The following is a 57,671-nucleotide window of genomic DNA, read 5'->3' as shown; positions in this document are numbered from 1 at the left end:
ACAGCTCCTCGCCGTAGTGGAGTTCGGTGACGGCGGCCAGCATCCCGGCGGCCACGCGGGCGGCACCGCCGCCCGGATCGGGATCGGCGAGCGCGGTGCGCAGGCCGCGCTGCGCGGTCCGCCAGGCGGTCACCAGGCCGATGATCCCGCCCCCGACGACGAGGACGTCGTACCGCCCCCCGCCCCGGGCGGACCGGCCCTCGTGATGAGAAGAACGCATGGGCGTCCAGCCCCTCCCTTCGCCGGCATGACCCGGATCAGGTTCGTACGGTCGGAGGCCGCTCCAGCCTCCCTCTCAGCCCGCTGCGTCCGGGCTCCCGCGAGTGTCTTACCGTGGCCACCCTAAACCCCGTCCACCGGACCCGGTGAGGGACCGCCGGCGCCGGTGAGGGACCACCGGACCCGGGCAAGGGAGCAGAGCCATGGCCCGTTCGCTCGACGGACTCGTCCTCTCGCCGGTCGCCGACCAGGCACCCGGTCAGGTCGGTACCCGTACCCGCTTCACGTACCACGAGGAGGACGGCCGGATCTGGGCCGAGTACGAGGGCGGCGACGTGGTCCGCGGCCATCTCGTCGGCACCCGCGCCGGTGACGTCCTCGACTTCCGGTACGTGCAGCTCAAGCAGGACGGAACGACGTCCTGCGGCCACTGCGTGTCCACCGTCGTCGATCTCCCGGACGGCCGGGTCCGGCTGGAGGAGCGGTGGGAGTGGGAGTCGCAGGAGGGCAGCGGCACCAGCACCGTGGAGGAACTCCCCCTGCCGTGACGGTCTGTCAGGTGTTTATGGTGTACGGGTGAGCGATCAGCAGCAGTCGCAGCAGTCGGAGCGCCCGGAACCGGGCACGGAGCGCCGTGTCGTCGTCGTCGGCGCGGGCATGGCCGGTGTGCAGACGGCCGTGGCCCTGCGGGAGCAGGGCTTCACCGGCCCCGTCGTGGTGATCGGCGCCGAACCCCACCAGCCCTACGACCGGCCCCCGTTGTCGAAGGCGGTGCTGCTCGGCAAGGCCGAGGACTCCGCCTTCGACATCGACTTCGAGGCGCTGGACATCGAGCTGGTACTGGGCCTCGACGTCACCGGCCTGCGGGCCGCGGCGCACGAACTGGACACCCCGTCCGGTCCCGTTCCCTACGACGTGCTGGTGATCGCGACCGGCGCCGAACCCATCGTCCTGCCCGGCACCGAGGGTGTTTTGGGCGTCCACCTGCTGCGCACCCTCGACGACGCGGCCCGGCTGCGGCCCGTCCTCGACGAGCGGCAGGACGTGGTGGTCGTCGGCGCGGGCTGGATCGGCGCCGAGTTCGCCACCGCGGCCCGCGCCGCCGGCTGCGCGGTCACCGTCCTGGAGGCCGCCGACCGGCCGCTCGCCGGCGCGCTGCCCGCCGAGGTCGCCGCCCCGATGGCCGCCTGGTACGCCGAGAGCGGCACCGAACTCCTCACCGGCGCCCGGGTCGACCACGTCGAACCGGGCCGGGTGGTCCTCGCGGACGGCCGCGCGATCCCGGCCGGGGCCGTCGTCGTCGGCATCGGCGCCCGCCCCGCCACCGGCTGGCTGGCCGGCTCGGGCATCGCACTCGGCCCCGACGGCTCGGTGACCGCCGATACCACGCTGCGCACCTCGCTGCCCGACGTGTACGCGGTCGGCGACTGCGCCTCGTTCCCGTCCGCCCGCTACGGCGAACGCCTGCTCGTCCACCACTGGGACAACGCGCTCCAGGGCCCCCGGACCGTCGCCGCCGACATCGTCGCGGCCGCGGGTGGGGACCACCCGGCGCCGCCCGCCTACGACCCCGTTCCGTACTTCTGGTCCGAGCAGTTCGACCGGTTCGTGCAGTACGCGGGCCACCACGCGGGCGCCGACACCCTGCTGTGGCGCGGCGACCCCGCCGACCCCGCCTGGTCGGTGTGCTGGCTGCGCGACGGCGTCCTGGTGGCGGTCCTCGCCGTGGGCCGCCCCCGCGACCTGGCGCAGGGCCGCAGGCTCATCGAGGCGGGTACCCGCATCGACCCGGTGCGGGCCGCCGACCCCTCCGTACCCCTGAAGTCGACGGCCCTCTGACACCCGTACTCCACGGCCGCCGACCCTCCGACGGCGTACCGGCGCCGCCCGTACGGTCGGCCCGGCTACCGACTGTCGGTCCGGGATGGCACGCTTGTCCCGTGACCGAGATTGACGCAAAGATCGATGCTCTCGTCCCTGCCTGGCTCCACCTCCCCGACATCGCCGACATGCTCGGTGTCGAGGTGACACGTGTGCGGCAGCTGGTCAAGGAGGGCCAGCTCATCGCCGTACGCCGCGGTGAGAACCGGGCCCTCCAGGTGCCGGCCGCCTTCATCGCCGGCAACAAGGTGGTCAAGGGCCTCTCCGGCACCCTGACCCTCCTGCGGGACGACGGCTTCAACGACGAAGAGATGCTGGAGTGGCTCTTCACCCCCGACCCGACCCTTCCGGGCACCCCCGCCCAGGCGCTGAGCGAGAATCGCGGCACGGAGGTGAAGCGCCGCGCTCAGGCGCTTGCCGTCTGAGAGCCTGCCGGGTGACCTTCGATCGGAATGCGGACGCGGTATGGTGCGTGCGATTCCAAGGTGCCGGGATGTTCTCGTAGCGGAGCTGCGCGGGCATTTCGGCAACGCCGGAGGGGCCCCTGGCCCTCAAGGCCTTGGGGGAGTGCGTGCCAGGGCGCGGCCGCCCGGTCAGAGGTCGCCCGACAGGTTCTGAGAGCCCGTCGGGGTGCGGGCCGTACGGCCCGCACCCCGAGCCGCTCCGATCACCGTTCACGCTCTTTCGGGGGGAACCGCACCATGTCCACGCCTCGCGCGCAGCTGTCCGACGCCCGGCTCTACCTGTGCACGGACGCCCGCAGGCGCCAGGGAGACCTCCCGGCCTTCCTCGACGCCGTCCTCGCCGCCGGGGTCGACATCGTCCAGCTGCGCGACAAGGGCATGGAGGCAGCCGAGGAGCTCGAACACCTCGCGGTCCTCGCCGACGCCTGTGCGCGCCACGGCAAGCTCCTCGCGGTGAACGACCGGGCCGACGTGGCCCACACCATCCGTTCCGACGTGCTCCACCTCGGCCAGGGCGACCTGCCGGTCCCCGCGGCCCGCGCCGTCCTCGGTGACGACGTGCTGATCGGCCGCTCCACCCACGCCCGGTCCGAGGTCGACGCGGCCGTGGCCCAGCCCGGAGTCGACTACTTCTGCACCGGCCCCTGCTGGCCCACCCCGACCAAGCCCGGCCGGTCCGCCCCGGGCCTCGACCTCGTGCGGTACGCGGCCTCGCTCGGCACCCGGCGCCCCTGGTTCGCCATCGGCGGGATCGGCGCGGGCAACCTCGACGAGGTGCTGGACGCCGGGGCGCGCCGGGTGGTCGTCGTACGGGCGATCACCGAGGCCGACGATCCCGCGGCGGCCACCGCCGACCTCGCCGGAAGGATCCGGGCCCGCGCGGAGGCGTGACCGGCCCCGTGCCGGGCGTGGTCCGGGACCGTGCCGGAGCGTGGACGGCCGAATGTCCGAAGGATGGACAAAGAAACGTTCAATCCGGACATTTGGCGCTGGTCTGGTCCTGCGGTCCGCGCGCTCTGGTTAACCTGCCCATATGGCCCTTGGCACACCTACCACCAGGACGGATCACGCGCCCACGGTGCGTGAACTCCTCGCGACCGGCAAGCCCTCGTACTCCTTCGAGTTCTGGGCGCCCAAGACCGAGAAGGGCGAACGCAACCTCTGGAACGCCCTGCGCCGCGTCGAGGCGGTGCGGCCGAGCTTCGTCTCCGTGACGTACGGCGCCGGCGGCTCCACCCGGGCGGGGACGGTCAAGGCCACGCAGGAGATCGCCGCCGACACCACCCTCACCCCGGTCGCGCACCTCACCGCGGTCAACCACTCCGTCGCCGAGCTGCGCAACATGGTCGGGCAGTACGCCGACGCCGGGATCCGGAACATCCTCGCCGTGCGCGGGGACCCGCCCGGCGACCCGATGGCCGAATGGGTCGAGCACCCGCGGGGCGTGCGGTACGCGGCCGATCTGGTCCGGCTCATCAAGGAATCCGGTGATTTCTGTGTCGGGGTCGCGGCATTCCCCGAGATGCACCCGCGTTCGAGCGACTGGGACACCGACATCCGGCATTTCGTGGACAAGTGCCGTGCCGGTGCCGATTATGCGATCACCCAGATGTTCTTCAATCCCGACGATTATGTGCGCATGCGTGACCGGGTGGTCGCTGCGGGTTGCGAAACCCCGATCATTCCCGAGGTCATGCCGCTGACCAGCGTCAAACAGCTCGACCGGTTCGCACAGCTCAGCAACGCCTCTTTCCCCTCGTCGCTGAAAGAACGGATCCTCGCGGTCAAGGACGATCCCGCGGCTGTACGCTCCATTGGTATCGACTTCGCAACGGAGTTCTGCGCGAGGCTGCTTTCCGAAGGTGTGCCCGGACTGCACTTCATCACGCTCAACAACTCGACCGCGACGCTCGAGATCCACGAGAATCTCGGACTGCACAAGCAGTTGTGACCGGCCGTACCCGCCATGACCCGGGCGGTGGCCGTAGGAGGGGGCGGGCATGGGCTGGACGGTCCTCTACATCGCGTTCGGAATCGTCGCGCTGTGGCTGCTCGGCGAGGTGCTCCTGCAGTACAAGGCACGCCTGCGCTGGCGACTGCTGGCCTTCGTCGGGTTCCTCTGCGTGATCATCGGCGTCCTGGTGCAGTCGCGGTTCGTGATCGTCGTCGGCACGATCGCGTTCGCGACCGGTCAGACGTACGTCACGCTGTCCTTCCGGCGCGGCTTCTCCACCGGCTGGGCCATAGGGGGAAGCCCCGGCGAGAGCCGTCGCCGTCGCGGCGGGAAGGGCGGCAGGAGCCGGAGCGGCCGCAGGGCGGCACCCACGCTCGAAGTGCCGGACGTGGAGGCGGCGCGGGACGGGCAGGTGCCCGCGCAGCCGATGGCCGATGCTTCGCCCGCCGCCGTCTACGAGCCGGAGCCGCTGCCCGACGACACGGGGCAGTACGGCGTCTACTCCGATCACTCCCGCGCGGCACGGGGCGGCGGCCTCGACGACCAGGCACAGACGCGGCTGCAGCCGCAGTACGCCGCGTACAACGGCGGCACCGACCCCGCCGCGTACCCGGCGCCGGGCCACGACACGTTCCCGGCCGGCCCTGCCGCGTTCGCCACCGATCAGGACGTGTTCGCCGCCGGCAACCCGGCGTTCCCGACCGGTCAGGACGCGTTCGCGACCGGTCATGACTCCCTGAGCGGCCAGAACTCCTTCGCCGGGCCGTACGACTACGGCACGGGCGGGCAGCAGCGGTACGCCGCGTACTCCGACCCCTACATCGGGACCGGCACCGCGGGCGGTCCCGCCACGTACGACGGCTACGGCGACCCGTACGCCCAGCAGCAGTACGCCGAGACCCCGCCGGGCGGTGTCTGGGTGCCGCAGCAGCGCGAGGGCGAGCAGCATCCGGCCGTGCCCCCGGAGCAGCCCGCCCAGCCCGCCCAGCCCGCCCAGCCCGCCCAGCCCGCCCAGCCCGCCCCGTATCCGAACGGCTACCACAACGGCAACGGCTACGACGGGGAGCAGTACCGCTACTGAGCGCCGGGGCGCCCTCGCCGACGAGCTCGACGGGCGGCGCCCGGGGTCACTGGGAGCCCCGGAACCCGTCCCCCTCCACGATCAGCCCCGCGACCAGCGCCCCCGACATCCCGGCATGGGCGAGCCCGCCGCCCGGATGCGACCAGCCGCCCGCGAGGTGGAGCCCCGGCAGCCGGGTGCGGTTGCCGGGACGCAGATACGCCCCCTGGGCCCCGGCCAGCGCGGGCCCGGGCACCGAACCGCCCTCGGCGCCCGTGTCGGCCGCCGTCTCGGCCGGGGTACGCACCTCGGCGTGCAGGATCCGCTCCCGTACGCCGGGCACGACCGCTCCCGCCGCCTCGATCAGGGTGTCGGCGAAGCGCGCGCGGGTCGCCGGATCCGTCCAGTCCACCGTCCCGTGCGGGGCGACCGTCGCCGTCAGCGTCACCGCCTCGTGCGCGTCGTCGGGCCGGATCGTCGGGTCGTCCGGGCGCAGCACCGTCACCGTCGGCCGGTCGGCGACCCGTCCGGCGAACACCGCCTCCTGCTCCGCCGCGCCGTCCGCCGGATGCACCACCGTCCGGTGCGCGGCGTCCGCGGGCCGGGCGCCGCTCAGCGACAGCATGACCAGGAACCGGCCCGGCTCCGCCGCCCGCCCCCGTCCCGGCCCGTCCCCCTCCGTCCGCAGCGCCTCACCGGGCACCAGGCCGGGGCGCGGCCGGACCCCCAGCACCACGTGTTCGGCCTCCGCGACCGTGCCGTCCACGAACTCGACGCCCGCCGCCCGGCCGTCCTTCTCGACCACCCGGGCCGCTTCGCGGCCCAGGGCGAACTCCACCCTCCGGGCCAGGCACCGCTCGTACACCGCCCGTGCCAGGGCCCGGATCCCGCCCTCGACGTACCAGCTGCCGAAGGTCTCCTCCATGTACGGCAGCAGGGCGGCGGCGGCCGGTGCGCGGCGCGGGTCCAGGCCGTACGACAGGGCGTAGCCGTCGAGCAGGGCGGCCAGCCGGGGGTCCGCCAGCTCCCACGCGCCGACCTCCGCCACGGTGCCCGCCTGCCGGGCCGGCCGCAGCAGCCGGCGCTGCCGCGGCGCGGGATACGGATCACGAGCGAGCACCTGCCAGTCGGGGCGCAACGGCTCCTCCAGGAGCGGGCGTCTCGACCGGTCCCAGGCGTCCCGCGCCCGGTCGAGGAACGCGCCCCAGGACGAGCCCGCTCCGCCCCCGAGCGCGGCGTCCAGCGCGGCGACCACCCCGGCCCGCGAGGCGTTCGGCAGCGAGACGGCCGTGCCGTCCGCGAAGACGTGACGGCTCGCCGGATCGACCTGGGTCATCGTGACGCACCGCTCCAGCGGCTCCTTGCCCGTCTTCACGAACAGGTCGCGGTAGACCGCGGGCAGATGCAGCAGCATGGGGCCGGTGTCGAAGGCGAAACCGTCATGGGCATACCGGCCGACCGAGCCGCCGAAGGTCTCCGACCGCTCGTACACCGTCACCCGGTGGCCTGCCACGGCGAGCCGGGCGGCCGCCGCCATCGCGCCCATCCCGGCGCCGATCACCGCAATTCGTGCCATGCCAGCGACCTTAACCGCCCACCTCCGCCACCCCGTCCACGGGCCTCGCGACCGTCCGCGGCACTCAGACCGGCGGCCCGGGAGCACCCGCCGCGGCCAGGCGCCGCTCCTCGCGCCGCCGGGCCCTGCGGCGCAGGAACCGGCGGATGCGGGACGTCAGGAAGACGACGGCCACCAGGCCGAGCAGCAGCAGCGTCGCCGCGATGATCGCGGCCGCCAGCGGATGGAACACGGCGAAGACGACGATCCCCGCCACGCCCAGGTCCTCGGCAGCGCTCACCACGATGTTGCTGAACGGCTCGGGGGAGGTGTTGACCGCCATCCTGGTGCCCGCCTTCACCAGATGGCTGACCAGTGCCGTGGAACCGCCGATGGCACCGGCCGCGATATCCGGCAGCGAGCCGCTCTCGCCCGCCAGCAGCGCCGCCACGACCGCACCGGCGATGGGCCTGACGGCGGTCTGCAACGCGTCCCAGGCCGTGTCCACGTACTGGATCTTGTCCGCGACCATCTCGCACAGGAACAGCACACCGGCCACGACCAGGACGTCCGTGCGCTGCAGCGCCGCGGGCACCTCGTCGGAGAGACCGGTCACGCCGAAGACACCGAGCAGCAGGACCACCGCGTAGGCGTTGATCCCGCTCGCCCAGCCGCTCGTGAACACCAGGGGAAGTACGGACACGGACGTGATGGTAGCCAGACGGACCCCGGTCCCGCGCGGGGTTCCTCGCAGGACGTGAGTATCCGTACCTAGACGGTGAGATGAGTAGGTACGCGGATGGGTTCCCTCCCGCGAGGACGGAAGAGTGGAACGCGGACAGGGGAGCGGCGCGCGGCACCGCCGGCACGGGGCGGCGGAACGGGCGCGGCACCCCTTCCGGACCCGGGGGGTACGGGGGAGAACGAAGGAGAGCCCGCGGGCCACGGGGAGAACGTGGCGGGGGGAAGGGCTCTCCGGCAGCGAGGATGACGCCGGTTCGGCGTGGGCCCGGGGGGATCGGGCCTCACCGGACCGGCGTCCTCGCACACCGGCCCGGCGAGGGGCGGATCAGCGCCCGCTGACCCGCCCGCGCAGCAGCAGCGACAGCGCCGAATGCACGTCGTCGATCGACCGTTCCGGCTGGAACGCCTGCCAGTCCAGGGCCGCCACCAGCACCATGCCGACCAGGGCGGCGGCCGTCAGCGGAATGTCGATCTCCTCGCTGAGCTCACCGCGCTCCACGCCGTCGCGCAGCACCCCCTCGACCACGGTCACCGCCTCCTGACGCACCACCAGGAGGGTCGACTGCCAGGCCCGGTTGGTGCGCCACAGCTCCGCGACGTAGAGCTGGGTGAAGGCCGGGTAGCGGTCGATGAAGACCAGGCCCGCCCTGATCATCGCGTCCAGGGCCTCGACCCGGGTGCCGCCGCGCTCCTTCGTCCCCTCGGCCGCGGAGCGCAGCGACGCGGTGAGCAGCCCGACGCCATGACGCAGCAGTTCCTCGAAGAGCTCGGTCTTGCTCTTGAAGTTGTAGTAGACCGTGCCCTTGGCGACCCCGGCGCGCTCGGCGATCTCGTCCACCGTGGTCGCCGAGAAACCCTTCTCGGCGATGAGGGTCACAGCCGCCTCGTAGAGCTTCTGCCGGGTGGCTTGGCGGCGCGTGCCGCTGCTGCTTTCCATGCCCTTGATTCTCACAGGTTCCGGCGCGCTCACAGACTCAGCTCCGGATGCAGTCGGTCCAGCGTCCACACCTGCTTGCGGCGCGCGGCGAACGCGGTCAGGGCGAGCGCCCCCGCCGTGAAGGCCAGCAGTACCGCGGAGCCCTGCCAGACCGGGCCGAGCCCGCCGCCCGTGATCAGCCTGCGCAGCCCGTCGACGATGTAACTCATCGGCAGGTAGGGATGGATCGCGTTGAAGAAGCCGGGGCTGGTCTGCACGGGATACGTGCCCCCGGCCGAGGTCAGCTGGAGCATCAGCACGGCCAGCACCAGGATGCGTCCGGCGGCCCCGAACTGGGCGTTGAGCCACTGCACGATCGCGGCGAAGCAGCAGGTCACCAGCGCGAGGAAGCCGATCGTCCCGGCGGCTCTGGTCATCTCCAGTCCAAGTCCCCAGTGCAGTACGGACATCAGGGCGGCGACCTGGAGCAGGCCGATCGCGGCCACCGGCAGCCAGCCCGCGAAGGCGATCCGCCAGGCGGAGGCTCCGGCGGCGAGCGCCCGCCGGTTGAGCGGCTGGATGAGCATGTACGCCACCATCGCGCCGACCCAGAGGGACAGCGGGATGAAGTAGGGCGCGAAGCCGGTGCCGTAATTGGGGGCGGCGTGCAGCGACTTGGAGGCCAGCTGCACCGGGTCGGCCATGACCTCCGAACGCGCCTCGCGGTCCTTCGCGTCGTAGTCGGGGATCTTGCCGACGCCGTCGTTGAGGCCCTGGGCGAGGCTGGTGGAGCCGTCGCCGAGCCGGACCAGGCCGCTGTCCAGGTCGGTGGCGCCCTTCTTGAGGTTGCCGACGCCGGTGTCCAGGTCGGTGGAGCCGGTCCTGGCCGAGGCGAGACCGGTGTGCAGTTCGCCCGCTCCCTTGGCGACCTTGTGGGCGCCGGTGTTGAGCGCGTTGACCTTCGACACGGCGGACTTGAGGTCCTCGTCCAGGCGCGGCGCGCTCTCGGCCAGGTCGTCGGCCTGCCGCTGCAAGGTGTTCAGCTGGGACCGCAGCTTCTTCAGATTCCCGTTCTCGTTCGTCACCAGTGTGTTGACGTCGTCGGCGACCTTCGCGACGTCGACCGCCGCGGTCTTCGCGCGCTCGAGCGGCGGGCAGGCGGAGGCGGCGTCGTCGGCGGGCGGTGCTTGCGCGCACGTGGTGCGGTAGACCTCGGCCAGGTCGTCGGAGGCCTTGCGGGCGGTGGTGGCCGCGGTGGGCGCCGCCTCGACCAGCAGGTCGAGGTTGTCCCGTACGGTCTGCGCGGAGTCGGCCACCAGCCGGGCGGTGTCACCGATCGACTTGCCGTTGTCCTTCAGGAACGGGCGTGCGTGGGACGCCACCGCGTTGACCTTGTCGGCCAGTGACTGGGTTCCGTTCGCGACCTGCCGGGAGCCGGATTCGAGGTCCCCGGCGCCCTTGTCGAGCTTGATGATCCCGCCGGCCAGGTTGCTGCTGCCGTTCTTGGCGTTCTTCAGTCCGTCGGCGAGGTCCTGCGAGCCCTTCTTCGCCTTTCCGATGCCGCCCTTGAGGTCGTCGGCGCCCTTGGCGGCCTTCGCCGTCGCGTCGTGCAGATCGGAGAAGTTGATGAAGATGCGGTCGTAGAAGGTCCGGGAGGCGTTGGTCGACGCGGCGGTGCGCACCTCGGAGAAGACCGAACGGGAGATCTGGCCGACGATGTAGTTGTTGGCGTCGTTCGTGCGCACCTGGAGCGCGCCGGTCTCGGGGGAGTCGCCCGAACTGGAGGCGATACGCTCGCTGAAGTCCGACGGCATGGTGAGCGAGAGGTAGAACGTGCCGTTCTCGACGCCCTTGTGGGCCTCGGCGGAACTCACCTCGTGCCACTCGAAGGTCTTGGAGTCGAGCAGCTTGCCGGTGATCTCGTCACCGGCCCCGACGTGCTTCCCGCCGACGGTGGCGCCCTTGTCGTCGTTGACCAGCGCGACCGGGATCTTGTCGAGGCGGCCGTACGGGTCCCAGAAGGAGCACAGGTACAGGGCGCCGTAGAGCAGCGGCAGGAGCAGCAGCGCGATCAGCGCGGCGACCGGCAGCTTCCCCCGGCCGAAACGCCTCAGCTCAAGCGCGGCAAGTCTCGGCGAACGCATCGGCCGGCCGTCCTTCCTCGGTGGTGGTCCCGTCGGCGGGGGCCTCGTCGGCCGCGGGCCCGTCGGTGGTGGTCGTGGCGGCCGGGGTGTCGTCGGCCGCGGTGCCGCGTGCGTGCGCCGGTGCGGCCGCGGCGTCGGTCCGTACGACGACGGCGCCCTCGGGTGCCTGGCTGCACACGGCGAGCACGGTGGTGCCGCCGTCGGCGACGGACCGCAGTAGTTCCCAGGCCTGGGCGCGCTCGGCGTCGGAGAGCTTGAGGTCGGTGTCGTCAACCGCGAGCAGCCGGGGCCGGCCGATCAGTGCGAGGGCGATGGACAGCCGCAGCGCCTCCAGCCGTTCCAGATCCCGCACGGAGGTGCGTTCGCCCTTGGGCAGGGTGGCGGGGTCGAGCCCGGCGGCGTCCAGCGCCGCGTCGATCCGCCCCCGCGCGGCGGCCACGCGCTCGGCGCGCGGGCGCAGCAGGGCGCGCAGCGAGCCGTCGTAGCGATGCCGGAGCAGGGCCTGCTCGCGCAGGTGCTCGGCGACGGTGAAGGCCGGGTCGAGTTCGTTGACCCCGGGCACCTGGCCCAGTGCGCTGATACGGCGCACGGCGGCCATCTTGCGGGGCAGACGCAGTCCGCCGACCTTCGCCCGGCCCTCGGTGGGGCGCATCCGGCCGGTGAGCGCGAGCAGCAGGCAGGTGCGGCCGGAGCCGGACGGTCCCTCGATCGCGACCAGCGACCCGGGCCCGGCCTCGATGTCCACGCCCCGGAAGACCCAGCCGCGCGGCCCCTTGAGGCCGAAGTCCCCGGCGGCGACGGCCGCCCCGTGCGGGCTGTCCACAGGCTCTCCCTTGTTTTGAACTGACTAGTCAGTTCAAAAAGATTATCCGGAACTCGGGCCCGAGGCAAAACGCGGTCGCGGTGCCGGCCGAGGCGCCTCCCCGCCACCGGGAGGAACAGCAGGTCGACGGGCGGATCGGGCCGATTGTCAGTGGTGCCCGCCACCATGGATGCGTACGGCCACGAAGTCGTTGCGCGACGGAAGTCGTCGCACGAGACAGGAGGTTCCGTCATGGCCCACTCCTCCGCTGCGGCCGCGCCCCGGCGCCGCGCGGGCGGCCCTGCCCCCTCACCGACCGGTCCGGGCGACGACGTCCACCCCGTCCCGCGCCGCACCGCTGCACCCCCGGCCGCCCTCGACCTGCTCGCCCAGGCCCGCGCCGGCCTCGACGAGGCCGCCACCCTCGACGTGCCGAACGAGCGCTACGCGACCGCCCACCTCGCGGCCCTGCGCACCGCCGCCGCGGTGCTCGCCGTGCGGGGCCGCCCGGAGACCACCCGGCGGCGCCGGGAACGGATCCGCAGCGCCTGGGAGGTTCTGCCCGAAACGGCTCCGGAGCTGACCGAATGGAGCGCGCTGTTCGCCTCCGGCGCCCGTCGCAGGGCCCGCGCGGAAGCCGGTATACCGGGCGCGGCCAGTCGGCGGGATGCCGATGACCTGCTGCGGGACGTCGAGATGTTCCTGCGCCTGGTCGAGCGGATGCTGAGGCTCCAGCCGGTCCTCCCGCGGCCCCGGAGGGACCGGCCCGACGCGCGATGACGGCGACGGCGGCGCGAGGCAATAAGGTGGAGAGCACCTGTACCACCTGCACTGTTCACGCTCCGCCGTCACCGGCGGCACCGTGCCGAGGAGTCAACTGCCGTGTCGGACCAGCTGCGCCCCCGCGCCTCCCTCCGTACCGCCGTGGTCTGGGAGGTCCTGAAGGACGCCCTCGACCGCCAGGTCAAGGCGACCGGCCGGGACGCACTGGACGTACTGGACACCGGTGGCGGCACCGGCAACTTCGCGGTGCCCGTCGCCCGTCTCGGCCACCGCGTCACCGTCGTCGACCCCAGCCCCAACGCGCTCTTCGCGCTGGAGCGCCGCGCCGCCGAGGCCGGGGTCGCCGACCGCGTCCGCGGGGTCCAGGGCGACATCCACGGCCTGTTCGAGGTGGTCGAGCGCGGCGGCTTCGACACGGTCCTGTGCCACGGCGTCCTGGAGTACGTGGACGACCCCGCCGAGGGCGTCCACAACGCCGTCGAGGCGCTCCGCCCGTCCGGGGCCCTCAGCCTGCTCGCAGCCGGGCTCGGCGGCGCCGTCCTGGCCAGGGCACTGGCCGGCCACTTCACCGAGGCGAGGCAGGCGCTCACCGATCCGGCGGGCCGCTGGGGCGCGGGGGACCCGGTGCCCAGGCGTTACACCGCCGAGCAGCTCACCGAGCTGGTCTCCGCGGCGGACGTGGAGGTCGCGGCCGTCCACGGCGTACGGGTCTTCGCCGACCTGGTGCCCGGCGTCCTGGTGGACACCGAGCCCGGCGCCATGGACGCGCTGCTCAAGCTGGAGGCGGCCGCCGCCGAGCTGCCCGCGTTCCATTCGGTGGCGACTCAGCTGCACGTCCTGGGCACGAAGCGCGCCTGAGCGCCACCAGGGCCGTTCCTTCGAACCGCCGTCGTTCGCCCGGCGGCCGGGCCGCGCGGCGTCCGGTGCTTCCCCGAGTTCTCGGCTCCGCTCGAACAGGGGGGACCCCATTGATCTCAGGGCGGGGGACCGCCCTCGTGGCTGGACGTACACCGCTCTCGTACTGGACGTACAAGGATGATTCCGGCAATGCGGCGCGTGCGCGTGGCCGGGTGTCGCGCAACCGCCACCGGTTCGAGGACACGGCCCGCCGGGCGACCGCAACCCGGCCGCACGGCGCTGGTCGGCCGCAGCACGGCTGATCAGGGACGCAGCCGCAGACGGAGTACGTCCCGAGACGCCCGATCGGGGGCCGCGCCCCGTATGATCGGAGGACAGCATCCGGCATGACGGATCGGAGGTCGGGGAATCTACGCCTCAACAGCCGATCCTTCGTGGCGGCCCGGACTGGCTGTGTGGCAAAGAGGGCGGGTTTCACGGGGGCGATTCCCTGCCTATCCTGGAAGGGCCGCAGACCGGCCGCCCCCCGCGGCCGACGACGAGGAGGACTCCGTGCCGCTCTCGGAGCACGAGCAGCGAATGCTCGAGCAGATGGAGCGAGCGCTGTACGCCGAAGATCCCAAGTTCGCGACAGCGCTCGAGGGAAGCGGGCTGCGTACGTACACCCGACGACGGGTCTACCAGGCGGTCGCAGGCTTCCTTGTGGGTATCGCGCTCCTCATGGCCGGAATGGTCGCCCAGCAGATCTGGATCGGCGTGGTGGGATTCCTCGTCATGCTGGGTTGCGCGGTCCTCGCGGTCACTGGTTGGCGCAAGGCGCCCAAGCCGGGGGAGCATCCGGCGGCCGACGTCGGCGGTGCGAACCGTCGGCCCAGGCAGCGTCGAACGGTGATGGACCGGATCGAGCAGCGGTGGCAGCGCCGCCGCGACGAACAGGGCCGCTGACGGACAGGGCCGCTGGGGACGCTGTTGGGGACGCCGTCCTCGAACTGCCGTCCGGCCGGGCGAGCACGCAGGCATCCCGAGGCCCGAAGCACGCTTGAGCGAGGGGCGACCGCGACACCGCGGTCGCCCCTCGTCCGTGCTCGGGCCCGTCCTCGAACCGCCGGCGTTCGGCCGGAGGCCGGGCCGTGCGTGCCAGGCACCGCACGGCAGGCGGCGGTTCGAGGACAGGCCCTCGCGCCGTCGCAGACGCCGTCGCCGGGGACCGCGTTCCCGCAGACGTCATCCCCACCGGCGGGACGGCCCGCGCAGCCGACCCGCCCACCGGATCCGGCCCCGCCGCGCCGCCCACCCCTCGCCGAACGCCGCCCAGCGCTCCGACGCGGCACGGGCCACCCGAGCGGCCGAGCGCGGCGCGACGACGGCGCGGACTCGCGTCCTCCGCCCGGCCGACTCCCACAGCCCGGCCCGTACCGCCTCCACGTCCTCGGCGAGCCCTGTGCCGGGCCGGGGCTCCGGGGCGTAGAGCACCTGCTCCACCGCGCCCGCGACCCGGTGCACCGCGGCGGACGCGTCGGGGCCGAGCCGCCCCAGCCGCACCAGCCGCTCGGCCGCCTTGCGCGGCGTCAGGGAGTCGTCGGGCCCGATCCCGTGGTCCCAGGCCGTGTCGATGACCTCCCGCCAGGCCGCCAGCGTCCTGGCCGTCGTGTCCGTCGGGGTGCGTCCCGCCGGGAGACCCAGCCGCCGTCTGCGCACACGGAGCCGCCAGATCAGGGGCAGCAGCGGCAGCGCCAGGACCACCAGGGCGATCGCGGCCAGGCCGACAACGGTGCCCGGCGGCGTCCCCGAGTCCGTCGGAACCGCCGCGCCCGGCGCCGCCGAGCTGCCGCACTCGCCCTGCTTGCGCATGGGGGCCGGGCAGTCGTCCGCCACGGACGGTTCGGCGCTCGGGACCGCCGAGGGTCCGCTCTCCGGCACGGCGGGGGCGGGCGTCTCACCGCTCGGGGCGTCCGGCAGTGTGTAGGACGGGGCGGTACCCCGCGTGGGGGTGGGCTCGAAACGCGTCCACCCGATGCCCTCGAAGTACAGTTCCGGCCAGGCATGAGCGTCGCGCAGCCCCACCGACATCGAACCGTCCGGCTGCGGGGTGCCGGGAGTGAAGCCCACCGCGACCCGCGCCGGAATTCCCAGCGTCCGGGCCATCGCGGCCATCGTGAACGAGAAGTGGACGCAAAAACCCTGCTTCTCTTTGAGGAACCGGGCGATCGCGGCGCTCCCGGTGCCCGAGTCGACGGAGGTGTCGTAGGCGAAACCGCCGTCCGAGGCGAAGAAGTCCTGAAGCTTCACCGCGCGCTCGTAGTCGTTGCCGGCGCCCTTGGTCACCTCGGCCGCGGTCTCGCGGACCACCTTCGGCAGCGACCGCGGGACGCGGGTGTACTCCTGCCGCAGGGCGGAGGGCACGGCGCCCGCCGTGGCGAGCTGGTCGGCCGTCGGCCGGACCACCAGGCTGGAGACCCGGTACTGTGCGCCGCCCGTCGTCTCCCCGTCGTCACCGACGAGGGTCCGCCCCGCCGGCTCGTACCGCCACTTCCCGCCGACCCTGACCTCGATCGCGGGGTAGGGGAGCGGCAGATAGGTCTGCCGGTAGGAAGGGGCGGCGGAGATGCTCGACCGGACCTCGGTGACCGTGACGTCCGGGCCGAGACCCGCCGGGGCCGGGAGCCGCTTCGGCACGTCCTGCAGCCGGCGCGTCGAGGGGCGCCACTCGCTCCCGTCGAACGTGTCCAGGGCCAGGATCCGCAGATAGAAGTCCTGCGGGTTGCCGGAATCGGTGCGGTAGGAGATCACCTGCCGGTTGTCCGCCTGGGTCAGATTGTCCTGCATGGACACCAGGGGATTCACCGCGGAGATCGTGCCGCCGCCCTTGCCTTCCCCGGACCGCGCGTCGGCCAGCAGACCGCCGTCGAGCGCGGGCAGCGCCGCCGGGACCAGCAGGGAGATGCCCAGCGCCAGCACGCCGATGCGGCGCCCGGTACGGACCGGGGCCATCGGCCGGCCGCCGGAGAGGACGCCGCCCGCACCGCCCCGGGACCCGGCGCCACCGCCGAAGACCCGCCCCCACTGGGAGAGCCGGTCCCGGCCCTCGGCCAGCAGGAGCAGCAGATAGCCACCGGCCGCCAGCAGGAACCAGAGCCAGTCCGCCCCGCCCTCGGACAGCCCCGCCGCGACCGAGAACAGCGCGAGGAGCGGCAGACCGGCCGGTGCCGCGCTGCGGAACGTCACGGCGAGCGCGTCCACCAGCAGACCGACCAGCAGCACGCCGCCGATCAGCATCAGCCGGATGCCGTCCGTCGCCGGTGCGGGCGTGGCGTACCGGCCGACGTCCTCCGCGCCCGACACCAGCAGATGCGCCAGCCGCTGGACCGCCTCCGGGCCCGGCAGGACGCCGGCCACCGCCTGCTCCTTGGCGAACACCAGTGTCAGCAGGACCAGCGCGACCAGCGCCTGCGCGACGACGACCAGCGTGCGGGGCACCGGTGCCCGACGGATCAGCGCGCCCGCCCCGGCCTGCACCGCCAGCAGGATCGCGGCCGGCAGGATCCACACCGCCGGCTCGACCAGCGGCAGCATCGAGCACGCCGCCATCAGCGTCGCCGCGACGGCGCACAGCGTCATCCGACCACGACCGCTCATGACCATCCCCCGGAGAAACCCGTCGTGCCGACGGCGGCGGGCCCGTCCGCCGCCCCGGCCTGTCCCGCCCGCCGCCAGTGATCGGCGAGACCGGCCCCCCGCCCCACCGGGACCGCCGTCCATCCCGATTCGCGCAGCAGCCGCAACCGCCGCTCGAACGCCTCCCGCGCCCCCGAGGCAGGGACGCCGTCCGTCTCCCAGTCCGCGCCGTCCAGCACGAACGCCACGGCACCCGCGCTGCGCCGCCGTATCCGGGCCACCTCCGCCGCCCGCTCCTCGTCGAGGTCCCCGAAGAACGCGATGAGCAGCCCGTCGCCGTCACGCAGCATGTCGTACGCGCGCGACAGACCGGTTCCGTCGGAGTGGTCGATCACCGCCAGGGCGTCCAGCATCAGGCTCGCCGACTCGGCGGACTCGTGCGCCGACCCCGCGAGACCACCCGCCGCCGCACCCGGGAGGGCGTTCCCCTCGTCCGTCAGCAACCGGACCGAGTAGCCCCGTTCCAGCATGTGCACCAGGGCGGACGCCGCCCCGGACACCGCCCACTCGAAGGCGGAATCCGGCCCGGCTCCCCGGTACGCGGTCCGTCGGGTGTCCAGCAGCACCGTGCACTGCGGACGCTGCGGCTGCTCCTCGCGCCGCACCATCAGCTCCCCGTGGCGCGCGGTCGAGCGCCAGTGCACCCGGCGCAGGTCGTCGCCGTGCCGGTAGCCGCGCGGAATGACGTCGTCGTCGCCGGCGAGGGCGGGCGACCGCTGCCGCCCCTCGCCGTACCCCGGGGCCCCGCCCGCCAGGCGCACCGGCGGCAGCGGCTCGGTCCGCGGTACGACGACGAGCGTGTCGTACGCGCTGAAGGAGCGGGTGAGCTCGCACATGCCGAACGGGTCGCTCAGCCGCAGCTGCAGCGGCCCCAGCGGATAGCGCCCCCGCAGATCCGACCGCACCCGGTAGGACACCTCGCGCCGCCCGCCCGGCTCCATCCGGTCCAGCACGAACCGGGGCCTGGGCCCGAGCACGTAGGGCACCCGGTCCTGGAGCATCAGCAGCCCGGTCGGCAGCCGCGACACGTTCTCCATCCGCAGATGGACCCGTGCCTCCGCGCCCGCGGGGACCCGGGACGGCGCGAGCCGGCGGGTGCCCGCGACCCGGTGACGCGTGCGGACGAGCACCACCACGCACACCAGCGGCAGCGCGGCGAGCAGCAGCCCGACCCGCAGCAGATCCGCCTGGCCCAGCACGTAGGCGCAGACCACCGCGGCGACACCGGCCGCGAGGAAGGACCGCCCGCGCGTGGTCAGCCCGCTCAGAGCGGCCCGAAGAGCGCCCCCGCCGTCGCCGTCGTCCCTGGGGTCCGGCCCCCCGGCGGCCATCACACCCGCCGCGCGCCGGGCCGCGTCCGGTCGTACCCCGGACGGCCCGGTGCGGGCATCCGGACGCCGCCGTCGGCGGACGGCACCGGTGTCCGCCCGAGGATCTCCAGCACGACCTCCTCGGCGGTGCGGCGGTTCAGCTGGGCCTGCGCCGTCGGCAGCAGCCGGTGCGCGAGCACCGCGACCGCCAGCGCCTGCACGTCGTCCGGCAGGCAGTAGTCGCGGCCGGCCAGCGCCGCCGAGGCCCTCGCCGCGCGCAGCAGGTGCAGGGTGGCCCGCGGCGACGCGCCGAGCCTGAGGTCGGGATGGCCGCGCGTGGCCCCGACCAGCTCCACGGCGTACCGCCGCACGGGGTCGGCCACATGGACGGTCCGCACCGCCTCGATCAGTTTCGCGATCTCATGGGCGTGCGCCACCGGCTGCAGATCGTCGAGCGGCGACAGCTCGCCGTGCACGTCGAGCACCCGGAGCTCCGCCTCCGCGCTCGGGTAGCCCATCGACACCCGTGCCATGAACCGGTCGCGTTGGGCCTCGGGCAGCGGGTAGGTGCCCTCCATCTCCACAGGGTTCTGGGTGGCCACCACCATGAACGGGTCGGGCAGCTCGTACGTGTGCCCGTCGATGGTGACCTGACGCTCCTCCATCGACTCCAGCAGGGCCGACTGCGTCTTCGGCGAGGCGCGGTTGATCTCGTCGCCGATCACGATCTGCGCGAAGATCGCGCCCGGCTTGAACTCGAAGTCCCGCCGCTGCTGGTCGAAGACGGACACGCCGGTGATGTCCGAGGGCAGCAGGTCCGGTGTGAACTGGATGCGCCGCACCGAGCAGTCGACGGACCGGGCCAGCGCCTTGGCCAGCATCGTCTTGCCGACCCCGGGGACGTCCTCGATGAGGAGGTGCCCCTCCGCGAGCAGCACGGTCAGCGAGAGCCGCACGACCTCGGGCTTGCCCTCGATCACGCTCTCCACCGACCTGCGCACCCGCTCCGTGATCGCGGTCAGATCTGTGAGGCTCGCTCGATCGTCATAGGTCGTCACCCGGCCCTCCTCGGCCCTGTCCCACGCTCACCAGGAGCAGAGGGGATACCCCATTCACGGACCGGATGCGCGCGCGGCGGTCCGGCCCACCCCGAAACACGGACACCTCACCGGAAGCGTCCGGCGAGATGTCACACGCGCATTCTTGTGCCGTTATCGCTTCGTGTCACTCGCCTGTGGACAACTCGGGGCGGTATGTCGGGTTCGATGGGTTTCATCGGGATCCACAGGGGCCGTCCGAGGGGACGGGAGGCCGTCCGGACGTCCAGGATGTGGCCCTGACGGCAAGGAGGCGGCCCTGACGGCGGGAAGTCGGCCCTGACGGTCGGGGGGCGGTCAGGCGACGGGGAGCACCTCGCGCAGCAGGCCGGTCGTCACGTCGAAGACGAAACCGCGGACGTCGTCCGTGTGCAGAAGGAACGGCGAGGTGCGCACGCGCTGCATCGACTGCCGCACGTCCTGATCGGCGTCCTTGTACGCCTCCACCGCCCAGACCGGACGCTGTCCGACCTCCGCCTCCAGTTCCTGGCGGAATTCCTCGGTGATCGATTCCAGACCGCAATTCGTGTGGTGGATCAGGACGATGCTGCGGGTGCCGAGCGCCCGCTGGCTGATGGTCAGCGAACGGATGACGTCGTCGGTGACCACACCGCCCGCGTTGCGAATGGTGTGGCAGTCGCCGAGCGCGAGACCGAGCGCGTCGTGCAGGTCGAGCCGGGCGTCCATGCACGCGACCACGGCGACGTGCAGGACCGGCTTGGCGTCCATGCCCGGGTCCTCGAAATCTGCGGCGTACCGGACGTTCGCCTCGACCAGGCGGTCGGTGACCGTGCCCCCGGTGCGGTCCGGGGCGGCAACAGGTGCGGAGGGCCCGGCGGGGGAGTGCGCGGAAGTCGACATGGCTACGACGTTATCTCCCGCGCCCGGCCGCGTCGTGCTGTGGAAGGGGACAAAGAACGTCAACGACTTCTGTTGTGAGGTAACCCACAAGTCTCACAACAGTTCATTCCACCGGGTGAAGGACCAGGTGGACGAGGGGCCCGGCGACGCGCTGTCCGGCTGATTGATCGGGAATCGATCGAATGGCAGGGTGGACTAAAGTGACGGGAAGTTACGACACCCCGCACATTCCGTGGAATTCCCCCGTGTGCCGCGTACGTACGGTCCGGCCCTCTCCCGCTCGACGGTCGCCCGGTGCCCCTTCCCCGGCGCCGGACGGCCTCCCCTTCCGAGCGGGCGGGGACCCGCCCGTACGTCCGTCGCACCGGACCTGAGCCTGAGAGGGCGCATGAGCCAGACCCGACACGTCCCGGTGATGCTCCAGCGGTGCCTGGACCTGTTGGCCCCTGCTCTGGAGGCATCGGAGCCGCAGCATCCCGTGGTCGTCGACTGCACCCTCGGCCTCGGCGGGCACAGCGAGGCGCTGCTCTCGGCGTTCCCCTCGGCGCGGCTGATCGCCCTCGACCGGGACAAGGAGGCGCTGCGGCTCTCCGGCGAGCGACTCGCCCCGTACGGCGACCGGGCCACCCTGGTGCACGCGGTCTACGACGAACTGCCCGAGGTGCTCGCCAGGCTCGGCGTCCCGAAGGTCCAGGGCGTCCTGTTCGACCTCGGCGTCTCCTCCATGCAGCTGGACGAGGCCGACCGCGGCTTCGCCTACGCCCAGGACGCCCCGCTCGACATGCGCATGGACCAGACCACGGGCGTCAGCGCCGCAGAGGTCCTCAACACCTACCCCCCGGGCGAACTGGTCCGGATCCTGCGCGCGTACGGCGAGGAGAAGCAGGCCAAGCGGATCGTCTCGGCGATCGTGCGCGAGCGCGAGAAGGAGCCGTTCAGCAACAGCGCCCGGCTCGTCGAGCTGATCCGTGACGCGCTGCCGCAGGCCGCCAAGCGCACCGGGGGCAACCCCGCCAAGCGCACGTTCCAGGCGCTGCGCATCGAGGTCAACGGCGAGCTCGCCGTCCTGGAACGGGCCATTCCGGCCGCGGTGCGGAGCCTCGCGGTCGGCGGACGCATCGCCGTCCTCTCGTACCACTCGCTGGAGGACAGGCTGGTCAAGCAGGTCTTCGCGGCGGGCGCCGCCACCACGGCACCGCCCGGACTGCCCGTCGTGCCCGAGCGCTACCAGCCCCGGCTGAAGCTGCTGACGCGCGGCGCGGAGCTGCCCACGGAGGAGGAGGTCGCCGAGAACCGTCGCGCCGCCCCCGCCCGGCTGCGCGGCGCCGAGCGGATCCGCGAGGACGAGCGATGAGCACCCGGCGTCCCGGGGCCCCGACAGCGGCGACGAGCGGGGCGGCACGGTGAGCGGACCGGCCCGGCAGGCGAGGGTGCGGGCCGCGCGGCTCGCCCGGCTGATGCCGTCCGGCCCCAGCACTGCGGCCCGTACCCCCTTCGTCCTGCTCGTCGTCCTGCTCCTCGGCGGTGGTCTGATCGCGCTCCTGATGCTCAACTCGGCCATCAACGAAGGATCGTTCAAGCTGAGCGAGCTGAAGAAGCGGACCACCGAGCTGACCGACGAGGAGCAGGCACTCCAGCACGACGTCGACGGCCTCTCCAGGCCGGACGCGCTGGAGCGACGGGCCCGCGAACTGGGCATGGTGCCCGGTGGCAGCCCCGCCTTCCTCGGCCCGAACGGCAAGGTGCGGGGCGTACCCGACGAGGCCACCGCCGAACCGATCCCCGAGCCCACCACCGCACCGCCGCGCAAGCCCGTCCCCCCTGCCTCCGGGACGGCGACCGCGACCGCGCGGGCCACCGACCCGGTACCGGCCTCGCCCACCCCCTCGGCGACGGCCGTTCCCACGGGCGCCATCCCCACGGGCGCCGCCCCGAACCCGTCCACCGGGCCGAGCACCCCGGCGGACCAGCCCTCGACGAGCCCCGGCAGGTGACGCAGTGCCGCCCAAGGAACCACCGCGCCGCCGGGTCCCCGGCCCCGCACGCCCGCGCGGCTCCGCGGGAGGCAAGGGCCGCCCCCGGCCCGCCCCCCGCAGGTCCGCGCCCCCCGCGTCCCGCTCCCGCGCGCCCCGCAACCGCCCCGCGCGCCGCCTGCGGCTCGGCAGCCCGCGCCCCCGCCTCCGCCTGGTCGGCCTCACCCTGACGCTCGTCATGCTGGTGTTCGTGGTCCGGCTCCTCCAGGTCCAGGCCGTCGACGCCAACGCGTACGCGGCCAAGGCCGAGGTGAACCGCTACTTCAAGCACACCGTCGCCGCCGAGCGCGGCCGGATCACCGACCGCCGCGGCGTCGCGCTGGCCACCAGCGTCGACGCGTACGACATCACCGCGGACCCGTCGATGTTCACGCCCGAGTTCAGCAAGATCCCCGACGCGCCCCGGCAGGCGGCCGAACTCCTCGCCCCGATCCTCGGCGCCGACGCCACCGAGCTGACCGCCAAGCTGACCGGTAAGGGCCGCTACGCCGTCCTGGCCCGCCGGCAGACCCCGCAGGTCTGGAACCAGATCAGGGACCTCAAGTCCGTCTTCGCCGAGAAGGCGGCCAAGGACAAGGCGGCGGGCGGCCCCGGGGGCAATGTGCTGGCGGGCGTCTTCCAGGAGGCGACCACCAAGCGGGTCTATCCCAACGGGGGACTCGCCGCCGGGATACTGGGCTACGTCAACGCCGAGGGCAAGGGCGCGGGCGGCCTGGAGGCGCAGCTGAACAAGCAGCTCGCGGGCGAGGACGGCACGATCAGCTACGCCCAGTCCGGCGGCCGGAGGGTGCCCACCGCGGGCACCAAGGAGGTCCCGGCCGTGCCCGGCTCCGACATCGAGCTGACCATCGACCGCGACATCCAGTGGGCCGCCCAGCAGGCCATCACCGCCCAGGTGAAGAAGTCCAAGGCGGACCGCGGCTACGTCGTCGTGCAGAACACCAGGACCGGCGAGGTCCTCGCCATGGCCAACGCGCCCGGCTTCGACCCCAACGACCTCTCGAAGGCCGATGCGGCCTCCCTGGGCAACGCGGCGCTCCAGGACGCCTACGAACCCGGCTCCACCAGCAAGGTCATGTCCATGGCCGCCGTGCTGGAGGAGGGCGTCGCCGGCCCCGGCACCCACGTCACCGTCCCGAACCGGCTGCACCGCGGCGACCGGCTCTTCAAGGACGACATCGACCACGCCACCTGGTACCTGACGCTCAACGGCGTACTCGCCAAGTCCAGCAACATCGGCACCATCCTGGCCACCGGCGAACTCGGCGGGACGCAGGCCGAGGCCAACCGGGTCCTCTACTCCTACCTGCGCAAGTTCGGGATCGGCTCGCCGACCGGACTCGGCTACCCGGGCGAGACCCCCGGCATCCTCGCCAAGCCCGGGGACTGGTCGACCTCGCAGCAGTACACGATCCCGTTCGGCCAGGGCCTCTCGGTCAACGCGATGCAGGCGGCCTCCATCTACTCGACGATCGCGAACGGCGGCGTCCGCATCGCCCCCACGCTGGTACGCGGCGCCAAGGGCCCCGACGGGCGCTTCGAGTCCGCGCCCGAGCCGAAGAAGACCCGGGTGGTCAGCGAGAAGACCGCCAAGACGCTCGCCGCCATGCTGGAGTCGGTGGTCGGCGACGAGGAGGGCACCGGGACGAAGGCGAAGATCCCCGGCTACCGGGTGGCGGGCAAGACCGGTACGGCCAACCGGGTCGATCCCGTACGCGGCGGCTACCGCGGATACACCGCGTCCTTCGCGGGCTTCGCACCGGCCGACGACCCGCAGATCACCGTCTACTGCGCGATCCAGAACCCCACCAGGGGCAGCTACTTCGGCGGCCAGATCTGCGGGCCGATCTACAAGAAGGTCATGGAGTTCGCGCTGAAGACCCTCCAGACCCCGCCGTCCGGCCGGCCGCCGGCCAGGCTGCCGGTGTCCTTCGATCCCGGCCAGTGAACACGGGGAACCGATCAGTGACGACCATCACCCCCGATCCCGGGAACCGGAACGGGAACCACCGGGACCCCGGCCCCTCACTTCGCGAGAGGCCGGGTGAGCCCGGTACGCTCACCGCCGTGCCCCACGCTGATCAGTTCCAAACCACCCAGAAGGCCGCCCCCGTGAACCAGCCGGGAGCGCCCCGCCCGGATCGGCTCAGGCCGACGCCGCTCGGTGAGCTGGCAGCCCGGCTGGGAGTCGAGCCGCCGGGGACCGCCGAGGTCACCGGCATCACCCACGACTCCCGGGCGGTCCGCCCCGGCGACGTCTACGCCGCTCTGCCGGGTGCCCGCTTCCACGGCGCCGACTTCGCCGCCCAGGCGGCCGGCCTCGGAGCCGCGGCGGTCCTCACCGACCCGGCCGGAGCCGAGCGCGCCGCCGCCACCGGACTGCCGGTCCTGGTCACCGAGGACCCGCGCGCCCGTATGGGCGAACTCGCCGCCGAGATCTACGGACGTCCCGGCGAGGACCTCCTGCGGATCGGCATCACCGGAACCTCCGGGAAGACCACCACCGCGTACCTCGTCGAGGGCGGCCTGCGCGCCGCCGCCCGGGCCACCGGCCTGATCGGCACGGTCGAGACGCGAATCGGCGACGAACGCATCAAGTCCGAGCGCACCACCCCCGAGGCCACCGACCTCCAGGCGCTGCTCGCCGTGATGCGCGAGCGCGGGGTCGACGCGGTGACCATGGAGGTCTCCAGCCATGCGCTGGTCCTCGGCCGGGTCGACGGATGCGTCTTCGACGTCGCGGTCTTCAACAACCTCAGCCCGGAGCACATGGAGTTCCACTCCGGGATGGAGGACTACTTCCAGGCCAAGGCGCAGCTCTTCACCCCGCGCCGCAGTCGGCAGGGCGTCGTCAACTTCGACGACGCCTACGGCCGCAGGCTGGTCGCCGAGGCCTCGGTCCCGGTCGTCACCTTCTCCGCCGAGGGCCACCCGGACGCCGACTGGCGTGCCGAGGACGTCGAGGTCGGCCCGCTGGGCTCCACGTTCACCGTCGTCGGCCCCAAGGACGAGCGGATCGCCGCCAGGGCCCCGCTGCCCGGCCCGTTCAACGTGGCCAACGCCCTCGCCGCCGTCGTCACGCTGGCCGTCGCGGGCCTCGACCCGCAGACCGCGGCCGACGGCGTCGCCGCCGTCCCCGGCGTCCCCGGGCGGCTGGAGCGCGTCGACGCCGGACAGGACTACCTCGCCGTCGTCGACTACGCGCACAAGACCGATGCCGTCGAGTCCGTGCTCCGTTCGCTGCGCAAGGTCACCCGGGGCAGGCTGCACGTCGTCCTCGGCTGCGGCGGCGACCGCGACACCACCAAGCGCGGCCCGATGGGCGCAGCCGCGGCCCGGCTCGCCGACACCGCCGTACTGACTTCGGACAACCCCCGTTCCGAGGACCCGCTCGGAATCCTCGCCGCCATGCTCGCGGGCGCCGCCGAGGTGCCCGTCCACGAGCGGGGCGACGTCCTGGTCGACGCCGACCGGGCCGCCGCCATCGCCGCCGCGGTCGCCCGAGCCGAGCCCGGTGACACCGTGCTGGTCGCCGGCAAGGGCCACGAGCAGGGGCAGGACATCCATGGCGTGGTACGCCCCTTCGACGACCGCGTGGTCCTGCGCGCGGCCATCGAACGCTCCCTGGGACACGGCGGCACCTCCGGGGCCGCCGACCGCGCCCACACCCACGAGAACAACAGTCAGGGATGACCAAGTGATCGCCCTTTCCCTCGCCGAGATCGCCGAAATCGTCGGCGGGCAGCCACACGACATACCCGATCAGGCAGCGGTCGTCAGCGGGCCCGTCGTCATCGACTCCCGAGAGGTGGAGCAGGGCAGCCTGTTCGCCGCCTTCGTCGGAGAGCGGGTCGACGGCCACGACTACGCGCAGCGCGCCGTCGAGGCGGGCGCGGCAGCCGTGCTGGCCGCCCGCCCCGTCGGTGTTCCGGCGATCGTCGTCGACGACGTCGTGGCCGCGCTCGGCGCGCTCGCCCGCACCGTAGTCGGCCGCCTCGGCACCACCGTCGTCGCCCTCACCGGCTCCGCGGGCAAGACCTCCACCAAGGACGTCATCGCCCAACTCCTCGAACGCAAGGGCCCCACCGTCTATCCGGCGGGCAACCTCAACAACGAGATCGGCCTGCCGCTGACCGCGTTGCGCGCCACCGAGGAGACCCGGCACCTCGTCCTGGAGATGGGCGCGCGCTACATCGGCGACATCCGCTACCTCACCGGTCTCGTCCCGCCCCGGATCGGCCTCGTCCTCAACGTCGGCACCGCCCACATCGGGGAGTTCGGCGGCCGGGAGCAGATCGCCCGGGCGAAGGGCGAGATGGTCGAGTCCCTGCCCGAGGACGGCGTCGCCGTGCTCAACGCCGACGACCCGCTCGTCCGCGCCATGACCTCCCGCACGAAGGCACGGGTGCTGCTCTTCGGCGAGGCCGCGGAAGCGGACGTACGGGGCGAGAACGTACGTCTCACCGACGACGGCCGCCCCGCTTTCACGCTCCACACACCCACCGGGTGCAGTGATGTGACGATGCGCCTGTACGGTGAGCACCACGTGTCGAACGCGCTCGCCGCGGCCGCCGTCGCCCATGAGCTGGGCCTGTCCGCAGACGAGATCGCCGAAGGGCTCTCCGAGGCGGGCACCCTCTCCCGCTGGCGCATGGAGGTCACCGAGCGTCCGGACGGCGTGACGATCGTCAACGACGCCTACAACGCGAACCCCGAATCCATGAAGGCAGCGCTGCGCGCACTGGCCGCCATGGGGAGGGGCCGTCGTACGTGGGCGGTGCTCGGCCCCATGGCCGAGCTGGGCGACGCCTCGCTCGCCGAGCACGACGCGGTCGGACGGCTCGCCGTCCGGCTCAACGTCAGCAAGCTCGTCGCGGTGGGGGGCAAAGAGGCCTCCTGGCTGCAACTGGGCGCATACAACGAGGGTTCGTGGGGTGAGGAGTCGGTGCACGTGTCCGACGCACAGGCTGCGGTCGACCTGTTGCGCAGTGAACTGCGCCCGGGAGACGTCGTGCTGGTGAAGGCGTCCCGGTCGGTCGGCCTGGAGCAGGTCGCCATGGCACTGCTGGAGAACGCGTCCGAGGGCGAGGTCGCCGGCCGATGAGGCAGATCCTGTTCGCGGGGGCCATCGGGCTCTTCCTGACCCTGGTCGGAACTCCGCTGCTGATCAAGCTGCTGGCCCGCAAGGGATACGGCCAGTTCATCCGGGACGACGGCCCGCGCACCCACGGGTCCAAGAAGGGCACCCCCACCATGGGTGGGATCGCCTTCATCCTGGCCACGATCATCGCGTACTTCCTGACGAAGGTGATCACCGGCGAGCCGATGACCTTCTCGGGCATTCTGGTGCTCTTCCTGATGGCCGGCATGGGCCTCGTCGGCTTTCTCGACGACTACATCAAGATCGTCAAGCAGCGCTCGCTGGGTCTGCGGGCCAAGGCGAAGATGGCGGGCCAGCTGATCGTCGGTGTCGCCTTCGCGGTGCTCTCGCTCCAGTTCGCCGACGGTCGCGGCAACACCCCAGCCTCCATGAAGCTGTCGTTCGTCACGGACTTCGGCTGGTCGATCGGCCCGGTGCTGTTCGTCGTCTGGGCCCTGTTCATGATCCTCGCCATGTCCAACGGCGTGAACCTCACGGACGGCCTGGACGGCCTGGCCACCGGCGCGTCCGTGATGGTCTTTGGCGCGTACACCTTCATCGGGCTGTGGCAGTTCCAGGAGTCCTGTGCCAACGCGAAGGCCCTGACCAACCCCAACGCCTGTTTCCAGGTACGAGATCCGCTCGACCTCGCCGTGGTCGCCTCCGCGCTGATGGGCGCCTGCTTCGGCTTCCTGTGGTGGAACACCTCGCCCGCCAAGATCTTCATGGGCGACACCGGCTCGCTCGCCCTCGGCGGCGCGCTGTCCGGCCTGGCGATCTGCTCCCGCACGGAGTTCCTGCTGGCCGTCCTCGGCGGTCTCTTCGTGATGATCACCATGTCCGTGGTCATCCAGGTCGGTTCCTTCAAGATGACCGGCAAGCGGGTCTTCCGGATGGCACCGCTCCAGCACCACTTCGAACTAAAGGGGTGGTCCGAGGTCCTTGTGGTGGTCCGCTTCTGGATCATCCAGGGCATGTGCGTGATCGTCGGCCTCGGACTCTTCTACGCGGGATGGGCAGCCGAGAAGTGAGCACAGTGGACTGGCAGGGCAAGCACGTCACCGTCGCCGGACTGGGCGTCTCCGGAATCCCCGCGGCCCGCGCGCTGCACGGCCTCGGCGCCGTCGTCACGGTCGTCAACGACGGGGACGACGAGCGCTCCCGCACACAGGCCGCCGAACTGGAGGCCGAGGGCATCACCGTCCGCCTCGGCGACGGGGCGACCCTGCCCGAGTCCACCGAGCTCGTCGTCACCGCCCCCGGCTGGAGGCCCGACAAGCCGCTGTTCGCCGCGGCCGCCGAGGCGGGCGTTCCGGTCTGGGGCGATGTCGAACTCGCCTGGCGGCTGCGCGGCCCCGGCGCCGCGCCCTGGCTCGCGGTCACCGGCACGAACGGCAAGACCACGACCGTACGGATGCTCGCCTCCATCCTGGAGGCGGCCGGGCTGCGCACCGCGGCCGTCGGCAACATCGGCGTCTCCCTCCTCGACGCCGTCCTCGGCGACGAGGAGTACGACGTCCTCGCCGTCGAACTGTCCAGCTACCAGCTGCACTGGGCGCCCTCGCTGCGCGCCCACTCCGCGGCCGTCCTCAACCTCGCCCCCGACCACCTCGACTGGCACGGCTCCATGGAGGCGTACGCCGCCGACAAGGGCCGGATCTACGAGGGCAACCGCGTCGCCTGCGTCTACAACGCGGCTCAGAAGGCGACCGAGGACCTGGTCCGCGAGGCGGACGTCGAGGAGGGCTGTCGCGCCATCGGCTTCACCCTGGGCACGCCGGGCCCCTCCCAGCTGGGTGTCGTCGACGGCATCCTCGTCGACCGGGCCTTCGTGGAGAACCGGCACGAGCAGGCCCAGGAGCTCGCCGAGGTCTCCGACGTCGTCCCGGCCGCCCCGCACAACGTCGCCAACGCCCTGGCGGCGGCGGCCCTGGCCCGCGCCTTCGGCGTCGAGCCCGCGGCGGTACGGGACGGCCTGCGGGCCTTCCGCCCCGACCCGCACCGCATCGAGCACGTCGCGGACGTCGCGGACGTCGCCTATGTCGACGACTCCAAGGCCACCAACACCCACGCCGCAGAGGCGTCCCTCGCCGCCTACGACCCGATCGTGTGGATCGCCGGCGGCCTCGCCAAGGGCGCCGCCTTCGACGAACTGGTGACCGGGGCCGCCGGGCGGCTGCGGGGCGTGGTGCTGATGGGCCGGGACCGGGCGCTGATCCGCGAAGCCCTCGCGCGACACGCCCCCGAGGTCCCGGTGGTCGACCTCGACCGGACCGACACTGGGGCGATGTCCGAGGCGGTCCGCGAGGCGGCCCGGCTCGCCGGGCCGGGGGACACCGTCCTGCTGGCCCCGGCCTGCGCCTCGATGGACATGTTCGTCAACTACAACAAGCGGGGCGAGGCGTTCGCGGACGCGGTCCGCGCGCTCGCAGCCGAGAGCGACTGACGGGCCGGCCCCCGCGCCGTGCCGTCCGCACGACCGGGCGCGGGCGCCCGGCCCTCGGCGGCGGCCCCGGGCACGCACATTCGTGGAGGGGACAGCGACAATGCCGGCCGAAGAGAGCTCTGCCGCAGTGGCCCGTGGGAACCGCCCACGGGTCCCCGCGGCGATCAGCCGGGCACTCGCCCCGCCCCTGCCCGCGGGCGCCGGGGCACCCCTCGGACCCCTCCTGCGGGTCCGCTCCGCCACCGGTCCCCGGCGCCCCGCCGCACCCCGCCCCAAGGGCCGTACCACCGGTTCGCCCCGAGCCCCTCGCGGCGGCGCGGCACGGCGGCTGTACGAGCGGGCACGGCGGGCCTGGGACCGCCCCCTGACCGCGTACTACCTGATCCTGGGCGCCGGCCTGCTGATCACCGTGCTCGGCCTGGTGATGGTCTACTCCGCCTCGATGATCAAGGCCCTGGAGCTGAACAAGCCCGGCGGCTACTTCTTCCGCAAGCAGTTCCTCGCCGCCGTCATCGGAGCCGTTCTGATGGCGGTCGCCGCGCGGATGCCCGTCAAGCTCCACCGGGCGCTGTCCTACCCGCTGCTCCTGGGAGCCGTCTTCCTGATGGCGCTGGTCCAGGTGCCGGGGATAGGGATGTCGATCAACGGCAACCAGAACTGGCTCTCGCTGGGCGGCCCCTTCCAGCTCCAGCCCAGCGAGTTCGGCAAGCTCGCGCTGGTCCTGTGGGGCGCCGACCTGCTCGCCCGCAAACAGGACAAGCAACTGCTCACGCAGTGGAAGCACATGCTCGTGCCGCTCGTCCCGGTGGCCTTCCTGCTCCTCGGGCTGATCATGCTCGGCGGTGACATGGGCACTGCGATCATTCTCACGGCGATCCTGTTCGGACTGCTCTGGCTGGCGGGCGCCCCCACCCGGCTCTTCGGCGGGGTGCTCGCCTTCGCCACCGTGATCGCCTTCGTGCTGATCAAGACCAGCCCGAACCGGATGTCCCGGCTCGCCTGCGTGGGCGCCACAGACCCGGGCCCCGACGACTCGTGCTGGCAGGCCGTGCACGGCATCTACGCCCTGGCCTCCGGCGGATGGTTCGGTTCCGGGCTCGGCGCGAGTGTGGAAAAATGGGGTCAACTGCCTGAACCGCACACCGACTTCATCTTCGCCATCACCGGGGAGGAACTGGGGCTGGCCGGGACGCTGTCGGTGCTCGCTCTCTTCGCGGCTCTAGGCTATGCGAGTATCCGCGTGGCCGGACGCACGGAGGACCCCTTCGTGAGGTACGCCGCGGGAGGCGTGACCACCTGGATCATGGTGCAGTTCGTGATCAACATCGGTGCGGTGCTCGGCCTGCTGCCGATCGCCGGTGTCCCGCTCCCGCTGTTCTCCTACGGAGGGTCGGCCCTGCTGCCGACCATGTTCGCCGTCGGGCTGCTGATCGCGTTCGCGCGAGAGGAACCCGCCGCGAAGGCGGCCCTGGCCATGCGGAGGCCCGGGGTGAGATGGAAGACGATGAGACGGCGCGTCAAGAAGCGTCCGTCCGGAGAGCGGTGAATTTCGGTGCATGTCGTACTCGCCGGCGGGGGGACCGCCGGCCACATCGAGCCCGCGCTCGCCCTCGCGGACGCCCTGCGCAGGCAGGACCCGACCGTGGGGATCACTGCCCTCGGCACGGAGCGCGGACTCGAGACCAGGCTCGTACCCGAGCGGGGGTACGAACTCGCCCTCATCCCGGCCGTACCGTTGCCGCGCAAGCCCACCCCGGAACTGATCACCGTCCCGGGACGGCTGCGCGGCACCATCAAGGCCGCCGAGCAGGTCCTGGAGCGCACCAAGGCGGACTGCGTGGTCGGCTTCGGCGGCTACGTCGCCCTGCCCGGCTATCTGGCGGCCAAGCGCGCCGGTGTGCCGATCGTCGTCCACGAGGCCAATGCCCGGCCCGGTCTGGCCAACAAGATCGGTTCGCGGTACGCCCACGGGGTCGCCGTCTCCACCCCCGACAGCAAGCTCCGCGGCGCCCGCTACATCGGCATCCCGCTGCGCCGGACCATCGCCACCCTGGACCGTGCCCGGGTCCGTCCCGAGGCGCGCGCCACCTTCGGCCTGGACCCCAACCTGCCGACGCTGCTGGTCTCCGGCGGCTCCCAGGGCGCGCGCCGCCTCAACGAGGTGGTCCAGCGCGTCGCCCCGCTGCTCCAGCGTTCCGGGATCCAGATCCTGCACGTGGTCGGCCCGAAGAACGAACTGCCGCACGTCGACAACATGCCCGGTATGCCGCCGTACAACCCGGTACCGTACGTGGACCGGATGGACCTCGCGTACGCGGCGGCCGACATGATGCTCTGCCGCGCGGGCGCGATGACCGTCGCCGAGCTCTCCGCCGTCGGACTGCCCGCCGCCTATGTGCCGCTGCCCATCGGCAACGGCGAACAGCGGCTCAACGCGCAGCCGGTGGTGAACGCGGGCGGCGGACTGCTGGTGGACGACGCGGCGCTCACCCCCGAGTGGGTGCAGGGCAACGTCCTGCCGGTGCTCGCCGATCCGCACCGGCTGTACGAAATGTCCCGCGCCGCCGCCGAGTTCGGCCGCAGGGACGCCGACGACCTGCTCGTCGGCATGGTGTACGAGGCGATTGCCGCACGCCGAGGCGCGTGAGGCGGACGGGTCCGGGGGCACGACCCCCGGACCCGGTGTGAGGAGCGAGCGTGGCCGGACCGACGACCGCCCAGCGCGGTGCAGCGCAGCAGAAGGACTCCCCGGCCGACCCGTCGAGCCCCGAAGGGCGTTGGCGGCCCAGCCGTGTCCAGCTGATCGTGACCGGCGTGCTGGTCCTGCTGCTCGGTTCGGGAGCCGTCTGGGCGCTCTACGGCTCGTCCTGGCTCCGGGTCGAACGGGTCAGGACGACCGGTGTCGACGTGCTGACCCCGGCCGAGGTCGAGGCCGTCGCGGCGGTGCCGGTCGGCGCCCCGCTCATCTCCGTGGACACCGACGCCATCGCCGACCGGTTGCGCCAGAAGGTGCGTCGTATCGACTCGGTGGATGTCGTGCGGTCTTGGCCGCACGGAATCGGACTTAAAGTGACCGAACGGCAGCCGGTCCTGCTGATGAAAAAGGGTGCGAAGTTCGTCGAAGTGGACGCGAAGGGCGTGCGTTTCGCGACCGTGGACAAAGCGCCCCGGCGCGTACCGATCCTGGAACTGACTCCTCGTCAGTCCCCCGGTCTGCGCCGCTTCGGCAGCGATCGACTGGTGCGGGAGGCGGTCCGGGTCGCGGGCGGACTCCCGGGCGATGTCGCCAAGGACACCGAGGTCGTACGGATCACCTCGTACGATGCGATCTCCCTGGAGCTCACCCGGGGCCGTACGGTGAACTGGGGCAGCGGCGAGGACGGGTCGGTGAAGGCCGAGGTCCTCACCGCTCTGATGAAAGCCGCCCCCAAAGCGGGACACTTCGACGTGAGTGCGCCCACCGCCCCTGCGGTATCGGACGGTTGACGCATATGTGGCCTGGCCAGCACCCTGGTTGGTCAGCGCTACGGGTGATCACATAGGGTGAAAAGAAAAACGGGAGGTTCGGCGTGTTCGTTGAACACGCGCCACTTGTCGACTTAGTGTCCTGTTCGGAAGAGTCCATGAAACAGACACACTGGTAACCCTAAACTTCAACGTTAGGGTTTGGGTCGGCGTTTCGGACCGCCCCAATCGGCATCCGTCGTCGCGGCGGGAACACCGTCAAGCGACGACACGTAACTCGAGGCGAGAGGCCTTCGACGTGGCAGCACCGCAGAACTACCTCGCAGTCATCAAGGTCATCGGTGTCGGCGGCGGTGGTGTCAATGCCATCAACCGAATGATCGAGGTCGGTCTCAAGGGCGTCGAGTTCATCGCGATCAACACGGATGCGCAAGCCCTGTTGATGAGCGACGCCGACGTCAAGCTCGACGTCGGCCGCGAACTCACCCGCGGACTCGGCGCCGGGGCCAACCCGGCCGTCGGTCGCAAGGCGGCAGAGGACCACCGCGAGGAGATCGAGGAGGTCCTCAAGGGGGCCGACATGGTCTTCGTCACCGCCGGGGAGGGGGGCGGCACCGGCACCGGCGGCGCGCCCGTCGTCGCGAACATCGCGCGCTCGCTGGGCGCCCTGACGATCGGCGTGGTCACCCGCCCGTTCACCTTCGAGGGCCGGCGCCGCGCGAACCAGGCGGAGGACGGCATCGCCGAGCTCCGCGAAGAGGTCGACACCCTCATCGTCATCCCCAACGACCGGCTGCTGTCCATCTCGGACCGGCAGGTCAGCGTGCTCGACGCGTTCAAGTCGGCCGACCAGGTGCTGCTCTCGGGCGTCCAGGGCATCACCGACCTCATCACGACGCCCGGTCTGATCAACCTCGACTTCGCCGACGTCAAGTCGGTCATGTCCGAGGCCGGATCGGCGCTCATGGGCATCGGCTCCGCCCGCGGCGACGACCGCGCGGTGGCCGCCGCGGAGATGGCGATCTCCTCGCCGCTCCTGGAGGCGTCCATCGACGGCGCCCGCGGTGTCCTGCTCTCCATCTCCGGTGGCAGCGACCTCGGTCTCTTCGAGATCAACGAGGCCGCCCAGCTGGTGAGCGAGGCGGCGCACCCCGAGGCGAACATCATCTTCGGCGCCGTCATCGACGACGCGCTGGGCGACGAGGTGCGCGTCACCGTGATCGCGGCCGGCTTCGACGGCGGACAGCCGCCGGCCCGCCGCGAGAACGTCCTGGGCGCGAACTCCGCCAAGCGCGAGGAGCCGGCGCCGTCGGTCCGGTCCGAGCCCGTGCGCCACACCGGCGGGCTGGGTTCCCTGCCCCCGCGCGAGGAGCCCGCGCCGCCGGTCGAACCCGCTCCGGTGGCCGAGAAGCACCTGCCGCCGGTCACCGCCGCGCCGCACATCCCGCCGGCCCGGCCCTACCCGGACTCCCAGATCGAAGAGCTGGATGTCCCGGACTTCTTGAAGTGATAGTCCCGCACCGCTCGGTTTCTGCGGTGGCCTCGGAGACCTCGGCGGGCCGCGCGCACTTCGCCTTCACCGACAGGTGGGGCGGGGTGAGCGCGGCTCCGTACGCGGAGCTCAACCTCGGCGGCGCGGTCGGTGACGACCCCGCCGCCGTTCTGGCGAACCGGGAGCGCGCCGCCGGAGCCCTCGGCCTGGATCCGGCGCGGGTCGTCTGGATGAACCAGGTGCACGGACGGGACGTCGCGGTCGTCGACGCCCCCTGGGGGGACGCCTCGCAGATCCCCGCCGTGGACGCGCTGGTGACCGCGCGGCGCGGGCTCGCGCTCGCCGTGCTCACCGCCGACTGCACCCCCGTACTCCTCGCCGATCCCGACGCCGGGATCGTGGCTGCGGCGCACGCGGGCCGCCCCGGACTGGTCGCCGGGGTCGTCCCCGCCGCGGTCGAGGCGATGACCGCGCTCGGCGCGAAGACCTCGCGGATCGTCGCCCGCACCGGACCGGCCGTCTGCGGACGGTGCTACGAGGTCCCCGCCGCGATGCGCGCAGAGGTCGCCGAGACCGTTCCGGCCTCCTGGTCCGAGACCAGTTGGGGCACCCCGGCCGTGGACGTCACCGCGGGGGTCCACGCCCAGCTCGAAGCGCTCGGGGTGGGGGACCGGCAGGCGTCGACGATCTGCACCCTCGAATCGGGCGATCACTTCTCGTACCGCCGCGACCGCACCACCGGGCGGCTCGCCGGCTATGTCTGGTTGGACTGATAGGGCATGACGGACCGTAGAACCCAACTCGCCGGAAATCTGGCACGGGTGGAAGAACGTATCGCTTCCGCCTGCTCCGCCGCGGGCCGCGCGCGGGAGGAGGTGACCCTCATCGTGGTCACCAAGACCTACCCCGCGAGCGATGTGCGGATTCTGAGTGAACTCGGTGTGCGCCATGTCGCGGAGAATCGCGACCAGGACGCCGCCCCCAAGGCCGCCGCGTGTGAGGATCTGTCACTCACATGGCATTTTGTCGGTCAGTTGCAGACGAATAAGGTTCGTTCTGTGGCTGGTTATGCCGATTTTGTGCAATCGGTGGATCGGGTCAAACTGGTCACGGCACTCTCGGCGGCAGCCGTGCGCGAAGGCCGCGAACTCGGCTGCCTCGTACAGGTGGCGCTCGACGCGGAGAGCGGCGAGCGGGGTGTCCGGGGCGGTGTCGCGCCGGACGGGATCGAGGAGTTGGCCACCGCGGTGGCCGCGGCGCCCGGACTGCGGCTCGCCGGTCTGATGACCGTCGCGCCGCTCGCCGGACCGTACGCGGGACGGCGGCGTGCCGCCTTCGATCGGCTGATGGAATTCTCGTCCCGCCTGCGCGCGGACCATCCGGCTGCGAACATGGTCTCCGCGGGGATGAGTTCGGACCTCGAGGACGCCGTCGCGGCCGGAGCGACACATGTACGCGTCGGTACGGCGGTACTCGGAGTCCGACCGAGCCTCGGGTAACGTCGCCAAACGAGTCGGACCACGGCAGAAAATATGGTCAATCCCGCTGATGGCGGGCAGGCCACAGTGGATCGCGGGGCACTTGGTGACAGATGCCGATCCACCACAGAGCGGAGGATTCAGAGCATGGCCGGCGCGATGCGCAAGATGGCGGTCTACCTCGGCCTCGTGGAGGACGATGGGTACGACGGTCCGGGGTTCGACCCCGATGACGAATTCGAACCCGAGCCGGAGCCCGAGCGCGACCGGCGGCGGCATCAGCCCGCGCATCAGGTCGAACGGGAGCGGGACCGCGAGCGGGAGCGCGAACAGGACGAACCGGTGCGAGCGGTGCAGCCTCCCGCGCAGCGGGAGCCGGTGCAGATCCCGGTGGAAAGGGAGCGACCCGCCCGGATCGCACCCGTGGCATCCATCACACCCGAACGCCCGAACATGGAGAAGAACGCACCGGTGATCATGCCCAAGGTCGTGTCCGAGCGGGAGCCGTACCGCATCACCACGCTGCACCCCAGGACCTACAACGAGGCCCGTACCATCGGTGAACACTTCCGTGAGGGCACTCCGGTGATCATGAACCTCACGGAGATGGACGATACGGACGCGAAGCGACTTGTCGACTTTGCGGCAGGACTCGTCTTCGGACTCCATGGCAGCATTGAGCGCGTGACACAGAAGGTGTTCCTGCTGTCTCCTGCTAACGTCGATGTCACGGCGGAGGACAAGGCCCGCATCGCTGAGGGCGGATTCTTCAACCAGAGCTGAGAACACGGCACCGAGAACGACCCGGCCGGGAGGCCGGAGCCAGAGAGCCAGGGGAGAGGGAAGCGCGAAATGGGCGTCGCACTGCAGGTTGTCTATATCGCGTTGACGTGTTTCCTCATCGTGCTGATCTTCAGGCTGGTCATGGACTACGTCTTCCAGTTCGCACGTTCATGGCAGCCCGGCAAGCCGATGGTGGTCATACTCGAGGCCACTTATACGGTCACCGATCCACCGCTCAAGCTTCTGCGGCGGTTCATCCCGCCGCTGCGTCTCGGGGGCGTGGCACTCGACCTGTCCTTCTTCGTTCTGATGATCATCGTTTTCATCCTGAGAGGCATCGTGATCGGGTTGTGAGCGATACGGTCTTGCCGACTGCCGACGACTACGTAGAGGTGAAGAAGAGATGCCGCTGACCCCCGAGGACGTGCGGAACAAGCAGTTCACAACCGTCCGTCTCCGAGAAGGCTACGACGAGGACGAGGTCGATGCCTTCCTCGACGAGGTCGAGGCCGAGCTGACCCGCCTGCTCCGTGAGAACGAGGACCTGCGCGCCAAGCTGGCCGCCGCCACGCGTGCCGCCGCGCAGAACCAGCAGCAGCAGGGCATGCGCAAGCCGGAGCCGCAGGACCGGCCCGGGGCCCCCGTACCCGCCGCCATATCGGGACCGCCGGTCCAGCAGCAGCCCCCGCAGATGGGTCCGCCCCAGCTGCCCGGTGGCGCTCCGCAGCTGCCCGCCGGCCCCAGTGGTCACGGCCCCGGCCCCCAGGGTCAGCACGGTCCCGGTCCGCAGGGCCCGCACGGCCCCGGCCCGATGCAGGGCGGCCCCATGGGTGGCCCGATGGGCGGCCCCATGGGCGGTCACGCCCCGCAGCAGCAGATGCAGCAGCCGCCGCAGATGCAGCAGCCCGGTCAGGGGCCCGGCGGCGACAGCGCCGCCCGTGTTCTCTCGCTCGCGCAGCAGACGGCCGACCAGGCGATCGCGGAGGCCCGTTCCGAGGCCAACAAGATCGTCGGCGAGGCGCGCAGCCGTGCCGAGGGGCTGGAGCGCGACGCGCGGGCCAAGGCGGACGCGCTGGAGCGGGACGCGCAGGAGAAGCACCGCGTGGCGATGGGCTCGCTGGAGTCGGCCCGCGCGACGCTGGAGCGCAAGGTCGAGGACCTGCGCGGCTTCGAGCGCGAGTACCGCACGCGGCTGAAGTCCTACCTGGAGAGCCAGCTGCGTCAGCTGGAGACCCAGGCGGACGACTCGCTCGCCCCGCCGCGCACCCCGGCGGCCGCTTCGCTGCCGCCGTCGCCCTCGCTGGCCCCGGCCGGTGCGGGCGCCATGGGCCACAGCATGGGCGGCAACCACGGCAACCAGCCGATGGGCGGCAACCCGTCCATGGGCGGTGGGCCCTCGTACGGCGGTCAGCAGCAGATGTCGCCGGCGATGACCCAGCCGATGGCGCCGGTGCGGCCGCAGGCGCCGCAGCCGATGCAGCAGGCGCCGTCGCCGATGCGCGGTTTCCTGATCGACGAGGACGACAACTGAGCCGGGTGCGCGCGGTGAGCGCGTAGCCGTCGGCAGGCTGAGGGCCGGGCCCCGGGGTTTTCCCCGGGGCCCGGCCCTTTGCGTGTCCCAGTGGGTGCGGGGGATGCGGCCGCGCGCCGGGGGCAAATGTCGGCGGGCCCGTCCGGAACGGTTGGTTCCGGACGGGCCCGCCCATGCGCCGAGGCCGCTGCCCCGACTCGGTCCCAGGTCCTGTGGCCGAACCGCCGCCTGCCGTGCGACTCCTGTCACGCACATTCGCGGTGTGGTCGGAGCCGTCCTCGTACGTCCGGTACGAGGACGGTCCTCCGCCTCGCGATCAATGGGTCTCCCCTGTTCGAGCGGAGCCGAGCACTCGGGGAAGCACCGGATGTCGAACGGCCCGGCCTCCGGTCTGACGAAGGCCGTTCGAAGACAGGTCCTACCGCTCCGTCCTGCGGAGGCGGAACGTCAGGGCCAGGCCCTCGTCCTCGAACGGCTCGCCGAAGGCCGCGTCCGCCTCGCCCTGTGCGTAGTCCAGTGCCAGCACCTCGTCCGCGATCAGGGCCGCGTGCTCGGTCAGTGCCTCCACCGTGGCGGCGGAGCTGGACGTCCAGCGGACGGCGATGCGATCCGCGACGTCCAGGCCGCTGTTCTTGCGGGCCTCCTGGATGAGGCGGATGGCGTCACGGGCCAGGCCCGCGCGCCTCAGCTCCGGCGTGATCTCCAGGTCCAGGGCGACGGTCGCGCCCGAGTCGGAGGCCACCGACCAGCCCTCGCGCGGCGTCTCGGTGATGATCACCTCGTCGGGAGCGAGGGTGACGGTCTCGCCGTCCACCTCGACCGACGCCGTGCCCTCGCGCAGGGCCAGTGAGAGGGCCGCCGCGTCGGCGTTCGCGACCGCCTTGGCCACCGCCTGGACGCCCTTGCCGAATCGCTTGCCGAGGGCGCGGAAGTTGGCCTTCGCGGTCGTGTCGACCAGCGAGCCGCCGCCCGCTGCACCAGCGGAGGAATCGGTGAGCGAGGCCAGGGACTCGACGTTCAGTTCCTCGGTGATCTGGGTGTGCAGCTCGGGCGAGAGGGACTCGAAGCCGGCCGCCGCGACCAGGGCCCGGGACAGCGGCTGGCGGGTCTTGACGCCCGACTCGGCGCGGGTGGCCCGGCCGAGCTCGACCAGTCGGCGTACCAGCGCCATCTGGACCGACAGCTCCGGGTCGACGGCCGTGAGGTCGGCCTTCGGCCAGGCGGACAGGTGCACCGACTCGGGGGCGTCCGGGGTGACCGGGACCACCAGGTCCTGCCAGACCCGCTCGGTGATGAACGGGGTGAGCGGGGCCATCAGCCGGGTCACGGTCTCGACGACCTCGTGCAGCGTGCGCAGCGCGGCCTTGTCGCCCTGCCAGAAGCGGCGGCGCGAGCGACGGACGTACCAGTTGGACAGGTCGTCGACGAAGGCGGACAGGAGCTTGCCGGCGCGCTGGGTGTCGTACCCCTCCAGCGCCTGCGTGACCTGGTCCACCAGGGCGTTCAGTTCGCTCAGCAGCCAGCGGTCCAGGATCGTGCGGTCCGCCGGGGCCGGGTCGGCCGTGGAGGGGGCCCAGCCCGACGTACGGGCGTACAGGGCCTGGAAGGCCACCGTGTTCCAGTAGGTCAGGAGGGTCTTGCGGACGACTTCCTGGATGGTGTTGTGGCCGACGCGGCGGGCCGCCCAGGGGGAGCCGCCGGCCGCCATGAACCAGCGGACCGCGTCGGCGCCGTGCTGGTCCATGAGGGGGATCGGCTGGAGGATGTTGCCGAGGTGCTTGGACATCTTGCGGCCGTCCTCGGCGAGGATGTGGCCCAGGCAGACCACGTTCTCGTAGGACGACTTGTCGAAGACCAGCGTGCCGACCGCCATCAGCGTGTAGAACCAGCCGCGGGTCTGGTCGATGGCCTCGGAGATGAACTGCGCCGGGTAGCGGCTCTCGAACAGCTCCTTGTTCTTGTACGGGTAGCCCCACTGAGCGAACGGCATCGACCCCGAGTCGTACCAGGCGTCGATGACCTCCGGGACGCGATACGCCTCCAACTGGCAGTTCGCGTGCGAGCAGGTGAACGTGATCTCGTCGATGAACGGGCGGTGCGGGTCGAGACCGGACAGGTCCGTGCCGGCGAGCTCGCCCAGTTCGGCGCGCGAGCCGACGCAGGTGAGGTGGCCGTCCTCGCAGCGCCAGATCGGCAGCGGGGTGCCCCAGTAACGGTTGCGGGACAGCGCCCAGTCGACGTTGTTGTTCAGCCAGTCGCCGAAGCGACCGTTCTTGACCGACTCCGGGAACCAGTTGGTCTTCTCGTTCTCCGCGAGCAGCCGGTCCTTGATCGCGGTCGTGCGGATGTACCAGGACGGCTGCGCGTAGTAGAGGAGCGCGGTGTGGCAGCGCCAGCAGTGCGGGTAGCTGTGCTCGTACGGGACGTGCCGGAAGAGCTTGCCGCGGGCGGCCAGGTCCTCGGTGAGCGCCTCGTCGGCCTTCTTGAAGAAGATGCCGCCGACCAGTGGCATGTCCTCCTCGAAGGTGCCGTCGGGGCGGACCGGGTTGACGACGGGAAGGCCGTACGCCTTGCAGACCTGGAGGTCGTCGGCACCGAACGCGGGGGACTGGTGGACCAGACCCGTACCGTCCTCGGTCGTCACGTACTCGGCGTTGACGATGTAGTGGGCCCCGGCCGGGCCGTGTCCATCGCTTCCCTCGCTCGGGAAGTCCACGAGCGTGAAGGGGCGCTCGTAGGTCCAGCGCTCCATCTCGCGGCCGGTGAAGGTCTGCCCGGTCGTCTCCCAGCCCTCGCCCAGGGCCTTTCCGACGAGCGGCTCGGCGACGACGAGCTTCTCGCTGCCGTCGGTCGCGACGACGTAGGTGACGTCGGGGTGCGCGGCGACGGCGGTGTTGGAGACCAGCGTCCAGGGGGTGGTCGTCCAGACGAGCAGGGAGGCATCGCCGGCGAGCGGGCCGGAGGTGAGGGGGAAGCGGACGAAGACCGACGGGTCGACGACCGTCTCGTACCCCTGCGCCAGCTCGTGGTCGGACAGGCCGGTGCCGCAGCGGGGGCACCACGGGGCCACACGGTGGTCCTGCACCAGGAGGCCCTTGCCGAAGATCTCCTTCAGCGACCACCACACGGACTCGACGTACTCGGGGTCCATGGTGCGGTAGGCGTCGTCGAGGTCGACCCAGTAGCCCATCCGGGTGGTCAGCTCGGTGAAGGCGTCCGTGTGGCGGGTCACCGACTCGCGGCACTTGGCGTTGAACTCGGCGATGCCGTACGCCTCGATGTCCTTCTTGCCGTCGAAGCCCAGCTCCTTCTCGACCGCGAGCTCGACCGGCAGGCCGTGGCAGTCCCAGCCGGCCTTGCGGCCGACGTGGTAGCCCTGCATGGTGCGGAAGCGGGGGAAGACGTCCTTGAAGACGCGGGCCTCGATGTGGTGGGCGCCGGGCATGCCGTTGGCGGTGGGCGGGCCCTCGTAGAAGACCCACTCGGGGCGGCCCTCGGACTGTTCGAGGCTCTTGGCGAAGACCTTGCTCTCGCGCCAGAAATCGAGCACGGCGTGCTCCAGCGCGGGCAGGTCGACCTGGGCGGGTACCTGGCGGTACTGCGGCGATGTCATGGGCGGACTTCCTCCGGCGGACGATTTCCACTTCCGTCGGAGGGACGAGAGCCTCGTCGACTCCCGCGGTACCACCCTCCTTGGCCCCGGGCACGCACCCGTGGCCCCCTCATTGGGGTCGCGATGCCGGTTCTACTTGCCTCGTGGCGTTCTTCCGGCGGCTCCGGGTGATCTTCACGACGCGCTCGCCCCCGGGCTTCCACCGTCCCCGGGTCGCTCCTGGCTGCGTACGACGCTACTCGTCCCATCCACGCCTCTCGCTCAGGCCAGTGTACGGGCCCGTCGGGGCGTCGGCCGACCGGATGGCGGGCGGTGCGGGGCGTGACCCGAATGGGGAGAGGGGGACGGACGGCTCCGGGGGAGCCGGCCGGGGCGTCGTGGGAGTCGGATTATCGGGCTGTGAGCTGGGCACAACGGATTCAGGCAGGTCGCCATCCGGACGCGGGCGGTGGCGAATCGGCGGCGTGCCCCGTTGCCGCGGGGCCGGGGCCGATTTATCGTCCCAGCACGATTCGCGTGCAAGATCACAATATGTGAAGGGGCCGCGGCCATGGTGGCGAAGAAGACCGCCGCGAAGAAGACGGCGTCGGCGAGATCCACGGGTGCTGCGGCTGCGGAAACGGGCGCGGAGGGCGGCCCCGAGGCCGCGGCGGAGAAAGGGGCGACCGCGAGGAAGGCGACCGGAAGGGCCGGGAGGAAGGCGGCCGCGGAGAAGACCGCGGCGAAGAAGGCCGTGGCGAGGAAGAGCACGCCGAAGGCGTCCACGGCCGAGGACGCCGTGGCGAGGAAGACCCCGGCGAAGAAGACCACGAGGAAGAAGGCCGCGGCCTCGAAGGCGGTGTCCGCCGCACGTACGGACGCCGGGCACGCGGCACCGGCCGGGAAGGTCCCCGCGAAGAAGAGCGTGGCCAGGAAGTCCTCGAAGAAGGCCGCCGCGGCGGCCACGGAGGCGGCCGAGTCCGCCGAGCAGACAGGAGCCCACACGGTGGTAGCCAAGAAGAGTGAGGCCCGGACCCGCATGGCCGACGAGGCCGCGGCGTCCGTCACGCCGTCGGGCGGGGGAGCCGTCACGACGGCCCCCGGCGAGCTGGCGGTCCGGCCGGACGAGGATCCCTGGACCCCGGAGGAGGTCGACGAGGCGCGGGCCGTGCTGAGCGGCGAGAGCACGCGGCTGCGCAACGAACTGGAGGCCGCGGGCATCGCGCTCGCCGGGCTGATGCGCGACTCCGGCGACGGGGCGGGCGACGACGAGGCCGACACCGGCACCAAGAACATCACCCGCGAGCACGAGATGGCGCTCGCCGCCAACGCCCAGGAGATGCTGGACCAGACCGAACGGGCGCTGGCCCGGCTCGACGCCGGGACGTACGGACTGTGCGAGGTCTGCGGCAAGCCGATCGGCAAGGCCCGGATGCAGGCGTTCCCCCGCGCCACCCTCTGTGTCGAGGACAAACAGAAGCAGGAGCGACGCGGCTGATCCGGCGCACCGTGCCGTACCCTCGTCCTCAGTCAGGAACCTAGGTTGAGGGACTCACGTGGCAGAGGCGGAGCGCATCATCGGTACGCCGGACATCCCCGACGCTGAGGGGACCGAGGGGGAGGGGACCGGGAACCCGGCCGAGGAGACGCCCCGGGCCGGCGGCAAGCGGAAGATCGCGGTGCTCTTCTGCGTGGCCGCCTTCGCCTATCTGCTGGACCTGGTCAGCAAGCTGCTGGTGGTCGCGAAGCTGGAGCACCACCAGCCGATCGAGGTCATCGGTGACTGGCTGAAGTTCGAGGTGATCCGCAACTCGGGCGCCGCGTTCAGCTTCGGCGAGGCGTACACGATCGTCTTCACCGTCATCGCGGCGACCGTGGTCGTGGTGATCGCCCGGCTGGCCCGCAAGCTCTACAGCCTGCCGTGGGCCATCGCGCTCGGTCTGCTGCTCGGCGGGGCGTTCGGCAACCTGACCGACCGCCTCTTCCGTACCCCCGGAGTCTTCGAGGGCGCGGTGGTGGACTTCATCTCCGTCGAGCACTTCGCCGTCTTCAACCTCGCCGACTCCGCGATCGTCTGCGGCGGCATCCTGATCGTGCTTCTCTCCTTCCGCGGCCTGGACCCGGACGGGACCGTGCACCAGGACTGACAGCGCACGGAACCGGGCGGCGCCGGACGGACGGGGCCGTGCGCGAGGACCGGGCGGGACCGTGCACGAGGACCGGCCGCCGCAAGGCATACTCGATCGGGTGAGTACGTATCCCGAGGTCCGCACCCTGCCCGTACCGGACGGCCTGGAGGGCGAGCGCGTCGACGCCGCCATCTCCAGGATGTTCGGTTTCTCCCGCACCAAGGCCGCCGATCTGGCCGCCGCCGGAAAGGTGCAGGTGGACGGTGCGGTGGTCGGGAAGTCCGAGCGGGTGCGGGGCGGTGCCTGGCTCGAGGTGGAGATGCCGCAGGCGCCCGCGCCGGTGCAGGTCGTCGCCGAGCCCGTCGAGGGCATGGAGATCGTGCACGACGACGACGACATCGTGGTCATCGTGAAGCCGGTCGGGGTCGCCGCCCACCCGAGCCCCGGCTGGACCGGTACGACGGTGATCGGCGGGCTGGCCGCGGCCGGGTACCGGATCTCGACGTCCGGCGCGGCCGAGCGCCAGGGCATCGTCCACCGCCTCGATGTCGGCACCTCCGGCCTGATGGTCGTGGCCAAGTCGGAGCGGGCCTACACCCTGCTGAAGGCGCAGTTCCGTGACCGGGTCGTCGAGAAGAAGTACCACGCGCTGGTGCAGGGCCACCCGGACCCGATGAGCGGCACCATCGACGCCCCCATCGGGCGCCACCCCAACCACGACTACAAGTGGGCCGTCACCGCCGACGGCAAGCCCTCCGTGACGCACTACGACCTCATCGAGGCGTACCGGGCCGCCAGTCTCCTCGACATCAAGCTGGAGACCGGCCGCACGCACCAGATCCGGGTGCACATGTCGGCCCACCGCCACCCCTGCGTCGGGGACCTCACCTACGGCGCCGACCCGACGATGGCCAAGCGCCTCGGACTGACGCGGCAGTGGCTGCACGCCGTCCGGCTCGGTTTCGAGCACCCGTCCGACGGCAGCTGGGTGGAGTTCTCCAGCGACTACCCGGACGACCTCCGGCGGGCCCTGGACAAGATCGTGGCCGAGAGCCGGTGAGGGCCGGTGCTCCGTGGGCCGCGGCCCACGGAGCGGGGTGCCCGCAGGGGTGAGAAGGGGGGTGTTGTCCGGGTAGCGACCGGTACGTGGCAGGCTTGAGGTCCCAGACCGCCCGGCCACGACGGCCGGTCCGTCGCGCTCCGGAAGGCACCTCGTGGACCAAATGGCACTGCTCCTCCTGCTGTTGCTCGGAGCCGTGGTCACGGTCCCACTGGGGGAGCGGCTCGGGCTGCCCGCGCCGGTGCTGATGACGCTCGCCGGGGTCGGCATGGCGTTCCTCAGCTTCGTGCCGAACGTGAACATCCCGCCGGAGATCATCCTGCCGGCGGTCCTGCCGCCGTTGCTCTACGCCTCCGTGCAGCGCACCTCCTGGCGGCAGTTCGCCGCCAACAAGCGGCCGATCTTCCTGCTGGCCGTGGCGCTGGTCTTCGTCACCACGGCCGCCGTCGCCGCCGTGGCCAACGCGATAGTCCCCGGGCTGCCCCTCGCCGCCGCCGTGGCCCTCGGCGCGCTCGTCGCCCCGCCCGACCCGGTCGCCGCGACGGCCGTCGCGGGCTCGGTCGGTCTGCCGCGCAGGCTCGTCTCCATCCTGGAGGGCGAGGGGCTGTTCAACGACGTGACCGCGATCGTCCTGTACCACGTGGCGATCGCCGCCGCGGTGAGCGGCACCTTCTCGTTCCCCGAGGCGTTCGGGCAGCTGATCCTGTCCGCGGTCGTCGCCGTGGTGGTGGGGCTGGCGCTCGGCTGGCTCACCATCAAGCTCATGGGCCTGCTCGGCGATGCCACCCTCCAGGTCGGACTCACCCTGCTGGTGCCGTTCGTGAGCTACGTGCTCGCGGAGGAGCTGATGGGGTCGGGCGTCCTGGCCGTGCTCACCACCGCACTCTTCCTCGCGGAGCACACCGCCGACGCCGACGACGTGCTCGGCAGGCTCACCGGCCGTTCCTTCTGGGAGATCGTCGACACCCTCGTGACCGGGGTCGCCTTCGGGCTGATCGGCCTCGAACTCCACAACGTCTTCGGCACGTCGGACGGTCGCGAGCTCCAGATGCTCGGCTGGGGCCTGGCGGTCGTCGCGGTCGTCGTCGGCGTACGGCTGCTCTACCTGCTGCCCGCGACCTGGCTCGCCAAGCGGCTGCACACGCGGCGCGACGTCAGCGAGGAGATCCCCACCAGCTGGCGGGAGACCGTCGTCATGTGGTGGTCCGGAATGCGCGGGGTCGCCTCGGTGGCCCTGGCGCTCGCGATCCCGCTGAAGACGGACGACGGGCAGCCCTTCCCGGGACGCGAGGAGATCATCTTCATCGCCTTCGCCGTGATCATGGCCACGCTCGTGGTCCAGGGGCTCACCCTGCCGTGGCTGGTCCGCAAGCTGCACGTCAAGGCCGACACGGCGGCCGAGGAGGCGCTGGAGAAGGATCTCGCGATCCGTGCCGCCAAGGCCGCGAAGCAGCGGCTCAGGGAGATCCAGGAGGACGAGGAGTTCCCGGAGGAGGTCGCCGAGCGGTTGCAGCGGCTGGCGTACGACATGGGGGCCCGGATCAGCCCCGACATGGTCGACGAGGAACGCCGCGAGGCGTACGCGCAGCGCGCCGAGCGCTTCAGGGCGGTCAACCGTGTCCAGCGCGAGATGATGTCCGCCGCGCGGCACGCGGTGCTGTCCGCCCGCAACGAGGCGGGCAACGACCCGGAGGTGGTCGACCGGGTGCTGAGACAGCTGGACGTGCGCAGCCTGCGGTGACGCCCGCGGCGCCGGACCGGAGCGGCGGCGGTTTGGTACGTGCGGTGCGCGGCGGTGCCCGGGAGCGCTGTTCCGGCGATCGGGGATGCCGGGTCGGGCCGTTCCGGCGGGCACCCCGCGGCCGGGCCCCCGTGCGACGCGAGGCACGGCCGCAACTGGCACCATGGCCCCATGGACATCATGCTTTTCCACTCGGTGTACGGTCTGCGCCCCGCGGTGCACGCGGCGGCGGCCCGGCTGCGCGCCGCCGGGCACGAGGTGCACGTGCCCGATCTCTTCGAGGGACGCACCTTCGACACCGTCGAGGAAGGCTTGGCGTTCAAGGAGGAGCTGGGCAAGGACGAACTGCTGCGGCGGGCCGTGCTGGCCGCCGCGCCCCACTCCGACCGGGGCCTGGTGTACGCCGGTTTCTCCCTGGGGGCGGCCACCGCGCAGACGCTGGCGCTCGGTGACGAGAAGGCCCGCGGCCTGTTGCTGTTCCACGGCACCTCGGACATCGCCGAGAACGCCTCCGTGGACGAGCTGCCCGTACAGCTGCACGTCGCCGATCCCGACCCGTTCGAGACGCACGACTGGCTGAACTCCTGGTATCTGCGGATGCAGCGGACCGGTGCCGATGTCGAGGTCTACCGCTACCCGGGCGCGGGGCACCTCTTCACCGACCACGAACTGCCCGACCACGACGCGGCGTCGGCCGAACTGGCCTGGAAGGTCGCGCTCGGGTTCCTCGCCACCCTGTGACCGCGCGGGAGGGCCGACCCCGCCGGGAGGGCGCCCGCGCGAGGGGCCCGGCGCGGTGCGCGGGCCCCTCGGCGGACACTCGGCGAACGGGGCGGGTCAGGCGCGGTAGGCGATCCAGCTGTCGCTCATCCGCTGCACCTGGCCCGGGGTGAACTGGTACATGCAGGAGTCGTACGAGTAGTCCATGAAGTTGTGGACCGGGTCCAGACCCGGGCTGGTGCAGGTGTCGCGTCCGGTCGGGCAGCCGGAGGCGGCGCTCTTCTCGGCGGGGGTGTCGGAGACGTAGTCGCCGTTGCCGGTGCAGCCGCCCTGGAACGTGTGGTAGAGCCCCAGCCAGTGGCCGACCTCGTGGGTGGCGGTGTCGCCCTCGTTGTAGTTGGTGGCCGAGCCGCCGGGCAGCGAGGAGTTCAGGATGACGACGCCGTCGTCGGACGGATTGGACTTGTACGAGCTGGGGAAGGTCGCCCAGCCGAGCAGCCCGCCGCCGAGGTTGGCGGTGTAGACGTTGAGGGCGTTGGCGCCGCCCTTGCGCAGCGCGGACTTCATCGACTTCTCGGCGGAGGAGCCCGGCGAGACGCCGTACCAGGAGCTGTTGTCCGTGTAGTCCGTGCCGGCCAGCGTGAACCGGAAGCCGGAGTCGGTGTTGCCGGTGCCCTGGCCGCTGTAGGCGGCGTTCAGGACGTTCATCTGGTTGTTGACGGCGGTCGCGCTCAGCTTGCCGGTCGTCCCGGAGTGTATGACGTGGAAGTACACCGGGATCGTGGCGCCCGCGGCGAGCGCGGAGCCGCTGACCCGGCGGTCCGCGAGTCTCTGCCGCAGCTGCGTCTCCATGGCCTTGGCCTGGGCGGCGGACAGCTCGTTGGGGTCGTGGGCGTTCGTGGTCTTCTCGGGGTGCGCCCTGCGCGCCGTGGCGTCGGTGGCCGTGCCGTCCGCGCACTCCTGGGCGGACGCGGCGGTCGCGGAGGAGGCGGAGGTGGTGGACACCTTCGCGGAGGCGGAGCCGGGGGCGGCGAAGAGCGGTGCCAGGGCCAGGGTTCCGGCCAGGACGGCGGTGCCGAACGCGCGGTTGCGCATACGCGGCGAAATACGGGCAAGAGCCTGCACGGGGTCTCCTCGCGGATATGTGGAGGAGGCACTTCCTCCTCGCCGCCAGGGAGATTACGTGGGCATGTCAGGTCGGCAGCAGAGATGATCAAGCCGCATCGGCCGAGGGGCGAACCGGTCGGAACGGGGAGGAAAGAATCCTCGTGTTCCAGGGTTTGAGACGCGGACGCGACGTCACGCGTTACTCCGGCGGGCGGTGTGTCCCCATTGGTGCGTGGAGGCACACCACCCGCCGTAGCGATGCAACACCTCGTCAACACGAGTCCGGGTGGCTGAAAATGAACCCTCAACGCACCGGCTGGTTCACCCGTTCGACCTTCTGCGTTCCGCTCAGCGTCCGGTACGAACGCGCCCAGGACGAGGTCGCGTCCCGCTTCGAACGGTCGGACACGACGTAGTAGTCCATCTGCGAGCGCTCCGCGGTCACGTCCAGGACGCCGTAGCCGTGCGAGTCCATGTCCACCCACTTCACATGGCGGTTGGCGGCCTTCACCGCCGTGCTCGCGACCGCCGAGAGGGTCCCCGGCGCCACGTGCAGGGTGTCGTCCAGGTTGTCCGAGGTCACCGACGTCACCACGAACTCGGTGGCCGCCGAGGCCGAGAGCGGGTACGTGGCCGCCTTCACCGGCACGTCGTTGGCCCAGGCCATGTGGATGTCGCCGGTGAGGAACACCGTGTTGGTGATCGACCGGTCCCGCAGATGCGTGATCAGTTCCTTGCGGTCGCTGGTGTAGCCGTCCCACTGGTCGACGTTGACGGCGAGCCCCTCCTTCGGCAGCCCCAGCAGCTCGGCCAGCGGCTCCAGCAGGTGCGCGGGCAGCGCGCCGAACGCGACCGGCGAGATCATCACCGACGTCCCGACCAGCTTCCATGCGGCGTCCGAACCGGCCAGGCCCGCCTTCAGCCAGTCCAGCTGCGCCCGGCCGGTGATCGTGCGTGCCGGGTCGTCGACCGAGCCGTTGCCGACCGTCGACTGCTGCGAGCGGAAGGTGCGCAGATCCAGGAGATGGAGGTCGGCCAGGTCGCCGAAGCGCAGCCGCCGGTAGACGGTGCCCTCGGTGGCGGGGCGGACCGGCATCCACTCGAAGTACGCCTGCCTGGCGCCCGCGGCACGGTCGGCCCAGGAGCCCTCCGTGTCCGGCGTGTGGTTCTCGGCCCCGCCCGACCAGGTGTCGTTGGCGATCTCGTGGTTGTCCCAGATCGCGATCACCGGGTGGGTGGCGTGCAGGGTCTGGAGGTCGGCGTCCGTCTTGTAGTGACCGTGCCGGGTGCGGTAGTCGGCGAGGGTGAGGATCTCGTGCCGGGGCTCGTGCGGCCGTACGACGTACTTCGCGGCCGGGTAGACACCCGACGCGTACTCGTAGATGTAGTCGCCCAGGTGCAGTACCGCGTCGAGGTCGGTGCGGGCCGCGAGGTGCCGGTACGGGGAGAAGAAACCGGCCTCCCAGTTGGCGCACGAGACCACGCCGAAGCGCAGACCGCCGACGGTGGCCCCGGCGGCGGGCGCGGTGCGGGTGCGGCCGGTGGGCGAGAGGACCGCCGAGCCGTCGCCCGCCGAGAAGCGGAACCAGTACGTGGTGGCCGGGCGCAGCCCGCGTATGTCGGCCTTGACGGTGTGGTCGGAGGCGGCCCGCGCGACGGTGGAGCCGCGGGAGACGATCCGCGAGAAGCCCTTGTCCTCGGCGACCTCCCAGCTCACCGTCGTGTCGGCACCGCGGCCGGAACCGGGCGCGGCGTCGGGCGTGGGGGTGACGCGGGTCCACAGGAGGATGCCGTCGGGGAGCGGGTCGCCGGAGGCGACGCCGTGCAGGAAGGCGGGCCCGTCGGCGGCGCGCGCGGCGCCGGCGGAGCCGAGTACGGGGAGTGCGACGGCGGCGGCGGTGGCGGCGGCCTTGACGACCGTGCGGCGACTGGGGGCGGCCGGCTGCGGCGGAAGGTGTCGAGAGGTCATGCGCCGGGACCTTACTGACCGGTAAGCCCAACGGGCAGGCGAACGGAGGAAGTTCGCCTGCCCGTTGCTGAACAGTCGTCAGGAATCGGCCATACGGTGGGAGCCGTTCCGCCCGGAACGCGCGGCTCCGGTGCGGCGGGCGGGTCTCAGCCCTTCAGCGCGGCGTCGACCGCGGTGTTGAACTCCTCCACCGTCATCGGGGCGTTCTCGCTGCCCGCGCCGGTGATCAGCTTGCCGTCCATCTTCAGCGTGGGGGTGCCCCTCACGCCGCTCTTGTCGAACGTCTGGGACATCTTCATCGCCCAGGCGTCGAACGTGCCGTCCTCGACGTTCTTCTGGAACTCCTTGTTGCCCTTCAGGGCGTCGACCGTGTTCGCGATCTCGATCAGGTAGGAGTCCTTCTTGAACTTGTCGTCGTTCTCCTCCGGGTGGTACTTCGCGGAGTAGAGCGCGAACTTGTAGTCGAGGAAGGCCTCCGGGCTGACGTCGAGCGCCGCGCCGAGCGCGCTGAGCGCGTTCTTCGAGCCCTCGCCGTTGGTGGCGTCGTCGAGGAACGTGGCACCGACGTACTTGATCTTGTACTTGCCGGCGTCGACGTCCTTGTGCACCGTCTCGCCGATGGTCTGCTCGAACGTGCCGCAGATCGGGCAGCGCGCGTCCTCGTACACTTCCAGCGTCTTCTTGGCGGTCGACTTGCCGATCACGACGGTCGTGCCGTTCTCGCCCGAGGTGTTCTTCGGCGCCGTGACCTTCTTCTCGTCCTTGGCCGCCTCCCAGTGGGACGGCTTGTTCATCTCCATGACACCCCAGCCGACGCCGCCGGCGATCGCCAGCACCGCGACGATCGAGAGGCCGACGACCACCTGCCGACGGGTCTTGTCCCGCTTCGCCTGCCGCTCGCGCTCGGCGCGCAGACGCTCGCGGGCCGCCGCCTTGTTGGCCTGGTTGTTGCGCTTGCTCATGTTGTTCTCTCCGTGGTGTGAGGTCTTGGGGACGTACGTGCTCAGGCGATGGCGCGGGCCGAGCGCGGTGGTCCCCTCCGTCCCACGGAGTGCACGAGCACACGGGCGTGCAGGAGCGGGTGCGGGCCGTGCCCGGCGGGGCGCACCTTGAGGCGTACGGTCCGGCAGGCCGCACCCACCACGGCGACCGCTATCAGCAGCGGCCGGAACGCCAGGGCGGCGGCCGCCCCCAGCAGGGAGACCAGTGCGGACTCGCCGCGCCGGAGCCAGGCCGCGGCGAGCAGCCCGACCGACACATGGGCGGCGAGCAGCAGCCACGGCACCGCGGGGCCGGGGGAGGCCAGCAGCGCGGCCGCCGTGTGCCCGGCGCCGGTCACCGAGGCGAGCGGGGCGCCGATGTCACCGGCCGGTGACGCGCCGGCGCCGATGTCGCCGCCGCACAGCACGTCCACCCCGACCGAGCGCAGCGGCCCCGCGATCGGGCCGCCCGCCGCGCCGTAACAGAGGTGCTGACCGGTGGTGAAGAAGGTGTCGGCGGCCAGCTCCAGCGGGACCAGCAGCCCGGCGATGGCCCAGAAGCCGCGCTCCCGGCCTGCCAGCGCGAACGCCACGGCGAAGACTGCCCCGGCCAGCAGGGCCACGGCGGTCAGCGGCAGCGGCACCCGGGAGAGCAGCACATGGGACGCGGTGGAGAGCGTCACGACGAGCGCTGTGAAGAGCGCCGCGCGAACGACTCTGAGGTGCGTCCCGGATATGTCCATCGTCGAGGAGTGTCCCATGCGAATCTGTGAGGCCGAAGAGGTGGGCGGCCTACGGCTTGCGAAGCGCCTACAGCCCCGGAATGCGACCGTTGCGGAAGAGGTCCACGAAGATCTGGTGGTCGGCGCGGGCCCGCGAGCCGTACGCGTGGGCGAAGTCCACCAGCAGCCCGGCGAAGCCCTCCTCGTCCGCCGCGATCGCCGCGTCGATCGCCCGCTCCGTGGAGAACGGCACCAGTGAGTGCCCGCTCTCGTCGTCCGCCGCGGAGTGCATCGTCGCCGTCGCCCGGCCCAGATCGGCGACGACTGCCGCGATCTCCTCCGGCTCGTCGATGCCCGACCAGTCCAGGTCCACCGCGTACGGCGACACCTCGGCCACCAGCTGCCCGGCGCCGTCCAGCTCCGTCCAGCCCAGCCACGGGTCGGCGTGCGCCTGGAGGGCGCGCTGCGAGATGACCGTGCGATGGCCCTCGTGGTGGAAGTACCCCCGCACGGCCGGGTCGGTGATGTGCCGGGAGACCGCCGGGGTCTGCGCCTGCTTGAGATAGATCACCACATCGTTCTCCAGGGCGTCGCTGTTGCCCTCCAGCAGGATGTTGTACGACGGCAGCCCGGCCGAACCGATACCGATGCCGCGACGGCCCACGACGTCCTTCACCCGGTACGAGTCGGGGCGGGTCAGGCTCGACTCCGGGAGCGTCTCCAGATACTCGTCGAACGCGGCCAGCACCTTGTAGCGCGTCGCCGCGTCCAGGTCGATCGCGCCGCCGCCCGCCGCGAACCGGCGCTCGAAGTCCCGGATCTCCGTCATCGAGTCCAGCAGCGAGAACCGCGTCTGCGACCGCGCGTCGCGCAGCGCGGCCAGCAGCGGGCCCTCGGCCGTGTCCAGTGTGAACGGCGGCAGCTCGTCGGTCTTCGCGCCCGTCGCCAGGGCGTGGATCCGCTCCCGGTAGGCCGCCGCGTAGATCCGGACCAGCTCCGTGATCTGGTCGTCGCTCAGCGCCTTCGCGTAGCCGATCAGCGCGACCGAGGCGGCGAACCGCTTCAGGTCCCAGGTGAACGGCCCGACGTACGCCTCGTCGAAGTCGTTCACGTTGAAGACCAGCCGGCCGTTGGCGTCCATGTACGTGCCGAAGTTCTCCGCGTGCAGATCGCCGTGGATCCACACCCGGCCGGTCCGCTCGTCCAGATACGGTCCGCCGTTCCGCTCCCGCTCCAGGTCCCGGTAGAACAGGCACGCCGTCCCCCGGTAGAAGGCGAACGCCGACCCCGCCATCCTGCGGAACTTCACCCGGAAGGCGGCGGGGTCCGCCGCCAGCAGCTCGCCGAAAGCGGTGTCGAAGACCTCGAGAATCTGCTCCCCGCGCCGCGCCGCGCCGGTCTGCGGTTCCGACATCTCTGGGTGCCTCCTGGTGCCTGACGTGTCGGTGCCGGTCACGGCACCGGGACGAACGGGACGGTTTTCCCAGCACCTCCAACGCGCGACCGGGTCCGGGAGTGCCCGGCGTTTCCCCCTCCCGGAGACGTAGACTTCCACGCTGTCCCCACCCGTCACCCGCAGCCCGCCCGCCCGTCGCCCGACCGCCGCCCCTCATCGAGGCGCTACGCGCCGCGCCTGCACTTCGGAGGCCCACCGCCGTGAGCAAGCCGCCCTTCACGCACCTGCACGTCCACACCCAGTACTCGCTGCTGGACGGTGCCGCGCGGCTCAAGGACATGTTCGAGGCGTGCAACGAGATGGGCATGACGCACATCGCGATGACGGACCACGGCAACCTGCACGGGGCGTACGACTTCTTCCACTCGGCGAAGAAGGCGGGGGTGACGCCGATCATCGGGATCGAGGCGTACGTCGCCCCGGAGTCCCGCAAGCACAAGCGGAAGGTCCAGTGGGGCCAGCCGCACCAGAAGCGCGACGACGTCTCGGGTTCCGGTGGTTACACCCACAAGACGATCTGGGCGTCGAACAGCACGGGCCTGCACAACCTCTTCCGGCTGTCCTCGGACGCGTACGCCGAGGGCTGGCTGCAGAAGTGGCCGCGCATGGACAAGGAGACCATCGCCCAGTGGTCCGAGGGCCTCATCGCCTCCACCGGCTGCCCCTCCGGAGAGGTGCAGACCCGGCTGCGGCTGGGCCAGTTCGACGAGGCGCTCCAGGCGGCCTCCGACTACAAGGACATCTTCGGCGAGGGCAAGTACTTCCTGGAGCTGATGGACCACGGCATCGACATCGAGCACCGGGTCCGTGACGGGCTCCTGGAGATCGGCCGGAAGCTCGGCATCCCGCCGCTGGTGACCAACGACTCGCACTACACCTACGCGCACGAGGCCACCGCGCACGACGCGCTGCTGTGCATCCAGACCGGCAAGAACCTCTCCGACCCGGACCGCTTCCGCTTCGACGGCACCGGCTACTACCTCAAGACGACCGACGAGATGTACGCCGTCGACTCCTCCGACGCCTGGCAGGAGGGGTGCCGCAACACGCTGCTGGTCGCCGAGCAGATCGACACCACCGGCATGTTCGAGAAGCGCGACCTGATGCCGAAGTTCGAGATTCCGGAGGGCTTCACCGAGGTCACCTGGTTCCAGGAGGAGGTGCGGCGGGGCATGGCCCGCCGCTTCCCGGGCGGCGTCCCCGAGGACCGGCAGAAGCAGGCCGAGTACGAGATGGACGTCATCATCCAGATGGGGTTCCCGGGCTACTTCCTCGTGGTCGCCGACTTCATCATGTGGGCGAAGAACAACGGCATCGCGGTCGGCCCCGGCCGAGGCTCCGCGGCCGGCTCGATCGTGGCGTACGCCATGGGCATCACCGACCTCGACCCGATCGAGCACGGACTGATCTTCGAGCGGTTCCTCAACCCCGAGCGCGTCTCGATGCCCGACGTCGACATCGACTTCGACGAGCGTCGGCGCGTCGAGGTGATCAGGTACGTGACGGAGAAGTACGGCGCCGACAAGGTCGCCATGATCGGCACGTACGGCAAGATCAAGGCGAAGAACGCCATCAAGGACTCCGCGCGCGTCCTCGGCTACCCCTACGCGATGGGCGACCGGCTCACCAAGGCCATGCCCGCCGACGTCCTCGGCAAGGGCATCGATCTCGACGGCATCACCAACCCCAAGCACCCGCGCTACAGCGAGGCGGGCGAGATCCGGGGGATGTACGAGAACGAACCGGACGTGAAGAAGGTCATCGACACCGCGAAGGGTGTGGAGGGCCTGGTCCGGCAGATGGGCGTGCACGCCGCCGGCGTCATCATGTCCAGCGAGCCGATCGTCGACCACGCACCGGTCTGGGTGAGGCACACCGACGGCGTCACCATCACGCAGTGGGACTACCCGCAGTGCGAGTCGCTCGGCCTGCTGAAGATGGACTTCCTCGGCCTGCGCAACCTCACCATCATGGACGACGCCGTCAAGATGGTGGAGAGCAACAAGGGCGTCAAGCTGGACCTGCTCGGCCTCCCGCTGGACGACCCCAAGACGTACGAGATGCTCTGCCGCGGCGACACGCTCGGCGTGTTCCAGTTCGACGGCGGCCCGATGCGCTCCCTGCTGCGCCAGATGCAGCCCGACAACTTCGAGGACATCTCCGCCGTCTCGGCCCTGTACCGGCCGGGCCCGATGGGCATGAACTCGCACACGAACTACGCCGAGCGCAAGAACGGCCGCCAGGAGATCACCCCGATCCACCCGGAGCTGGAGGAGCCGCTCAAGGAGACCCTGGGCCTGACCTACGGCCTGATCGTCTACCAGGAGCAGGTGCAGAAGGCCGCCCAGATCGTCGCCGGTTACTCGCTCGGCGAGGCCGACATCCTGCGCCGTGTGATGGGCAAGAAGAAGCCCGAGGAGCTGGAGAAGAACTTCGTCCTCTTCCAGGCCGGCGCCAAGGAGAAGGGCTACTCCGACGCGGCGATCCAGGCGCTGTGGGACGTGCTGGTCCCGTTCGCCGGATACGCGTTCAACAAGGCGCACTCCTCCGCGTACGGCCTGGTCACGTACTGGACCGCGTACCTGAAGGCGAACTACCCCGCCGAATACATGGCGGCGCTGCTGACCTCGGTCAAGGACGACAAGGACAAGTCCGCGGTCTACCTCAACGAGTGCCGCCGCATGGGCATCAAGGTGCTGCCGCCCAATGTGAACGAGTCCCTGTCGAACTTCGCGGCCCAGGGCGACGACGTGATCCTCTTCGGCCTGACGGCCGTGCGCAACGTGGGCCAGAACGTGGTCGACTCGATCATCCGGTGCCGCAAGGCGAAGGGGAAGTACAGCACCTTCCCGGACTTCCTGGACAAGGTCGAGGCCGTGGTCTGCAACAAGCGGACCGTCGAGTCGCTGATCAAGGCCGGGGCCTTCGACGAGATGGGGCACACCCGCAAGGGCCTGGTCGCCCACCACGAACCGATGATCGACAACGTGGTGCAGGTCAAGCGGAAGGAGGCCGAGGGCCAGTTCGACCTCTTCGGAGGCATGGGCGACGAGGACAGCGACGAGCCGGGCTTCGGGCTCGACGTGGAGTTCTCCGATGTCGAGTGGGAGAAGTCCTACCTGCTGGCGCAGGAGCGCGAGATGCTGGGCCTCTACGTCTCCGACCACCCGCTCTTCGGCCTGGAGCACGTGCTGTCCGACAAGGCCGACGCCTCGATCTCCCAGCTGACCGGCGGGGAGCACGCGGACGGCGCCATCGTCACCGTCGGCGGCATCATCTCCGGCCTCCAGCGCAAGATGACCAAGCAGGGCAACGCCTGGGCGATCGCCACCGTCGAGGACCTGGCCGGCTCCATCGAGTGCATGTTCTTCCCGGCCACCTACCAGCTGGTGTCCACCCAGCTGGTCGAGGACACCATCGTGTTCGTCAAGGGCCGCCTCGACAAGCGCGAGGACGTGCCCCGGCTGGTCGCGATGGAGATGCAGGTCCCCGACGTCTCGGCGG

The 57,671-nt window shown here is 71.6% G+C and carries 48 protein-coding genes and 1 riboswitch (2 of these 49 cut by a window edge); of the genes, 32 read left to right on the top strand and 16 right to left on the bottom strand.

Annotated elements, in window-relative coordinates:
- Window positions 1-220, bottom strand: partial view of a glycine oxidase ThiO gene (gene thiO / locus AMK22_RS26115; RefSeq protein ID WP_073788868.1) — the 5' portion only. It extends 986 nt beyond the left edge of the window; only the first 220 of its 1,206 coding nucleotides appear in the window; its start codon is at window positions 218-220; its stop codon lies beyond the left edge, outside the window.
- A riboswitch (TPP riboswitch) is annotated at window positions 218-331 on the bottom strand. Its footprint overlaps the gene before it by 3 nt.
- Before the next feature lie 91 nt (window positions 332-422).
- On the opposite strand from thiO, the gene AMK22_RS26110 reads away from it, so the two are divergent.
- The 6 genes from AMK22_RS26110 (at window position 423) to AMK22_RS26085 (ending at window position 5,599) form a co-directional block, all read left to right on the top strand.
- Window positions 423-767: a hypothetical protein gene (locus tag AMK22_RS26110; RefSeq protein WP_073788866.1), complete on the top strand. Its 345-nt coding sequence runs from the start codon at window positions 423-425 to the stop codon at window positions 765-767.
- Between the two features lie 109 nt (window positions 768-876).
- Complete coding sequence (locus AMK22_RS26105) at window positions 877-2,058, top strand: NAD(P)/FAD-dependent oxidoreductase (protein ID WP_242434138.1); 1,182 nt, start codon at window positions 877-879, stop codon at window positions 2,056-2,058.
- Between the two features lie 101 nt (window positions 2,059-2,159).
- Window positions 2,160-2,525, top strand: a complete 366-nt coding sequence (locus AMK22_RS26100) for an Rv2175c family DNA-binding protein (RefSeq protein WP_073788863.1) — start codon at window positions 2,160-2,162, stop codon at window positions 2,523-2,525.
- A gap of 276 nt (window positions 2,526-2,801) precedes the next feature.
- A complete protein-coding gene (thiE, locus tag AMK22_RS26095) occupies window positions 2,802-3,455 on the top strand; it encodes a thiamine phosphate synthase (protein ID WP_073788861.1) in 654 nt (217 codons plus the stop codon).
- 142 nt (window positions 3,456-3,597) lie between these two features.
- Window positions 3,598-4,515 carry a methylenetetrahydrofolate reductase [NAD(P)H] gene (gene metF / locus AMK22_RS26090; protein ID WP_073788859.1) on the top strand — a complete coding sequence of 306 codons (918 nt, stop codon included), beginning with the start codon at window positions 3,598-3,600 and terminating at the stop codon, window positions 4,513-4,515.
- A 49-nt stretch (window positions 4,516-4,564) separates the two neighbouring features.
- Window positions 4,565-5,599 carry a hypothetical protein gene (locus tag AMK22_RS26085; protein WP_073788857.1) on the top strand — a complete coding sequence of 345 codons (1,035 nt, stop codon included), beginning with the start codon at window positions 4,565-4,567 and terminating at the stop codon, window positions 5,597-5,599.
- A 46-nt stretch (window positions 5,600-5,645) separates the two neighbouring features.
- Here AMK22_RS26085 and AMK22_RS26080 read toward each other — a convergent pair whose 3' ends face one another.
- The 5 genes from AMK22_RS26080 to AMK22_RS26060 all read right to left on the bottom strand — a co-directional run bounded on the left by AMK22_RS26080 (window position 5,646) and on the right by AMK22_RS26060 (window position 11,760).
- Window positions 5,646-7,154, bottom strand: coding sequence for a phytoene desaturase family protein (locus AMK22_RS26080; RefSeq protein WP_073788856.1), 1,509 nt, complete (start codon window positions 7,152-7,154; stop codon window positions 5,646-5,648).
- A gap of 64 nt (window positions 7,155-7,218) precedes the next feature.
- Entirely contained in the window at window positions 7,219-7,836 is a 618-nt protein-coding gene (locus AMK22_RS26075) for a DUF4126 domain-containing protein (RefSeq protein WP_073788854.1), read from the bottom strand.
- Window positions 7,837-8,202: 366 nt separating this feature from the next.
- Complete coding sequence (locus tag AMK22_RS26070; RefSeq protein WP_073788852.1) at window positions 8,203-8,814, bottom strand: TetR/AcrR family transcriptional regulator; 612 nt, start codon at window positions 8,812-8,814, stop codon at window positions 8,203-8,205.
- 29 nt (window positions 8,815-8,843) lie between these two features.
- On the bottom strand, window positions 8,844-10,937 hold the full coding sequence (locus AMK22_RS26065; protein ID WP_073788850.1) for a YhgE/Pip family protein: 2,094 nt from the start codon (window positions 10,935-10,937) through the stop codon (window positions 8,844-8,846).
- The gene (locus AMK22_RS26060; protein ID WP_073788849.1) at window positions 10,909-11,760 is read right to left on the bottom strand and encodes an ATP-binding cassette domain-containing protein; all 852 of its coding nucleotides are present in this window, start codon (window positions 11,758-11,760) and stop codon (window positions 10,909-10,911) included. The genes AMK22_RS26065 and AMK22_RS26060 overlap by 29 nt, the downstream gene beginning before the upstream one ends.
- 231 nt (window positions 11,761-11,991) lie before the next feature.
- Between AMK22_RS26060 and AMK22_RS26055 the strand changes: the two genes are divergently transcribed.
- From AMK22_RS26055 to AMK22_RS26045, 3 genes are all read left to right on the top strand, one after another.
- Window positions 11,992-12,519 (top strand): SAV_6107 family HEPN domain-containing protein, encoded by a 528-nt coding sequence (locus AMK22_RS26055; protein WP_073788847.1) that lies wholly within the window; start codon window positions 11,992-11,994, stop codon window positions 12,517-12,519.
- Between the two features lie 102 nt (window positions 12,520-12,621).
- Window positions 12,622-13,380: a class I SAM-dependent methyltransferase gene (locus tag AMK22_RS26050; protein WP_073788845.1), complete on the top strand. Its 759-nt coding sequence runs from the start codon at window positions 12,622-12,624 to the stop codon at window positions 13,378-13,380.
- A gap of 552 nt (window positions 13,381-13,932) precedes the next feature.
- The gene (locus tag AMK22_RS26045) at window positions 13,933-14,325 is read left to right on the top strand and encodes a DUF3040 domain-containing protein (RefSeq protein WP_073788843.1); all 393 of its coding nucleotides are present in this window, start codon (window positions 13,933-13,935) and stop codon (window positions 14,323-14,325) included.
- A 279-nt stretch (window positions 14,326-14,604) separates the two neighbouring features.
- Here AMK22_RS26045 and AMK22_RS26040 read toward each other — a convergent pair whose 3' ends face one another.
- From AMK22_RS26040 to AMK22_RS26025, 4 genes are all read right to left on the bottom strand, one after another.
- Window positions 14,605-17,016 (bottom strand): DUF3488 and transglutaminase-like domain-containing protein, encoded by a 2,412-nt coding sequence (locus tag AMK22_RS26040; protein WP_073788957.1) that lies wholly within the window; start codon window positions 17,014-17,016, stop codon window positions 14,605-14,607.
- A complete protein-coding gene (locus AMK22_RS26035; protein ID WP_073788841.1) occupies window positions 17,013-18,386 on the bottom strand; it encodes a DUF58 domain-containing protein in 1,374 nt (457 codons plus the stop codon). Before AMK22_RS26035 ends, AMK22_RS26040 begins: the two co-directional genes overlap by 4 nt.
- Complete coding sequence (locus AMK22_RS26030; RefSeq protein ID WP_073788839.1) at window positions 18,386-19,423, bottom strand: AAA family ATPase; 1,038 nt, start codon at window positions 19,421-19,423, stop codon at window positions 18,386-18,388. Before AMK22_RS26030 ends, AMK22_RS26035 begins: the two co-directional genes overlap by 1 nt.
- Before the next feature lie 336 nt (window positions 19,424-19,759).
- Window positions 19,760-20,323, bottom strand: a complete 564-nt coding sequence (locus tag AMK22_RS26025; protein ID WP_073788837.1) for a beta-class carbonic anhydrase — start codon at window positions 20,321-20,323, stop codon at window positions 19,760-19,762.
- On the opposite strand from AMK22_RS26025, the gene AMK22_RS39625 reads away from it, so the two are divergent.
- The 17 genes from AMK22_RS39625 to AMK22_RS25940 all read left to right on the top strand — a co-directional run bounded on the left by AMK22_RS39625 (window position 20,322) and on the right by AMK22_RS25940 (window position 38,691).
- Window positions 20,322-20,486, top strand: a complete 165-nt coding sequence (locus AMK22_RS39625; protein ID WP_158072079.1) for a hypothetical protein — start codon at window positions 20,322-20,324, stop codon at window positions 20,484-20,486. The two genes, AMK22_RS26025 and AMK22_RS39625, sit on opposite strands and share 2 nt — an antisense overlap.
- Before the next feature lie 225 nt (window positions 20,487-20,711).
- Entirely contained in the window at window positions 20,712-21,677 is a 966-nt protein-coding gene (gene rsmH, locus AMK22_RS26020; protein ID WP_073788835.1) for a 16S rRNA (cytosine(1402)-N(4))-methyltransferase RsmH, read from the top strand.
- 49 nt (window positions 21,678-21,726) lie between these two features.
- Window positions 21,727-22,317, top strand: a complete 591-nt coding sequence (locus AMK22_RS26015; protein WP_073788834.1) for an FtsB family cell division protein — start codon at window positions 21,727-21,729, stop codon at window positions 22,315-22,317.
- Between the two features lie 4 nt (window positions 22,318-22,321).
- The gene (locus tag AMK22_RS26010; RefSeq protein WP_073788832.1) at window positions 22,322-24,304 is read left to right on the top strand and encodes a peptidoglycan D,D-transpeptidase FtsI family protein; all 1,983 of its coding nucleotides are present in this window, start codon (window positions 22,322-22,324) and stop codon (window positions 24,302-24,304) included.
- Window positions 24,305-24,321: 17 nt separating this feature from the next.
- Entirely contained in the window at window positions 24,322-26,049 is a 1,728-nt protein-coding gene (locus tag AMK22_RS26005; protein WP_073788831.1) for a UDP-N-acetylmuramoyl-L-alanyl-D-glutamate--2,6-diaminopimelate ligase, read from the top strand.
- Window positions 26,050-26,053: 4 nt separating this feature from the next.
- A complete protein-coding gene (locus tag AMK22_RS26000) occupies window positions 26,054-27,460 on the top strand; it encodes a UDP-N-acetylmuramoyl-tripeptide--D-alanyl-D-alanine ligase (RefSeq protein ID WP_073788829.1) in 1,407 nt (468 codons plus the stop codon).
- Window positions 27,457-28,527 (top strand): phospho-N-acetylmuramoyl-pentapeptide-transferase, encoded by a 1,071-nt coding sequence (gene mraY, locus AMK22_RS25995; protein ID WP_073788827.1) that lies wholly within the window; start codon window positions 27,457-27,459, stop codon window positions 28,525-28,527. The genes AMK22_RS26000 and mraY overlap by 4 nt, the downstream gene beginning before the upstream one ends.
- Window positions 28,509-29,942: a UDP-N-acetylmuramoyl-L-alanine--D-glutamate ligase gene (gene murD / locus AMK22_RS25990; protein ID WP_242434134.1), complete on the top strand. Its 1,434-nt coding sequence runs from the start codon at window positions 28,509-28,511 to the stop codon at window positions 29,940-29,942. Before mraY ends, murD begins: the two co-directional genes overlap by 19 nt.
- Before the next feature lie 100 nt (window positions 29,943-30,042).
- The gene (ftsW, locus tag AMK22_RS25985) at window positions 30,043-31,488 is read left to right on the top strand and encodes a putative lipid II flippase FtsW (protein WP_079186403.1); all 1,446 of its coding nucleotides are present in this window, start codon (window positions 30,043-30,045) and stop codon (window positions 31,486-31,488) included.
- A 6-nt stretch (window positions 31,489-31,494) separates the two neighbouring features.
- Window positions 31,495-32,589 (top strand): undecaprenyldiphospho-muramoylpentapeptide beta-N-acetylglucosaminyltransferase, encoded by a 1,095-nt coding sequence (murG, locus tag AMK22_RS25980; protein ID WP_073788823.1) that lies wholly within the window; start codon window positions 31,495-31,497, stop codon window positions 32,587-32,589.
- A 50-nt stretch (window positions 32,590-32,639) separates the two neighbouring features.
- Window positions 32,640-33,428, top strand: a complete 789-nt coding sequence (locus tag AMK22_RS25975) for a cell division protein FtsQ/DivIB (RefSeq protein ID WP_073788821.1) — start codon at window positions 32,640-32,642, stop codon at window positions 33,426-33,428.
- Window positions 33,429-33,705: 277 nt separating this feature from the next.
- Window positions 33,706-34,917 carry a cell division protein FtsZ gene (gene ftsZ / locus AMK22_RS25965; RefSeq protein WP_073788817.1) on the top strand — a complete coding sequence of 404 codons (1,212 nt, stop codon included), beginning with the start codon at window positions 33,706-33,708 and terminating at the stop codon, window positions 34,915-34,917.
- Window positions 34,918-34,943: 26 nt separating this feature from the next.
- Window positions 34,944-35,672, top strand: a complete 729-nt coding sequence (gene pgeF / locus AMK22_RS25960) for a peptidoglycan editing factor PgeF (protein ID WP_107430633.1) — start codon at window positions 34,944-34,946, stop codon at window positions 35,670-35,672.
- Window positions 35,673-35,678: 6 nt separating this feature from the next.
- The gene (locus AMK22_RS25955; RefSeq protein ID WP_073788813.1) at window positions 35,679-36,398 is read left to right on the top strand and encodes a YggS family pyridoxal phosphate-dependent enzyme; all 720 of its coding nucleotides are present in this window, start codon (window positions 35,679-35,681) and stop codon (window positions 36,396-36,398) included.
- A gap of 126 nt (window positions 36,399-36,524) precedes the next feature.
- Window positions 36,525-37,160 (top strand): cell division protein SepF, encoded by a 636-nt coding sequence (locus AMK22_RS25950; protein ID WP_073788811.1) that lies wholly within the window; start codon window positions 36,525-36,527, stop codon window positions 37,158-37,160.
- A 69-nt stretch (window positions 37,161-37,229) separates the two neighbouring features.
- Window positions 37,230-37,514 (top strand): YggT family protein, encoded by a 285-nt coding sequence (locus AMK22_RS25945; protein ID WP_073788809.1) that lies wholly within the window; start codon window positions 37,230-37,232, stop codon window positions 37,512-37,514.
- A gap of 49 nt (window positions 37,515-37,563) precedes the next feature.
- Entirely contained in the window at window positions 37,564-38,691 is a 1,128-nt protein-coding gene (locus AMK22_RS25940; RefSeq protein ID WP_073788807.1) for a DivIVA domain-containing protein, read from the top strand.
- A gap of 418 nt (window positions 38,692-39,109) precedes the next feature.
- Here AMK22_RS25940 and ileS read toward each other — a convergent pair whose 3' ends face one another.
- Window positions 39,110-42,304 (bottom strand): isoleucine--tRNA ligase, encoded by a 3,195-nt coding sequence (ileS, locus tag AMK22_RS25935; RefSeq protein ID WP_073788805.1) that lies wholly within the window; start codon window positions 42,302-42,304, stop codon window positions 39,110-39,112.
- Window positions 42,305-42,854: 550 nt separating this feature from the next.
- On the opposite strand from ileS, the gene AMK22_RS25930 reads away from it, so the two are divergent.
- From AMK22_RS25930 to AMK22_RS25910, 5 genes are all read left to right on the top strand, one after another.
- Window positions 42,855-43,781: a TraR/DksA family transcriptional regulator gene (locus AMK22_RS25930; RefSeq protein ID WP_079186402.1), complete on the top strand. Its 927-nt coding sequence runs from the start codon at window positions 42,855-42,857 to the stop codon at window positions 43,779-43,781.
- Window positions 43,782-43,839: 58 nt separating this feature from the next.
- The gene (gene lspA, locus AMK22_RS25925; RefSeq protein ID WP_073788803.1) at window positions 43,840-44,430 is read left to right on the top strand and encodes a signal peptidase II; all 591 of its coding nucleotides are present in this window, start codon (window positions 43,840-43,842) and stop codon (window positions 44,428-44,430) included.
- Between the two features lie 100 nt (window positions 44,431-44,530).
- The gene (locus tag AMK22_RS25920) at window positions 44,531-45,472 is read left to right on the top strand and encodes an RluA family pseudouridine synthase (RefSeq protein WP_073788951.1); all 942 of its coding nucleotides are present in this window, start codon (window positions 44,531-44,533) and stop codon (window positions 45,470-45,472) included.
- Between the two features lie 154 nt (window positions 45,473-45,626).
- On the top strand, window positions 45,627-47,213 hold the full coding sequence (locus AMK22_RS25915; RefSeq protein ID WP_073788801.1) for a Na+/H+ antiporter: 1,587 nt from the start codon (window positions 45,627-45,629) through the stop codon (window positions 47,211-47,213).
- Window positions 47,214-47,384: 171 nt separating this feature from the next.
- The gene (locus AMK22_RS25910; RefSeq protein WP_073788799.1) at window positions 47,385-47,954 is read left to right on the top strand and encodes a dienelactone hydrolase family protein; all 570 of its coding nucleotides are present in this window, start codon (window positions 47,385-47,387) and stop codon (window positions 47,952-47,954) included.
- A 96-nt stretch (window positions 47,955-48,050) separates the two neighbouring features.
- Here AMK22_RS25910 and AMK22_RS25905 read toward each other — a convergent pair whose 3' ends face one another.
- From AMK22_RS25905 to AMK22_RS25885, 5 genes are all read right to left on the bottom strand, one after another.
- Window positions 48,051-49,028: a zinc metalloprotease gene (locus AMK22_RS25905; protein ID WP_073788797.1), complete on the bottom strand. Its 978-nt coding sequence runs from the start codon at window positions 49,026-49,028 to the stop codon at window positions 48,051-48,053.
- A 316-nt stretch (window positions 49,029-49,344) separates the two neighbouring features.
- Window positions 49,345-51,009, bottom strand: a complete 1,665-nt coding sequence (locus AMK22_RS25900) for an alkaline phosphatase D family protein (RefSeq protein WP_073788795.1) — start codon at window positions 51,007-51,009, stop codon at window positions 49,345-49,347.
- Window positions 51,010-51,155: 146 nt separating this feature from the next.
- Window positions 51,156-51,971, bottom strand: coding sequence for a DsbA family protein (locus AMK22_RS25895; protein WP_073788793.1), 816 nt, complete (start codon window positions 51,969-51,971; stop codon window positions 51,156-51,158).
- 41 nt (window positions 51,972-52,012) lie between these two features.
- Window positions 52,013-52,732 carry a hypothetical protein gene (locus tag AMK22_RS25890; protein WP_073788950.1) on the bottom strand — a complete coding sequence of 240 codons (720 nt, stop codon included), beginning with the start codon at window positions 52,730-52,732 and terminating at the stop codon, window positions 52,013-52,015.
- A 67-nt stretch (window positions 52,733-52,799) separates the two neighbouring features.
- Window positions 52,800-54,125, bottom strand: a complete 1,326-nt coding sequence (locus tag AMK22_RS25885; RefSeq protein ID WP_073788791.1) for a DUF2252 domain-containing protein — start codon at window positions 54,123-54,125, stop codon at window positions 52,800-52,802.
- 242 nt (window positions 54,126-54,367) lie between these two features.
- Between AMK22_RS25885 and dnaE the strand changes: the two genes are divergently transcribed.
- Window positions 54,368-57,671, top strand: the 5' portion of a protein-coding gene (dnaE, locus tag AMK22_RS25880) for a DNA polymerase III subunit alpha (RefSeq protein WP_073788789.1). The gene runs 236 nt beyond the window's last position; 3,304 of the gene's 3,540 nt are visible here — the first part of the coding sequence; its start codon is at window positions 54,368-54,370; its stop codon lies off the right edge, out of view.

The sequence above is a fragment of the Streptomyces sp. CB01580 genome (assembly GCF_001905795.1).
Taxonomy (GTDB): domain Bacteria; phylum Actinomycetota; class Actinomycetes; order Streptomycetales; family Streptomycetaceae; genus Streptomyces.
Note: the sequence above shows the minus strand (reverse complement) of the source record. Positions and strands in the feature narration are given on the sequence as shown.

Excerpts from the sequence above, each read along its gene's own strand:
- AMK22_RS25910 (WP_073788799.1), top strand. The coding sequence starts at position 47,385 with ATGGACATCATGCTTTTCCACTCGGTGTACGGTCTGCGCCCCGCGGTG.
- AMK22_RS26085 (WP_073788857.1), top strand. The coding sequence starts at position 4,565 with ATGGGCTGGACGGTCCTCTACATCGCGTTCGGAATCGTCGCGCTGTGG.
- AMK22_RS25905 (WP_073788797.1), bottom strand. The coding sequence starts at position 49,028 with ATGCGCAACCGCGCGTTCGGCACCGCCGTCCTGGCCGGAACCCTGGCC.
- AMK22_RS26040 (WP_073788957.1), bottom strand. The coding sequence starts at position 17,016 with ATGAGCGGTCGTGGTCGGATGACGCTGTGCGCCGTCGCGGCGACGCTG.
- AMK22_RS25950 (WP_073788811.1), top strand. The coding sequence starts at position 36,525 with ATGGCCGGCGCGATGCGCAAGATGGCGGTCTACCTCGGCCTCGTGGAG.
- AMK22_RS25885 (WP_073788791.1), bottom strand. The coding sequence starts at position 54,125 with ATGTCGGAACCGCAGACCGGCGCGGCGCGGCGCGGGGAGCAGATTCTC.
- AMK22_RS25930 (WP_079186402.1), top strand. The coding sequence starts at position 42,855 with ATGGTGGCGAAGAAGACCGCCGCGAAGAAGACGGCGTCGGCGAGATCC.
- AMK22_RS26070 (WP_073788852.1), bottom strand. The coding sequence starts at position 8,814 with ATGGAAAGCAGCAGCGGCACGCGCCGCCAAGCCACCCGGCAGAAGCTC.
- AMK22_RS25955 (WP_073788813.1), top strand. The coding sequence starts at position 35,679 with ATGACGGACCGTAGAACCCAACTCGCCGGAAATCTGGCACGGGTGGAA.
- AMK22_RS25940 (WP_073788807.1), top strand. The coding sequence starts at position 37,564 with ATGCCGCTGACCCCCGAGGACGTGCGGAACAAGCAGTTCACAACCGTC.
- AMK22_RS26110 (WP_073788866.1), top strand. The coding sequence starts at position 423 with ATGGCCCGTTCGCTCGACGGACTCGTCCTCTCGCCGGTCGCCGACCAG.
- AMK22_RS25945 (WP_073788809.1), top strand. The coding sequence starts at position 37,230 with ATGGGCGTCGCACTGCAGGTTGTCTATATCGCGTTGACGTGTTTCCTC.
- AMK22_RS25895 (WP_073788793.1), bottom strand. The coding sequence starts at position 51,971 with ATGAGCAAGCGCAACAACCAGGCCAACAAGGCGGCGGCCCGCGAGCGT.
- AMK22_RS26055 (WP_073788847.1), top strand. The coding sequence starts at position 11,992 with ATGGCCCACTCCTCCGCTGCGGCCGCGCCCCGGCGCCGCGCGGGCGGC.
- AMK22_RS26025 (WP_073788837.1), bottom strand. The coding sequence starts at position 20,323 with ATGTCGACTTCCGCGCACTCCCCCGCCGGGCCCTCCGCACCTGTTGCC.
- ftsW (WP_079186403.1), top strand. The coding sequence starts at position 30,043 with ATGCCGGCCGAAGAGAGCTCTGCCGCAGTGGCCCGTGGGAACCGCCCA.
- metF (WP_073788859.1), top strand. The coding sequence starts at position 3,598 with ATGGCCCTTGGCACACCTACCACCAGGACGGATCACGCGCCCACGGTG.
- AMK22_RS39625 (WP_158072079.1), top strand. The coding sequence starts at position 20,322 with ATGGCTACGACGTTATCTCCCGCGCCCGGCCGCGTCGTGCTGTGGAAG.
- rsmH (WP_073788835.1), top strand. The coding sequence starts at position 20,712 with ATGAGCCAGACCCGACACGTCCCGGTGATGCTCCAGCGGTGCCTGGAC.
- AMK22_RS26105 (WP_242434138.1), top strand. The coding sequence starts at position 877 with ATGGCCGGTGTGCAGACGGCCGTGGCCCTGCGGGAGCAGGGCTTCACC.
- ileS (WP_073788805.1), bottom strand. The coding sequence starts at position 42,304 with ATGACATCGCCGCAGTACCGCCAGGTACCCGCCCAGGTCGACCTGCCC.
- murD (WP_242434134.1), top strand. The coding sequence starts at position 28,509 with ATGGGCAGCCGAGAAGTGAGCACAGTGGACTGGCAGGGCAAGCACGTC.
- AMK22_RS26080 (WP_073788856.1), bottom strand. The coding sequence starts at position 7,154 with ATGGCACGAATTGCGGTGATCGGCGCCGGGATGGGCGCGATGGCGGCG.
- mraY (WP_073788827.1), top strand. The coding sequence starts at position 27,457 with ATGAGGCAGATCCTGTTCGCGGGGGCCATCGGGCTCTTCCTGACCCTG.
- AMK22_RS26035 (WP_073788841.1), bottom strand. The coding sequence starts at position 18,386 with ATGGCCGCCGGGGGGCCGGACCCCAGGGACGACGGCGACGGCGGGGGC.
- AMK22_RS25900 (WP_073788795.1), bottom strand. The coding sequence starts at position 51,009 with ATGACCTCTCGACACCTTCCGCCGCAGCCGGCCGCCCCCAGTCGCCGC.
- AMK22_RS25890 (WP_073788950.1), bottom strand. The coding sequence starts at position 52,732 with ATGGACATATCCGGGACGCACCTCAGAGTCGTTCGCGCGGCGCTCTTC.
- thiE (WP_073788861.1), top strand. The coding sequence starts at position 2,802 with ATGTCCACGCCTCGCGCGCAGCTGTCCGACGCCCGGCTCTACCTGTGC.
- AMK22_RS26065 (WP_073788850.1), bottom strand. The coding sequence starts at position 10,937 with ATGCGTTCGCCGAGACTTGCCGCGCTTGAGCTGAGGCGTTTCGGCCGG.